Raw genomic sequence first — 57671 nt, 5'->3', positions numbered from 1 at the left:
CCTACTGCATCCATTCGCACACCGCTGCGGCGCAGGCGAAGGGCTTGACGCCCGAGCAGCATGGCGAATTCCTGGCGGTGGTCGGCATGGCGAACCAGACCAACGCGCTGGTCAACGGGATGCAGATCCCCGTCGATGCCGCCTTCAAGGTCGGGGAGGCGTCATGAATTCCGGTTCCGATACGTCGAAGAAGGGCCTCCGCGTCGTGCACGAGAGTGCGCCGTTCCGGGGCAAGCAGGGGCATCTCTACCGGCCGGCCATATCGGCAGAGGCGGTCGGTTCGAAGGCGCTGCATATGCAGCTCCTGGAGATTCCCCCCGGCGAGCGCGCCCACGCGCACAAGCACGAATCGCATGAGACCGCGATCTACGTCCTGTCGGGCGTATCGGGCTGCTTCTGGGGCGAGCGCTTGGAGCACCACGCGATCGCGGGGGCCGGCGAGTTCGTCTACATCGCCGCGGACGTCCCGCACCTGCCCTACAACCGGAGCCAGGCGGAACCGGTGACGGCCGTGATCGCCCGGACCGATCCGAACGAGCAGGAAAGCGTCGTGCTGCTGCCGGAACTGGAGGGCGGCGTGGATTGGTCGAAGGCCGAGGCGTAGAGCCTCAGCGCTGCTCGATCCGCTCGTTGGCGAGCCGCTCGGCGCGGGCCCGCTCCTCGGACGAAAGGCCAGACAGGGTCTGGTCCAGCCACGCGTCGGACAGGCCCTGGCCCGCCGCGGCGAGGTTCCAGGCCGCGGCCTCGACGGGATTCTTGGCCACCCCGCGGCCGACTGCGTAGAGCCGCGCGATGCGGTTCTGCCCGATCGCGTTCCCCCGCGAAGCCGCATGCAGGAAGTAGCGGGCGGCCGAACGCTCGTCCTTCGTGACGCCGTTCCCGTTGAACAACAGGATGGCGTACTCGATCTCGCTGGCCAGATCGCCATTGTCGGCACCGCGCCGGAACAGGGACGCCGCCATGCTGGCATCCTTGGGGACGCCGCGACCCTGAAGGTAGAGCACGCCGAGATCGTGCTGGGCCGGGCCGATCTCGGCGTCCGCCGCCTTGCGGAACTGCGCGGCGGCCGCCGCCTCATCCGACGGCTTGCCCGTCCCGATCAGGATCAAGCCGAGATTGTAGGCCGCCGTGGGTGAGCCGTGCGCCGTGGCCTGTTCGAGCCAGCGGCGGCCGGCCTTCGGATCCTTCGGCATGCCGCGGCCGTCGAGGGCCATCAGGCCGAGGGACGACATGGCGGCGGCATCGTTCTGGGCCGCGGCGAGGCGATACCAATCGGCGGCCTTGACGGGATCCTGCTTCACCCCGAGGCCCTGATTGTACAATTCGCCCAGCAGCGTCATCGCGGGCGCATCCTTGGGATTGGCCTCGATGCGCTTGGTCGCCTCCCGGAAGGCAGTGACGTACTGCCCGCGCTGATACGCGCCATACGCGAGATCGGCCGGCTGGCCGCCAGCGGGCGGGACGGCGCCCCGCGTGTAGTTCGGCGTGTAGGGGCTCGGCAGTTCCGGCAACGGTTTCTTGCCGAGCCCTGGGCCTTGCGCGCCGATCGGCTGGGCCGCGCTCTTCGCCGGATCGCTCGGACCCGCGGCCCAAGCCGGCACCACCCATACGGCCCCGACGACGGCCAGAGCTCCGCAGATCGCCCGCCTCATCGCGTCGGCACCTGCGCGAGCGCGCCCTGCGCCTGCGCGACGGCGGCGGGATCGGACAGCCAGAGCCCGCTCTCCAGCCCGACGAACTCGGCGCCCGTCGCGGCGAGCGGACCGATCGCGTCGGCGCTGGTCGCGACGGCGATGCAGGGTGTCTCGAAGATCTCCGCCCACCACGAGACGCGCGCCAGCACGGTTTCGGCATCGGGGGCCGCGCCATCCGGATACAGCCCGCCGAACATCACGTAATCGACACCCGCCTCGCCGGCCTCCATGGCGGCGTGCTTGGTCTCCGTGCCGCCGACACCCAGGATCCGCCCATCCCGCAGGCGGTCCCGGAGGTCCTTCAGGTCACGCGGCTTGTCGACATGGACGCCGTCGGCGCCGCCGCGGATCGCCACCGCGGCGAGATCGCCGGTGAAGCCCGGGCAGGCGACCACAAGGGCCGCCCCGTGCTCCTGCGCTACCGGCGCCACCTGCTTGACCTGGGCGGTGAGCCCGCGCTCGTCGGTGGCGGCCAGCCGCAGGATCACGGCCGCGACATCGCCGGCGCCGCAGGCGGCCCGGAGGGCCGACGCGAAAGCCTCCGTGCCGGCCGCGTCGAGGCCGTGCGGCCCGAGCAGGGCGAGACGCGTATCGTGACTCATCGCAACGGCCCGGATGCTCTCAGCGCGCGCCAATCTTCGGATCGAGTTCGCCGCTGGCATAGCGCTTGGCCATATCGGCCACCGAGATCGGCCGGATCTTCGAGCCCTGGCCCGCCGTATTGAACTCCTCGAAGCGCTGCTTGCACAGCTTGGTCATCGCCTCCATGGCGGGCTTCAGATACTTGCGCGGATCGAACTCCGAGGGGTTCTCGGTCAGCACCTTCCGGATCTGACCGGTCATCGCCATCCGGTTGTCGGTGTCGATGTTGATCTTGCGCACGCCGTGCTTGATGCCGCGCTGGATCTCCTCGACCGGCACGCCCCAGGTCGGCTTCATCTGGCCGCCATACTGGTTGATGATATCCTGCAGATCCTGCGGCACCGACGAGGAGCCGTGCATGACGAGGTGGGTCGTCGGCAGACGACGATGGATCTCCTCGATCACGTTCATCGCCAGCACATCGCCATCGGGCTGGCGCGTGAATTTGTAGGCGCCGTGGCTGGTGCCCATCGCAACCGCGAGCGCATCCACCTTAGTGGCCTCGACGAACTTCACCGCCTCGTCCGGATCGGTCAGGAGCTGGTCGTGGCTCAGCGTGCCCTCGGCGCCGTGGCCGTCCTCGGCCTCGCCCTGGCCGCTTTCCAGGGAGCCGAGCACGCCGAGCTCGCCCTCGACCGAGACGCCGGCCCAGTGGGCCATCTTGGTGACGTTGCGGGTGATCTCAACGTTGTAGTTGTAGTCCGCCGGGGTCTTGCCGTCGGCCTTCAGCGAGCCGTCCATCATCACCGAGGTGAAGCCGTACTGGATCGCGGTGGCGCAGGTGGCTTCGTTGTTGCCGTGGTCGAGGTGCATGCAGACCGGGATGTGCGGGTAGATCTCGACGAGGCCATCGATCAGCTTGGCGAGCACGACGTCGTTGGCATAGGCGCGGGCGCCGCGGCTCGCCTGGAGGATCACCGGGGAATCGGTGGCGTCGGCGGCCGCCATGATGGCGAGCCCCTGTTCCATGTTGTTCAGGTTGAAGGCGGGTACGCCGTACTCGTGCTCGGCGGCGTGATCCAGGAGCTGTCGGAGGGTGATGCGTGCCATCGTGACTGTCTTCCTGTTCGGCGTGTGATCGTCTGGCCGCTCGCCGGTCGCGATGCGAGCACTCAGCTGGGCTTTATCGTGCCGGTCTGCCGAGAGCTTCGCGTTGGGTCAATCTCCGAGGCAAAACTGAGCATTTCACACCGGAAAAATGTCAACCGGTCCTGCTTTCCAGGGCCGCGACACGTTCGTCGACCTCGCTGACCCGCGCATCGAAATCGCCCGCCGTGGCGCGCATCATCACGAGCATGCCGGCGGCGTTGCGCCGATCCTTGCGCATCCCGAGGTCGAGGCGATCGATGCGCGCCTCAAGCCTGTCGAAGCGCAAGACTGTCTCGTCCCGCAGGCTCGCGATACTCGCCTGAATGCCCTTCAGAATTTCGAACGTCGCGTTCTCCACATTGTCACCCATCGACTCGGCCCCCCGGCTGATGAGGGCCGGGAGTATAGATGGGGTCGCGGCGCGTGGGGAGGAGAGTAGAGCGCCGCGCTCAGCCCTTCGCCCGCAGGGCTTCGACGCCCGGAAGTTCCTTGCCTTCCAGCCACTCGAGGAAGGCGCCGCCCGCGGTGGAGACGTAGGTGAAGTCCCCGGCGACGCCGGCGTGGTTGAGGGCCGCGACCGTGTCGCCGCCGCCCGCCACCGAGACCAGCTGCCCCGCCTTTGTGCGCGACGCCGCGTGCTTGGCGGCCGCCACCGTGGCGGCGTCGAAGGGGCTGAGTTCGAAGGCCCCCAGCGGGCCGTTCCAGACCAGCGTCTTGGCATCGTCGATGGCGGCGTTGATCTCGGCGACCGAGTGCGGGCCGGCATCGAGAATCATGCTGGTCTCCGGCACGGCATCCACGGCGACGGTCTCGTGCGGCGCCTGGGCCTTGAACTCCGTCGCCGCCACCGCGTCGACCGGGAGGATGATCCGGCAACCGGCCTTCTCGGCGGCGGCCAGGATGCGGGTGGCGGTCTCGGCAAGATCCTTCTCGCACAGGGACTTGCCGACCGCCTTGCCCTGCGCGTGCAGGAAGGTGTTGGCCATGCCGCCGCCGATCACCAGCATGTCGACCTTGGCGACGAGGTTCTCGAGAAGGTCGATCTTGGACGAGACCTTGGCGCCGCCGACCAGCGCGATCACGGGGCGCTGGGGCGATTCCAGGCCCTTGGTCAGGGCGTCGAGCTCGGCCTGCATCTCGCGGCCGGCATAGGCCGGCAGGCGATGCGCCAGCCCCTCCGTCGAGGCATGGGCGCGGTGCGCCGCCGAGAAGGCCTCGTTGACGTAGACGTCGCCGTTCGCGGCAAGCGCGTCGGCGAAGGCCGCCTCGTTCTTCTCCTCGCCGGCATGGTAGCGGGTGTTCTCGAGGAGCAGCACGTCGCCGTCCTTGAGGGCCGCCACCGCCTTTGCGGCCTCCTCGCCGACGCAGTCGGGCGCGAAGGCGACCGTGCGCCCGAGGGCCTGCCCGAGGGCCGGAACCACCGGCTCCAGGGAATCCTTCGGCTCGCGCTTGCCCTTCGGCCGGCCGAAATGGGCGAGCAGGATCACCTTCGCCCCCTGCTCGGCGACCTCGCGGATCGTCGGCGCCACGCGCTCGATGCGGGTCGCGTCGGTGACCCGCCCGTTCTCCATGGGCACGTTGAGATCGACGCGCATCAGAACCCGCTTGCCCTTGAGGGAGCCGGCATCGTCGAGGGTGCGGAAGGCGCTCATGGGGTCCTGTATCGGTCCTTGAATTACTGGGCGGTGGTGCCGATCGCGCCCGGCTGCGGCAGGAGCCGGCCGAGGTTCAGACGCTCGACGGCGACCATCAGCACGACGGTCAGGATGGCGGTGATGACGGCCGTCAGGACCAGGGCGCCGGTCCCGGGCAGACGCCGCGTCCGCTCGGAAATCCCGCGCATCTCCGCCCGCAAAGCCGCGAGATCGGTCTGCCGCGCGGATTCGTTCATCCGGCTGGTGGCGTTCTCGACCTTGTCCTCGACGCGCGACAGCAGTGCCTCGGAGCGGGCATACTTGTCCTCGATCCGAGAACACTTGTCCTCGATCCGCGCCAGCTGGTCGAACAGCTGATTGGCGGGCAGCGCGTGGGACGGAGAGCCGCCGGCCGGCGGCGGGGCCGATTGCGGAACGGGCTGCACGGCATTCGGCGTGGCCGCCTGCGATGCGGTCGCGTTCGGTACGGCCGATCCGGCCTGCGAAGCGTCGGTCATCCCTGGCCCAATCCTGGTTCGAGGTGAGGCCGCCCGATCGGGCGAACGACCGCCGTCCTGTCACGGGACGACGGCCGTTCGCAAGCCGGTTCAGATGAGTTTGGCCATCGCCACGGCGGTGTCGGCCATGCGGTTCGAGAAGCCCCACTCGTTGTCGTACCAGGACAGGATGCGCACGAAGGTGCCGTCCATGACCTTGGTCTGGTCGAGGTGGAAGGTCGACGAGTGCGGGTCGTGGTTGAAGTCGATCGAGACGTTCGGCCGGTCGGTCACGCCGAGCACGCCCTTGAGCGGACCGGAGGCGGCGGCCTTGATGGCGTCGTTGATCTCCTGAACCGAGGTCGACCGCTTGGCCGTGAACACGAGGTCCACCGCCGAGACGTTCGGGGTCGGCACGCGGATCGCGGTCCCGTCGAGCTTGCCCTTCAGTTCCGGCAGGACGAGGCCGACCGCCTTGGCGGCGCCCGTCGAGGTCGGGATCATCGAGAGCGCCGCGGCGCGGGCCCGGTAGAGATCCTTGTGCATCTGGTCCAGCGACGGCTGGTCGTTGGTGTAGGAGTGGATCGTGGTCATGAAGCCGCGCTCGATGCCCACGGCCTCGTCCAGCACCTTCGCCACGGGGGCGAGGCAGTTGGTGGTGCAGGAGGCGTTCGAGACCACGAGGTGCTCGCGCGTCAGCTTGTCGTGGTTCACGCCGTAGACCACCGTCAGATCGGCGCCATCGGCCGGGGCCGACACGAGGACGCGCTTGGCGCCGGCGTCGAGGTGGGCCTTGGCCTTGTCCTTCGAGGTGAAGATGCCGGTGCATTCCATCGCGATGTCGACGCCGAGGTCGCGGTGCGGCAGCTCGGCCGGGTTGCGCACGGCGGTGACCTTGATGCGCTTGCCGTTCACCACCAGGAACTCGCCGTCCACCGCGACCTCGCCGGGGAACCGGCCGTGCACGGAGTCGTAGCGGAGCAGGTGGGCGTTGGTCTCCACCGGGCCCAGATCGTTGATCGCCACGACTTCGATGTCGCTGCGGCCGGCTTCCGCGATCGCGCGCAGGACGTTGCGGCCGATGCGTCCGAACCCGTTGATGGCAACCTTCGTCACGGCGTCACTCCTTCCTGATGCGGCCCTCAAGCCGCGCATCACCGCGCGGGGTGAGGTTTGGGGCGGATCCCGATGTCCCGCTCCCAGGTTCCGCCCCCATATCGCGCAGACCTCGGTCGCGCGGATCTGGGCGGGCGGGCTTGAACCGGCGATGAACCGGGCCGGGGAAGCCTGGACGTCGCCCCCGCGGCCATCGGAGCGCACAGTGCGGGCCGACGCCTCGGGACTCTCGCGGGCCGATCATCCGGCCTGTCTGGCGCGGCCCTGTTCGGGAGCGCGCGGCTGTCTAGCATGGCGCCCCGACCTGTCAAACGCATCGCGGTAACAAAGACCTTGGATTCATCGTCCAATAAACAGGGAACTTCGCGTTCGATTTGCTGCGTGGCGCGATCCGCGCTGCGGACGCTATTTTGCGCTGGAATTCCGCGTGCATTCGACGGAAAGCTTGGGCCCGGAACGGACGGAAGATCATGGCCGACGACACCGAACCCAGCGTGATCGACGAGGCGCTCGCCCGGCTTGAGGCGGCGGTGAACCGTATGGACGCCGTCGTCCAGCACCGTCTGGAGAAGGCCGCGCAGCCCGACGACCGCGACGCCGAACTGGCGCTGATGGACGAGGATCGCGCGCGGCTGGCCGCCGCCCTCGACGCGGCGAGCGCCCGGCTCGCGGAGGTCACCGCGACGACCGGCGAGGTCGGGCACCGTCTCAACCGGGCGATCGAGACGGTCCAGGACGTTCTCGGACGCGCCTGACCGGACTTTCCGCCCTCGGATCCCTTTCGGAGTCGCCCTTGCCGCAGATCAACGTGTCCATCGACGGCCGCAGTTACCGCATGGCCTGCGGGGAGGGCGAGGAGGCGCATCTCACCGCGCTGGCGGCGACGCTCGACGGCCGCATCGGCGAGATGCGCAAGAGTTTCGGCGAGATCGGCGACATGCGCCTGCAGGTCATGGCGGCGCTGACGATCGCGGATGAACTGATGGAACTCCGCGGGCGGCTCGCCGGACTGGAGGCGGAGGTGGCGACGTTGCGCACGGCCGCTGAGACGGCCGAGCGTCGGCGCACGGAGGATGCGGACCAAGCGGCCGCGGGCATCGGCCGGGCGGCGGAACGGATTGGAAAGCTCGCGGAGGCGCTCGGTGGGTCAGCCCCGCGGGGCTGAAGGCGGTGTTCCGGCAGATGGAGCCTGAGAGATCCCGACTGTTCGCGTGGCCGCCTCCGTGGCGGCTCCTGGGAGAGATCTGAGTCCGCGGGGCGCTCACGTCCTCGGATTCGAGAGCAACAACCGGGACGCCGCATTCCTCGACCGGCGATAAGTCGAGTCGCGGAGGTAGCCCAATGCGTGAATTCCGATGTCTTCCGATCGCAACGGCCACGGCCGATCGCTTCCGCCGCACGGGCTTCGACGATCAGGGTCATCGAGTCCGGCGTTTGGTCGCGACGCCGAACGGCATGTTTCCATGCCGGCACTGCCTGCGCCTCGCGGAGCCCGGCGAGATCGTCCTGCTGGGTTCGTACAACCTGCCAAGACCCCTCGGTATCTATTGGACGCCGAGCCCGATCTTTCTGCACGAGACGAGTTGCCCGCGCGCCGAAGCCGTCAACAAGGTGGCGCCGATCGTGCGCGTCAATCCGCTCGTGTCGGTCCGCGCCTACGATGCTGAAGACCAGTGCCTCTACGATCTCGGCTACGTCTGCGCGGGCAACGACGTGGATGCCCCGCTCGAACGTGCGCTCAGCGATGCACGGACAGCATTCGTGAACATCCATACCGCACGGCCGGGATGCCTATTGTCGCTCATCGTGCACCGCGAATCGTCGTTGCAGTAACGGCCCGCGAACTGGGGACGTGTGCCACGTCCTGCCCTCATCCCGTCTCCGCAATATACCGCCCCAGCGCCACAGCCGCGCGCAGCATGTGCGCCCGCATCCGCCGTGCGGCCGTCTCGCCGTCCCCCTCGGCGATCGCCGTCAGAATGTCGCCGTGCTCGTCGTGGGAGCGGTGGATCCGGTCGGCGTGGCGCAGCTGCGTCCGGCGGAAGGCGGCGAGGCGCTCCCGGATCGCCAGGGCCTGCTCGGCCATGAAGCCGTTGTGGGTGGCGGTGTAGAGTGCCTCGTGGAAGGCGCGGTTGAAGCGGTCGTAGGCGTCGAGGTCGCCATCCCCAACCGCAACGGCGGACTCGGCGTGCAGCTCCATCAACTGGCCCCGTTCGAGGGGCGTCATCCTGTAGGTGGCGAGACGCGCGCACATCGCCTCGATTTCGGCGGTGGTCTCGAACATGTCGGCGATGCGCTGCGGCGTCAGCCGCGCGACGACGACGCCCCGGCGCGGCCGGATCTCGACGAGCCCGGAGGCCGCGAGCTGCCGCAGGGCCTCCCGGACAGGCGTCCGCGAGGCGCCGTAGCGCTGCGCAAGGTTCTGCTCATCGAGCGCCGTCCCGGCCGCGATCGAGCCCGACGCGATGGCGTCGGTGAGCGCATCGCGGATCCGGTCCGATAGCAGTCCGGTGTCGATCTTCTGAAATTCGCCGTGCATCCACCGATCCTAGACCAATCCGAACGCCGCGGCTTCAAGTCCTTGGGGCAAACGATGCAGTCCTCGTTCCTCATCCACGGAATCGCACATCGTTCGTTCGCCCGGAGCCTGATCAACCGACCAGCGCCCGCACGGCCAGGAACAGGATCGACGGCCCGACCAGGCAGCCGATGCCGGTGTGGAACGTCGCGGTGAGCGCCCCGTAGGGCACCAGCTTGGGATCGGTCGCCGCAAGGCCCCCGGCCACGCCGCTCACCGTTCCCATCAGCCCCCCATACGCCATGGCCGAGCGTGGATTGTCGAGCCCGATCAGCCGCGCCACCAGGGGTGTGCCGACCATCACCATCACCGCCTTGGTCACACCCGTCGCGATCGAAAGGGCCATGACGGTCGAATCGGCGCCGATCGCCGCGCCTGTCACGGGCCCGACGATGTAGGTGATCGCGCCCGCGCCGATCGTCGTGATCGAGACCGCGTCGTGATAGCCGAAGGCCACGGCGGTCAGGGTGCCGACGATGAAGGGCAGGATCGTTCCGAGGGCCAGGGCGAGGACGCCCAGCAATCCGGCCCGCCGGGCCTCGATGACGTCGACCTCGAAGGCCGTCGCCACGATGGCGAAGTCCCGTAGCATCGCGCCGCCCATCAGGCCGATGCCGGCGAGCGCCGGGATATCGGCGAGCCCCTTCTTCCCGCCGGTGTAGAGCCCGCCGACATAGGCGAGCACGAGGCCCAGCACGATGGCGATGGCGGACCCGTGGACGCGCCCGTTGGTGAGGTGCTTGGCGGCGTAGTTCGAGACGAGGATCAGCCCTCCGATCACCGCGAAGGCGGCTACGAGGCTCTGCTCGACGAAGACGTGTTCGATGCCGTGCCAGATCGTGTGGTCCATGGCGTTCACTCCTTCCCGGCCAGGGAGGCGGCGGGCCGACCGACCGGGGCCGGTTCCGCATCGCCCTCGATCACCGATCCGCCATGCTCGACCACGGCGCTGCCGGGGTCACGGCGTCCGATCCGGCTCAGCAGCGCCACCGCGCCGAAGCACAGGATCAGCGATCCCGTCGCGGCGATCAGCACGATCGGCCCGCCGCTCATGGCGGCGACCACATTCTGCTGCGCCGCCATGGCGACCACGATCGGGATGTACATGCCGGCCCAGAACTCGACGCCGAACTGGACGCCCCTGGTCAGGCGGCCCCGCCGGGACAGCCAGAGGCGCGCCGCGATGAGCAGGATCATCGCGATGCCGACGCCGCCGACATTGGCCTTCACGCCGAGCAGTTGGCCGAGGAGGTCGCCGAGATACACGCCGATCAGCGTGCAGGCGGCGAGCAGCGCGACACCGAGGACGATCATGGGCGTTGCCCCCCCGGCACGGTCGGCATTCGGGCGCGCGACGGCGCCGGTCTCGACCCGCTCTGCATGACGCGTCTCCTTCCCATTCAGGCTCGTCGGCCCTTCCCGGAAGTATGCAAGATATTGACAAATCCGCAATCCCGTATACGAAAGCGTGATCGAGCCCGGTTTGAAAATACCAGCGGCGGCGCTACTTTCAGCTCGGCATACCGAAGGGGACACGCGGATGACCGAGTGGCGCGGCGAAAGGCAGGCCCGCGATGCCCGCATCACGGCGGGGCGTGCCTTCGCCGACGGCAAGGTCGTGCCGTCCGGCGCCGTCGTCGATCTGCTGGAGGCGATCCTAAGGCCCGGCGACCGCGTCTGCCTCGAAGGCGACAACCAGAAACAGGCCGATTGCCTCGCCCGCGGCCTCAGCGCCTGCGACCCGGACAAGATCCACGACCTCCACATGGTGCAGTCGGGCATCGTGCTGCCGGAACACCTCGACGTGTTCGAGACCGGAATCGCGAAGCGGCTGGACTATTCCTATTCCGGTCCGCAGGGCGCCCGCATCGCCAGGATGCTGTATGGCGGCCAGATCGAGCTCGGGGCGGTCCACACCTACCTGGAGCTGTTCGCCCGATACTTCATCGACCTGACGCCCAATGTGGCGCTGATCGCGGGTGTCTCGGCCGACCGAGACGGCAATCTCTACACGGGGGCCAACACCGAGGACACGCCCACCGTCGTTGAGGCGACCGCGTTTAAGAACGGCGTCGTCGTCGCGCAGGTGAATCAGATCGTCGAGAAGGTCCCCCGGGTCGATATCCCGGGCGACCGCGTGGATTTCGTGATCGAGGCCGACACGCCGTTCTACGTGGAGCCGCTGTTCACGCGTGATCCGGCGGCCATGACCGAGACACAGATCCTGATCGCCATGATGGCGATCAAGGGGATTTATGCCGAATACGGCATCAAGCGCCTTAACCACGGCATCGGCTTCGGCACGGCGGCGATCGAGCTGCTGCTGCCGACCTATGGCGAGAAGCTCGGGCTGAAGGGGAAGATCGCGACCCATTGGGCGCTCAACCCGCACCCGACACTAATTCCGGCGATCGAATCGGGCTGGGTGAAGCAGGTTCACTGCTTCGGGTCCGAAGTCGGCATGGACCGGTACATCCGCGAGCGGCCCGACATCTTCTTCACCGGCTCCGATGGAAGCCTGCGCTCGAACCGGGCTTTCTGCCAAACGGCCGGGCTCTACGCCTGCGACATGTTCATCGGTGCGACGCTCCAGATCGACCTGATGGGCCATTCCTCGACAGTGACGCAGTCGCGGGTCGCGGGCTTCGGCGGCGCGCCCAACATGGGGTCCGATCCCCACGGCCGCCGCCATCCCTCCGATGCCTGGATGAAGGCGGGGCGCGAGGGCCAGATCGTCGGCGATCCGGCGCTGATGCGCGGGCGCAAGCTCGTGGTGCAGCTAGTCGAGACCTTCGGCGACAAGCTGGTGCCGACCTTCGTGGAGAAGCTCGACGCCCTGGAGCTGGCCAGGAAGATCGGCCTCGAACTCGCGCCGGTCATGATCTACGCGGACGACGTCACCCACATCGTCACCGAGGAGGGCATCGCCAACCTCCTGCTCTGCCGGGATGCCGACGAGCGCGAGCAGGCGATCCGCGGGGTTGCCGGCTACACCGAGGTCGGCCGCGGTCGCGATCGTGCAAAGGTCGAAGAGCTGCGCGCCCGGGGCGTCATCCGCCGGCCGGAGGATCTCGGCATCGAGCCGCTGGACGCCGACCGGGCGCTGCTGGCCGCGAAGTCGATCAAGGATCTGGTCCATTGGTCGGGTGGCCTCTACGAGCCGCCGGCGAAGTTCCGGAACTGGTAGTCAGGTGGGCGACGCACACGCCACGCCAATCACCACCCTCATCCTGTGGTCTTCTGTCTGGATCGAGGATCCTCATTCACGGGACCGGCTATGGAATCCCTGACCTTCCGCCACACCACGAAGAAGCCGCTGCCGGGCTCGGTGCCAAACGCGATCACCGGCGTGGTCGCCTCCGGCAATCTGGAGGTGCTGCTGGAACGCGTCCTGCCGCCGGATGCCTGCGAGGTCGCCATCGAGACGCCGGTTGCCGGCTACGGCGACGTCTGGGAGGCGGTGGTGGCGGATTTCGTGGCGCGCGCACAGCCCGGCGGCCTCCGTATCAGCATCAACGACGGCGGCGCCCGTCCCGATACCGTCTCGTTGCGCCTGCTCCAGGGCGCCCGGCTGATGGAGGCCTGACCATGGCTGGCGACCGCGCCGCGAGTACCGATCCGGACGCCCTGAGCTGGTACGAGGCGACCGCCCGCCAGCGCGTGGTGGCGCTGGCCGATCCCGGTACCTTTCAGGAATTCCTGCCGCCGATCGAGCGGCGGATGAGCCCGCACCTGCCGCTGTTCGACCTGCCCCGCGCCTTCGACGACGGCATCGTGGTCGGCCGCGCGAGTCTCGACGGCGGCCCGGTCCTGATCGCCGCCCAGGAGGGCCGCTTCATGGGCGGCGCCGTCGGCGAGATTCACGGCGCCAAGCTGGTCGGCCTCCTGCGCGCCGCCCTGGAACTCAAGCCCCGGGCGGTGCTGATCCTGTTCGATACGGGTGGCGTCCGCCTCCAGGAGGCCAATGCCGGGGAGACCGCCATCGCCGAGACGATGCGGGCGATCGTGGAGGTCCGCGCGGCCGGCATCCCGGTGATCGGCCTGATCGGGGGGCGGGCCGGTTGCTACGGCGGCGGCAGCCTGATCGCCGGCACCTGCTCGCGGCTCGCCGTCTCCGAGGGTGGCCGCATCTCGGTCTCCGGGCCGGAGGTGATCGAGACCAACAAGGGCGCCGAGGAATTCGATTCCCGCGACCGGGCGCTCGTCTGGCGGACGATGGGTGGCAAGCATCGCCGGCTGACCGGCGGCGCCGACGCCTTCTGCGCCGATACGGTCTCGGCCTTCCGCAGGGCGGCCCTGGCGCTGATCGGCCGGGCTCCGGCCTTCGACCTCGACACGCTGGAGGCCGAGCAGGCACGGCTCGAAGATCGGATCGCGCGCTTCGGCGATTGCCGCGATGCGACCGATCACTGGTGTCGCCTCGGCGTCAACGACCCGGAGGCCGTGCCGGCCTCGGATACGGAGGCCTTCGCGGCGACGGTAACCCGGGTGCGGGAGGCGGACCATGACGCTCGCTGAGATTCTCGCGTCCCTCTTTCCGGACGGGCACGACGTCACGGTCAAGGATGGGCTGGTGAGCGGCACCGGGCCCCTGGCGGGGAGCAGCCGCATCACCGTCCTCGGCATCGACGGCGATACGCCGCTCGGGGTCGACGGGGCGCTCCAGCTGTCGCGGTCCGTGCTCGACGCGATCCGGGCGGGCGACCGGGCGCCGATCCTGGTGGCGGTCGATTCCGACAGCCAGCGCATGAGCCGGCGGGACGAGCTGCTGGGCCTCAACGAGTGTCTGGCTCACCTCGCCAAGGCGCTGCTGCTGGCGGATCGGTCGGGCCACCCGACGATCGGGCTGATCTACGGCCACTCGGCCGCGGGCGCCTTCATCGCGACGGCCCTCGCGACCCGAATCCTGGCGGCCCTGCCGGGGGCGAATCCAAGCGTGATGGATCTGCCCTCGGTCGCCCGGGTGACGAAGCTGCCCCTCGACAAGCTCCAGGAGATGGCGAAATCGACGCCGGTCTTCGCGCCGGGGCTCGACAACATGGTGGCGGCCGGCGCGGTGCATGTCGTGCTCGATCCGGGCAAGCCCCTGGACGGCCAGATCCGCGACCTCATCGCCGTTACGGAACCGGGCGATGTCCGCGACCGCCTCGGGGCCGAGCGCGGCGGCCGCCCGGTGGCGCGCGAGGTCGCCGAGGCGGTCATCGATCAGGCCCGGCGCGGCTGAGGCCGGCTTTGTCCGACACTTCCAGGCGTCACGATCTCGTCCGTGTCGATCCCGTGGCCTGGGCGGCATGGCTGAAGACCCGACCGGATCTCGCGGGCCTTCGGCATCTCGAACGCTGGGCCGAAGCGGGCCGCCCGTTGATCGTGCGTCGGCGCGTGCCGGGGGAAACCGACCCGGGCATCCCCCTCGGCCTGCCGATGCCGCCAGCGGACGGCAAGCGGCGGATCGGCCTCATCCTGCCGGCGCGTGTTCTAATACCGATGGCGGCCCCCGATCTCGCCGGGACTTGCGATCATGCGCCGGCGACGTGGCAACCGGCCATCGCGTCACTCCTCGCACTCGGACGCGATTACGGCCTCCAGCCGCGCCCGTTCGGCAGCTTGCTGTGGCAGGCCGTCACCGGCCTCACCTATCTCAGTGAGACCTCGGATCTCGACCTGCTCTGGCCCTGCCAGGAACCGGTGCCGACAAGTCTGCTGGCCGGGCTTGCAGCGATTGCCGCGACAGCCCCGATGCGCATCGACGGGGAGATCCTGCTTCCCGACGGCACCGGATTGCATTGGCGTGAGTTGCGCGACGCGCCGGCAGACGGATCGGTCCTGGCCAAAGGCCGCCACGGCGTCACGCTGAGGCCCGTCGCTTCGCTCCGCGAGCCGGTAACCGCATGACGCTGGCACTCCTCCTCTCCGGTCAGGGCGGCCAGCATCCGGGCATGTTCGACCTGACGGCCGACAATCCGGAGGCGCAAGCGGTCTTCGCCGCCGCCAAGCCGCTCCTCGGCGATGTCGATCCGCGCGACCTTGTCCGGCACGGCGGCGACGCCCTGCACGAGAACCGGACCGGCCAGATCCTGTGCTGCGTGGCGGCCCTGGCCGGTTGGCGGGCCCTGGGTACCGCCGGGACGGATCGGGTCATCGTGGCCGGCTACAGCATCGGCGATCTCGCGGCCTGGGGTGTCGCCGGGCGCTTCGAGCCGGCGGATGTGCTGGCGCTCGCCGCGCGTCGGGCCGAAGCCATGGATGCGGCCACCGGCCCCGGGTTCGGGCTGGCGGGGATCCGGGGCCTCGGGCTCGACGCGCTCGAAGCCCTGGCGGGCGCGCATCAGTGCCATCTCGCCATCCGCAACGCCGCGGATAGCGGCGTGGTCGGCGGCACGCGTGCCGCGCTGGAGACGCTGTGTCGTGCGGCGAGCGCCCGGGGGGCGCAGCGGGCCGTGGTCCTGCCGGTCCACACCCCGTCGCACACGCCCCTGCTGGCGGCGGCCACAGAGGCGTTCCGGGACGTCCTGCGCCAGACCACCCTTCGCCGCCCACCACCGGGCGCCCCGCGCCTCGTGAGCGGGCTCGACGGCGCGATCGTCTTCCGTACGGAGGACGGTTTGGACAAGCTGGCGCGGCAGATCTCGCACGCGATCGATTGGACCGCCTGTCTGGAGGCTTGCCGCGAGTACGGGGCCGATCACGTGCTGGAACTCGGCCCGGGACACGCCCTCGCCACGATGGCGCGGTCAGCGTTGCCGGAGGCGCGGGTCCATGCGCTGGAGGAATTTCGGACGCTCACGGGCGTGAGGGACTGGCTGGGCCGTCCCTAGGTGCCCCTGCACCGTCGGGCCGCGAGCCGCCCCCCTCGGCCCGGGAGGCCGGTTCGTGCACCATTCCACCGAGCCAAGCCTCTGCACGGACAGGCGCTCGCCTTGACGTCCGGGCCGCCCGGGTCGTAGCAGCCGGGCATATATCGGGACGGGACGGTGATATGACGGGCAAGCGCGCGCTGATCACGGGGGTGACGGGCCAGGACGGGGCATATCTGGCGCAGTTGCTCCTGCAGAAGGGCTACGCGGTCACCGGCATCGTGCGCCGCTCCAGCCATGCCGGCGTGTTCGACCATCGGCTGAAGTGGCTCGGCATCCTCGACGACGTGGAACTGGTCGACGGCAACCTGCTCGACCAGTCCGCCCTGCTGCGGATCGTCCAGGCGGCCAAGCCCGACGAGATCTACAACCTCGCCGCGCAATCCTTCGTCACCTCGTCCTGGCAGCAGCCGCTGCTGACCGGGCAGGTCACGGGCCTGGGCGCCGTGCACATGCTCGAATGCCTGCGCTCGGTCGCCCCGCAAGCGCGCTACTACCAAGCCTCGACCTCCGAAATGTTCGGGCTGATCCAGGAGGCCCAGCAGAGCGAGACGACGCCGTTCTACCCGCGCTCGCCCTACGGCGTGGCCAAGCTCTACGCCCACTGGATGACGATCAACTACCGCGAGAGTTTCAACCTGCACGCCTCGAACGGCATCCTGTTCAACCACGAGAGCCCGCTGCGCGGCGTCGAATTCGTGACCCGCAAGGTCACGGACGCGGTGGCGCGGATCAAGCTGGGCAAGCAGAAGGAATTGCGGCTCGGCAACATCGACGCCAAGCGCGACTGGGGCCATGCCCGGGACTACGTCGAGGCGATGTGGCTGATGCTGCAGCAGGACCGGCCGGACGACTACGTGATCGCCACGGGTCGGACCACGACGGTGCGGGACATGTGCGCGATCGCATTCAAGCATGTCGGCCTGAACGTGGACGACCATCTGATCGTCGACCCGGCCCTGTTCCGGCCCGCGGAGGTGGAGGTACTGCTCGGCAACCCCGCCAAGGCGAAGGCGACGTTCGGCTGGGAGGCGCAGACCAGCCTGGAAGCGCTGATCACCGAGATGGTCGACGCCGACATCAAGCGCCTCAGCGCCAACGCCTGATCGGGTCTGGCCTGGGCCTGCCTTGGGTCCATATGGCGCGCATCCGCTGACGGAGATGCGCGCCGTGAAGACCTATCAGCTCTATATCGACGGCCAGTCCGTCGACCCGGTCGAGGGCTTGTGGTTCGAGTCGATCGATCCCTATCGCGGCGAGCCCTGGGCCCGGATCCCGCGCGCCTCCCGGGCCGATGTCGACCGCGCCGTGGCGGCCGCCAAGCGCGCCATGTGGGACGGCCCCTGGGCCACCATGACGGCCTCGGCCCGCGGCAAGATCCTGCGGCGTATCGGTGATCTCGCCGAGCGCGAGGCCAAGGCGCTGGCCGAGGTCGAAGTCCGCGACAACGGCAAGCTGTTCGCCGAGATGGTCGGCCAGACCCGCTACCAGCCGGAATGGTGGTGGTACTATGCGGGCCTCGCCGACAAGGTCGAGGGCGCGCAGATCCCGATCGACAAGCCCGAGACCTTCGCGTTCACCCGGCACGAGCCGGTGGGCGTGGTCGGTGCGCTCACCGCCTGGAATTCGCCCCTCCTGTTCGTGGCCTGGAAATGCGCCCCGGCGCTCGCGGCCGGCTGCGCGGTCGTGGTCAAGCCCTCCGAGTTCGCCTCCGCCAGCACGCTCGAATTCGCGCGTCTGACCAAGGAGGCCGGGCTGCCGGACGGGATGTTCAACGTCGTCACGGGTTTCGGCGGCGAGGCCGGCACCGCGATCGTCGAGCACCCGGACGTCGCCAAGATCACCTTCACGGGCTCGGACGTCACCGGCGCCAAGGTCTACGAGGCCGCCGCGCGCCAGATCAAGCGCGTGTCCCTCGAACTCGGCGGCAAGTCGCCCAACATCGTGTTCGCCGATGCCGACCTCAAGGCGGCCGCCGCGGGGGCGATCTCGGGCATCTTCGCAGCCACCGGGCAGACCTGCATCGCCGGTTCGCGGCTCCTCGTGCAGAACAGCATCCGCCAGGAATTCACCGAGCGCTTGGTCGAACTCGCCCGCACCGCCAAGCTCGGCGACCCGATGCAGGCCGACACCAATATCGGCCCGATCACCACGCCGCCCCAATACGCCAAGGTGCTCGACTACATCGCGCTCGCCAAACGCGAAGGCGCCCAATGTGTGTTCGGCGGCAACCCCGCCGCCGGCCCCGGCGTGATCGGCGGCCAGTTCGTCGAGCCCACGATCTTCACCGGCGTCACCAACGACATGCGGATCGCCCAGGAGGAGGTGTTCGGTCCGGTCCTGTCGATCATCGGCTTCGAGGACGAGGCGGAGGCGCTGCGGATTGGTAACGACGTGATCTACGGGCTCGCCGCGGGCGTCTGGACCCAGGATATTGGCCGCGCCATGCGCCTGTCGAAGGGTCTGCGCGCCGGGACCGTCTGGGTGAACACCTACCGGGCGGTCAGCTACATGATGCCGTTCGGCGGCATGAAGCGCTCCGGGATCGGCCGCGAGAGCGGGATCGAGTCGATCCGCGAATACCTGGAGACCAAGAGCGTCTGGATCTCGACCAGCCGCGACGCGCCCGAGAATCCGTTCGTCATGCGGTGAGCGATACCGGCGGCGTTCGCCTGACAGGGGCGAGCGCCGGGCCGGCTATTTTGCGAAGTGTGCGGTCGACATCCGGTCGGTGACCAGCTCGAACGTCGCCCAGTCGTATTGCTGAACGGGTTCATGCCGGATCAGCGCCAGGGCATCATCCACCGCCTTGCCGCCCTGGATCGCGGCATCCTGATGGACGGTCACCGCAAGGCGTTTCTGCTGCATGGCCGCGATGGCATCCGGCGTGGCGTCGACGCCGCCGATCAGGATGCGATCGGCCGGGATGCCGGCCGCCTCGACGGCTTCGGCGGCGCCGAGCGCCATCTCGTCGTTGTTGGCGGCAATCGCCTGGATCGAGAGGCCCTGCTTGAGCCAACCGGCGACGATGGCGCGGGCCCGCGCGCGGTCCCAATTCGCCACGGCCTCGGCGACGACGCGCATGTTCGGGAAGTCGCGCAGCACTTCTTTCACGCCCTGCGTGCGCAGCACCGAACCGAAATGCGCCGGATGGCCCGAGAGGATCGCGACGGACCCCGCCCCCTCCAGCATCTGGGCGAGCTTGCGCATCTGCAGCCGTCCCGCCACCAGATCGTTCGGCAGGACGAAGGCGACGCGGCCGGGAAACCAGTCCTCCCGCGGTCCGTTGTTGAAGTAGACCAACGGGATGTCGGCCTCCTGCGCGAGCCGCGTGATGGTGGCGTTCGCCGCCGCATCGACCGGCATGACCAGCAGCGCATCCACCTTCGCGGCGATGAAGGACCGCACTTGCGCGATCTGCTGCTCGCCGGCGCCCTCGGGGGCGTAGGCGAACTCCGCGGCGACACCCCGCAACTTGGCGTGCTCCGCGATCCGATCGTGCAGGAGCTGCGTGAACGCGATCGGGGGGATCATCGTCACGCCGAGCGTCGTGGCCCCTGCGGTCGCCGATCCGAGGGCGCAGGCGGCGACGAGCGCCGCGAGCCACAGCCGAACTTGGCGGCGGAGGGCCGGAAGGACCGGGCGAAGCCGCACGTCGATCCGCGCCGGGAGTGGTCGGTTCATGATGTCAGGTCCGGCACGACAGATCCTGCACGCTCAAGCGGCGCGGATCGTCTGGAGGAAGCGGGCCATCTCGGCGCCCAGGCGTTCGGCATCGTGCGACAGGGCGGTCGCGGCGGTGAGCACCGTATCGGCGGTCGTTCCAGCCTGCTCGGCGGTACCGGCGACCCCGGCGATGTGCGTGCTGACCTCGCCGGTGCCCTGCGCAGCCTGCGTGATGTTGAGCACGATCTCCTGCGTGGCTGCGCCCTGCTCCTCGACGGCCGCCGCGATGGACGCGGCCGCCCGGCTCATGTCCTCGATCCGGGTCGTGATACCCGAAATGGCGGCGACCGCCGCAGCGGTGGAGCCCTGGATGACGTCCACATGGCGCGTGATGGCATCGGTCGCTTCCTTGGTCTGCCCCGCCAGGACCTTCACCTCGGCGGCCACCACCGCGAAACCTCGGCCCGCCTCGCCGGCCCGCGCCGCTTCGATGGCGGCGTTGAGCGCCAGCAGGTTGGTCTGCGCGGCGATCTTGGCGATCATCCGGACGACGTCGCCGATCTGGTCGGCGGCCCCGTTGAGCGCCCGGACCAACTCCGTGGTCTGCGTCGCGTCCGCGGCGGCCCCGTTGGCCATCTCGGCGGTCTTCTCGGCCTGCCGTCCGACCTCCTGGACCGACGCGCCGAGCTCGTCGGCGGCCGCGGCGATCATCCGGACGTTCGACTGCGCCTGTTCGGCCGCGCCGGCCACGCTGGTCGTCTGGCTCGCGGTCTCCCCGGCGACCCGGCTCATCTGATCGGCCGATCCCCGGAGCCGGACAGCCGCGGTGGTCACCGCACCGACGATACCGCCGACCGACGCCTCGAAGCTCTGCGCCATCTCGTGCATCACCGTCCGGCGCTGCTCCTCAGCCGCCGCGCGGAGCTGCGCAGCCTCCACCTCCATGGATTGGGTGCGGAGCATGTTGTCCTTGAACACCCGCAGGGCGCCCGCCATCGCGCCGAGTTCGTCGCTCCGCGCGTCGGACGGTACGGCGACGGCGAGGTCGTTCTCGGCGAGCTGCTCCATGGCGCGGGTCATCCGGGCAATCGGCGCCGCGACCCGGCGCAGGATGAACCATACGATGCCGAGCGTGAGGACGGCGGCCACGGCGACCGCGACGATCACGGCGATCCGGGAGGCGTCGCCGATGCCGTCGGCCATCGCGGTCTGTTCGGCCGCCCGGGTCTGGCGGTAGCCGAGCACGGTATCCACCGCCTGCGTGAAGCTCGCGGACTCGCTTTGGAGCGCTGTCGTGAACACCGCGTCGGCCAGGTCCCGCTCGCCGGCCCGATCGAGCGCCGCCGCTTCGGCCTCGACCGCGAGAAAATGCTGCCACGCATCCCGAAGGCTGTGCGCGAGGCTCTTCTCATCGGAGCCGACGACGGTGGGCGCATAGGCGCTCCAGGCGTTCGAGAACGCCTCCTGTGCCGTGTCGATCTTGGCGCGATACGCCTGCCGCGCTGCGTCTGACTGCGCGTGATGGGCAAGGACGTCCAGGGCACGCAACTCCTGGCTGAGCTGCTTCATGGTGCCGAGGATCGTGACGGCCCGAACCTCGCTGGCAATCGACCGATTGGTCTCGTTGATCAGGCTGATACGGAAGACGGAAAACGTCCCGATCCCGATGGAAATCAGAAAGAGCGCACAGGCAGAGCCGATGATGATCGATCGCAGATTGATCGTTGAGTGTCGCGCACGACCGCGCTCGGAGGACGCCATCCAGAGTGATTCCACGTCTTAAGAGGCCTGCGCTTATCGCGAAGCTCCAGTGGAATCAAATGTTTTTGCCTAGGTAATGAAGCAGTTCGATCTCTAATGTTCGCTAGGATGAGAGCATCGAATATATCTATGGGCAAAAACCCATGCGATTGAAGTTGATATTGATGATATTTACAAGGGAAACTCTCTGAGCGAAAGCTGATAGACGTTCCACCGTCTTGCCTTTCCAATGGCCCTGCGATCAGGAGAGCTGAAGCCGGCGTGAGCAGAGCCGAGCCACACATGCGGGACTGTCGCGGCGTTGCGGGTCCCGCACGCCCCAAGAGCGTTGCACCTTACGACATAGCGCGGCCATCTGCCTTGGATCGCCCGACGATCCCGGCGGGAATTGCCACGTTTGGTTGCCCAACCGCTGGCTCTGATGCGTTGACGGTTAGAACTGCCAAGCCGGTGCGAACCGCGTCTGGTAGGACGAATTGGCAAGGCCCCAGATCGGATCGACCATCTTGCCGAACGCTTCACGGGCCAGGAGCGCCATCCGCGTGCGAATTTCCTGCGGGATGTCGGGTTTCGCCAGGATGTCCAGGCAGCTTTTCAGGCAGGTCCGGTATTGCCCGGTGTTGAACGCGTTGGCCGCGTGCTCGTCCAGCAGACCGTACTGATAGATCCACGCCTGTATGAAGAGACCGTCGTTGGCCATCTGAGACGGCAATCCGGCCTCGGCATAATGGAACCCGTCGACATAGCGACGATGCCGCCTGCAGCACCGGCTCGCCCCATGACGCGCTTCGGCGCGGTCAGGCCGGACTGCGATGGCGCGGTCATACACGGCCAAGATACGCGCGATGGGCTCTTGCTTTGCTTCCATGATGTAGGCGGCGCTGAGGAGGCTGATGTAGACTTCCTCGTCCCAGAATCCGAGTTCGGCACGCTTCAAGTAGTAGATCAGAGACCTATCGAAGTCTTCGATGTCTCGATAGCTTTGTGCCAGATAAAACGTGTAGCGCGCAATGAGAAACGGGTCCGTCTCCGTTTTCAGTGCATTCTCTAGAATTTTGGCATCGCGCGCGTAGGTTTCCGTATCGAGATGCCGGGCCCCGTCTTCGCCACGGCGCATCGCGAGCGGCAGAGCGTCGCATCTGGCGACCCCCGGACAATTGAGAAATTCGTGGACTACGCCGAGGTAGCGCCATGGATACGCGTTGCTGACCAACTGTATGCGCGGGTAGCGCGTGAATTTATCCAGGATCGTAAACTCGTAAGCCGGCGCATCGAGCTTCGGCAGGGTGAAGCCCGCCGGGACGACCAGCTCATCATCGGCATCGATGATCAGCGAGTACTGCGCGTGCGGTCGGGCCAAGCGCAACGCTTCGCTGCGGTTGTGGGCAAAATCGACCCACGGCCGCTCCACGAGGGAGCCAGGCATGTCCGCCATTGCTGCGCGGATGATATCCTGGGTGCCGTCGGTGGATCCGGTGTCGACGATGACCCAATGATCGATGATCGGCCTGACCGTCGCGAGACAGCGCTGAATAACGTGCGCCTCATTCTTGACGATCATCGTGAGACAGATCGTCTGCTTGGACGATTTCATAATCCGAAAACCTTTTCTCGCAGGTCATCGATCGCCTGCAGTTTTCAACGAGCTCTCTAGCGCATGCACTCGGCCTTAGCAAAGGTCAGGGATTTCACCTGTGAGTTACATGAGCAGTAAGCGATCGATATCTGCTCCGATTGCGGCAAATATAATTCGCGATCGTATCGGACATACTTATTTAAAACGGAAATTAACTGTCGGTTATGTGCGGCGTCGGGAAACTTGTGACGCAACATCCCCCAAGGGATCCGTGTGTCTCCCAAGAGCGGAATCGGACTCATCGCAGCGTTCGGAACGGATCCGACACGCATCAAGCCACGCACAACCGGATGCAGGAACGCGACCGGGCCGCACGGCCCGGTCGCGTTTCATTCCGCGCCGTCAAAAAGGTCGCACCGCGCGTATGTCCCGCGCGACAGGTTGCGAGGATGAAGATGGTTGACCGTATTTTTTGAACGCGTGATGGTCGCGCACCTATCACGCGCGTGATCGAAGCCAGACGCATCATCGCTTTTCGCCCGGAGAGGGCCTGCATGGCACAGGATCACGACAGCGACGTGCGGCTGGATGCCCTTGAGGCAGACAATGCGCGGTTGAGACATCTTCTCGATGCGGGCGGGATGCCCGACGGGCTTCGCCACAGCCTGCGCGACACGATGGCCATGCTCCGCGCGGTGCTGCGGCTCTCGGCCGATACGGCGGAGAGTGTAGAGAGCTACGCCACGCACCTCGAAGGGCGCCTCGACGCGATCACCCGCGCGCGGATCAGCCTGGACATGTTCGGCGAGATCAACCTGCACTCGCTGCTGTCCGACGAGTTGATGGTCCATCTCATCCGCGAGGGCGATCAGGCGGAGCTGGCGGGCCCGACGATCCGCCTTCGGCCGAAGGCCGGTCAGGTGCTGGCGCTCGCCGTGCACGAACTCTGCAGCAATGCGGTCGAACACGGTGCCTTCGGATCGTCCGAAGGCAGGCTCGAAGTCGCTTGGTCGATCGATGAATGCGGCGCCGGGAAGCCGAGCGATCTGTGCCTGATCTGGAAGGAGACCGGCGGCAGCGATGTCGGGCAACCGGAGCGGCACGGCTTCGGCACGCAGGTCCTGAACGATATGCTGCGCTACGAATTGAACGCGCGGGTCGATCTCGCCTTCGAGCCCGACGGCCTGCGCTGCACGGTGCGCCTGCCCTTCGTGCAACGGATCGGCCGCACGATCGACGAGGTCGGCTCCGAGGAGTTCGGCGAAGCGAACTGACACGATTGCCGGCAGAGTCCCGCCCGTCTCGGAGCGCCGAAGCCGGGCGGGGTGGCGGTGGCGTCAGCCCATGGATCGCGAAGCCTCGCGCACCTGTCGGGTCGCATGGTCGAGGCGCGTGCTCGTCTCGGCGATCGTGTCCATGCCGGCGGTGATCGCCGCGATGCCCCCATAGGCGGTCTGCAGACGGCTCGACATGTCCTGTGTCACCACGGACTGCTCCTCCACGGCCGATGCGATCGCCGACGAGACCGCGTTCAGCGTCTCGATCGTGTGCCGGATCGTGCCGATCGCAACGACGGCATCGCGGGTCGTCGACTGGGTGGCGGCGATCTGCCCGCGGATCTCGTCGGTGGCGCGGCCCGTCTGGAGGGCCAGGGTCTTGACCTCGCTGGCCACGACCGCGAAGCCGCGCCCGGCCTCGCCGGCGCGCGCGGCCTCGATCGTCGCGTTCAGCGCCAGCAGGTTGGTCTGCGCCGCGATGCCGGAAATCAGCCCCACGACATCGCCGATCTGTGTCGCCTGCTCGCTCAGCCCGGCGACGATCTGGCCCGTGCGCTGCGCCTGCTCGACCGCCTGTCCGGCGACGCCGGCCGCGTGGACCACCTGTTGGCTGATCTCGTTGACCGACAGCGACAGCTGCTCCGAACCCGTGGCCACCGACCGGATGTCGTTCGACACCATGCTCACCGTCTGAGCGGCCTCGCGTGTCTGCCGGCTCACCTCCGCGACGGCGCCGCCGATCGCATCGAGTTCGGTGCCGACGGCCTTCCGAATCTCCGCCCGACGCTCGCGCGCAACGACCTGTTCGGTGATGTCGGTCGCGAACTTCACGACACGGACCGGGCGGCCCTCTCCATCGGTGATGGGATTGTAGGTCGCTTGGATCCAGACTGCCCGCCCGCCCTTCGCCACGCGCTTGAACGCGCCGGACTGGTATTCGCCGCGTCCGAGCGCAGCCCAGAACGCGCGATAAGCCTCACCGGAACGCTCCCCCTCGCTGACGAACAGGCTGTGGTGGCGGCCGACGATCTCATCGAGTTCGTAGCCCACCGCCGCCAGAAAATTCGGGTTGGCGCTCACGATCGTGCCGTCGAGCGAGAAGGCGATGACGGCCTGCGAGCGGTGGAGGGCCTGGATCTGCCCTTCGAGATCGAGGGCACGCAACTTCTCGGACGTGATGTCGGTGGCGAACTTGACGATCTTGATCGGCTTGCCGGCGTTGTCGAGCACCGGATTGTAGGTGGCCTGTATCCAGACCTCGCGCCCGCCCTTCGCGATGCGCTTGTATTCGGCGGTCTGGTATTCGCCGCGGCGGAGGCGCTCCCAGAACTGCAGATAAGCCGGCCCATCCCGAAGCGCGGGTTCGACGAACAGGCTGTGGTGGCGTCCGCGGATCTCGTCGAGGGTGTAGCCCATGGCGGCCAGGAAGTTGGGATTGGCATCCAGGATGGTGCCGTCGAGCGCGAATTCGATCGTCGCCAGCGAACGGCTCAAAGCCGCGAGCTTGGCACGCTGATCCCGTCGTCCCGTCAGGCGTCCGAACATGGTTTCCTCCGAGGATCAGGGTGGCGCGACGGCCGGTCGGGTGCCTGCAATGGATTCGGACCTGCTCTCTTGGCGCGAAAGCTGATCCATGTTGCAAAGCATCGAGCACGCCCCCTGAGGCGTTGGAACTCCATATGATCTCAGCTATTACGCTTCTATTAAAGCAGCGGAACTAGTATATCGGTCTTCGCTATATACGAGTAAACGGCAATCCAGTTCGACTTGCGATTGTATCGACTTGTCGTGTGTTACTAACCGTGTGTGACCAGACGCGCCGCCGTGTCGACGGACCGCGTTCCAGCCGCCGCCCTGTGCGGGGATCCGATCAGCCGCGCCGGGCGATCGTGGCCTCGATCCGGCCGTACGGCTCGTCGGTGGGCAGGAAGACGGCACAGCCTTGGTCGAGCCCGAACGGCCTGAGGTCGATCGGCAGGTAGTGCTTGTTGGGCATCACGAAGGCGATGTCGGCCAGCTCCGGTATCTCGGCGAGCGCCGCTTCTCCCATCCGATACATGCTGTCCTGAATGCCGCGGCTATATGTCGTCGCGAAGACCCGGAGCAGGATCGCGAGGATGCGCGCATTCGCGGGGCCGTAATCGGCCGGCATCGCCGCCCAGGACCATGTCGCGTCCATGCTGGTGGCGGCGATCCGGTCGGTGGTGTCGGGCAGGGTGCGGTACTGGTCGTCGACGAAGCCTGTCCAGCCGGATTGCGTGGTCTTCATGAAGGTGAAGCCGCGCAGGCCCGAGCGGAGGGTCGATCCGGCGCGGTCGGCGGCCAGCCCTACGAAGCCGAAGCCGTTGCCGTCGCGGGTGAAGGTGTGGCCGTGCGGCACGCCATCGACGGCGTGGCGGAGCCAGCGGGTCTCTTCGGACTCGATCGAGACGGCCGTGATTTGAGGGTAGGTTTCGAGGAGCACCCGCGCCACCGCGGTGACGAACGCCTCCGCCGAAAAACCGGATGTCGGGCCGCCGTCACGTTGGCGATGTTCTTGACGCTATCGGTGGCGATGCAGGCCCGGTTGTCGCCCTCGGTCCAGGCGGGATCGAAGGCCCCGGTCAGCATCACCGAGAGCGTCAGTTCGCGCGGGACATGGTGCTCGCCGTCGCGGGCGAGACGCAACACCCGGACACGTTCCTTTCCGTAGCGCGCGGCCATCAGCGGCATGGTGGTCTCTCGATGAGCAGGGCAGGCGCCGAGATTAGGATGAGCGGCGGCGTGATCCAAGCACGGCCCACGCCGCCGCGACTTGACCGGACCGGCGGACCGGCACGCATAGTGCGAGGCTGAGGGTCTCCATTCTTCCGGACGGTGAGCCGTATGGATCTCAACACCGTCGAGGCGGTTCTCCGGCCGCAAGGCCGGTTCGCCTTGCCCGACTGGCAAGACGGCGATGCCTGGCTGGCGGGCGGGACGTGGCTGTTCTCCGAACCGCAGCCGGCGACACGTCGCCTGGTCGATCTGGCCGGTCTCGGCTGGCCCCCGCACGCGATCGGGCCGGGTGGCCTGACGCTCTCGGCCACCTGCACCTTCGCGCAGCTCGACCGGCTGGACCTCCCGGCCGCGTGGAGCGCGGCGCCGCTGATCGGGCAATGCTGCCGCGCCCTGCTCGGCTCCTTCAAGATCTGGAACACCGCGACGGTGGGCGGCAATCTCTGCCTTGCCCTGCCGGCCGGGCCGATGATCGCGCTCGCCGTGGCGCTGGAAGCGCGGTGTGGGATCTGGGCGCCGGACGGGACCGAGCGGGCGCTGCCGGCGGGCGATTTCGTGCTCGGTCCGCAGCGCAATGCCCTGCGCCGCGGCGAGATCCTGCGCAGCCTGCACGTCCCGGCGGAAGCCCTGACGCGGCAGACAGCCTTCCGGCGCATCAGTCTCAGCCCGGCCGGCCGGTCCGGGGCGCTGCTGATCGGCACGCGGGATGCGCGCGGCGCCTTTGCGCTCACCGTGACGGCCGCCGTTCGCCGGCCGATCCGCCTCGCCTTCGAAGCGCCGCCCGGCGACGCGCATTTGGCCGACGCCCTCACGGCCGCGATTCCCGATGCGCTCTATCACGACGACGTGCATGGCCGGCCCGACTGGCGGCGCCACGTCACGCATCTCCTCGCTCAGGAAATCCGCGACGCCCTGGGGGAGGGTGGCCGATGCAGCTGACGATCAACGGGGCCCGGCACGCGGCCGAGCCGCGGCCGGGCCAATGCCTGCGCACCTATCTGCGCGAGGCCGGCTGGTTCGGCGTGAAGAAGGGCTGCGACGCGGGCGATTGCGGCGCCTGTACGGTCCATCTCGATGGGGCACCGGTGCATAGCTGCCTGATCCCGGCTTTTCGTGCCGAGGGCCGGACCGTGACCACCATCGAGGGCCTTGCCGGCCCCTCTCGACCGGGCGACGCGGACGCCGATGCGATCCACCCGGTCCAGGCGGCCTTCCTGGCGGCGCAGGGCTTCCAGTGCGGCTTCTGCACGCCCGGCATGATCATGACCGCCGCCTGTCTGGATCAGGGCCAGCGGCGGGATCTCGACACTGCGCTGAAGGGAAACCTCTGTCGCTGCACCGGCTACCGGGCGATCCGCGACGCGATCGCGGGCATCGGCCATGTGGCGCACACGCAGACTGGGACCGACCCGGTCGGGCAGAGCGTCCCGGCACCGGATGCGGCGCCGGTGGTCTCCGGGCGGGCGCCATTTACCCTCGATCTGCCGACCGGCGACGCCCTGCACCTGAAGGTGCTGCGCTCGCCATACGCCCATGCCCGCGTCGTTGTGGTCGACACGGCGGCGGCCCGCGCGATCCCCGGCGTCGTCGCAATCCTCACGCACGCCGACGCGCCGACGTGCCGCTTCTCGACCGGCCGCCATCAGGATCCCCGGGACGACGCCGCCGACACGCGCGTGCTCGATCCGATCCTGCGCTTCGTCGGGCAGCGGGTCGCCGCGGTGATCGCCGAGACCGAGGCGGCCGCCGAGGCGGGATGCCGCGCGCTGCGCGTGACCTACGAGACGCAGCCCGCGCTGCTCGATCCGCGCCGCGCCCTCGAAGCCGATGCCCCCCGGGTTCACGATCCCCGCGACCGACCCGGTGCCGATGCGCCGCCGCTGGATCGCCACCCGAATCTCGCCGCGGAGGTTCACGGCGAGGTCGGCGACGTCGCGGCTGGGCTCGCCGCGGCCGACCACGTCTACACGCAGACTTTCCTGTCGCAGCGTGTCCAGCATGCCGCCCTGGAGACCCATGGCTGCGTCGGCTGGCGTGATCCCGATGGCCGCCTGACGCTGCGGACCAGCAGCCAGGTGCCGTTCCTGACCCGCGATGCCCTGTGCGACCTGTTCGACCTGGAGCGGGATGCGGTGCGGGTCGTCTGCGGGCGTGTCGGAGGCGGGTTCGGCGGCAAGCAGGAGATGCTGACGGAGGATCTCGTCGCCCTGGCGGTGCTGCGCACCGGCCGGCCGGTGCGCTGGGAGCTGACCCGGCAGGAGCAATTTATCGCGACCACGACGCGCCATCCGATGCAGGTGACCGTCACGGTCGGTGCCCGCCGGGACGGGACGCTCACGGCGATCGACCTCGACGTGCTGTCCGACACGGGGGCCTACGGCAATCATGCGGGCGGCGTGATCCACCACGGCTGCAACGAGGTGCTGGCCGCCTATCGCTGCCCGAACAAGCGGGTCGCGGGCCGCGCGGTCTACACCCACACGGTGCCGGCCGGCGCCTTCCGGGGCTACGGCCTGAGCCAGACAGTCTTCGCACTGGAATCCGCCCTGGACGAGGTCGCCCGCCGCCTCGGGATCGATCCATTCGCTCTGCGCCGCCGCAACGCCGTTCGGCCGGGCGACGCCATGGTGTCGAGCAGCCTGGAGCCGCACGACGTAGTCTTCGGCAGCTACGGGCTCGACCAATGCCTGGATCTGGTGGAGACGGCGCTGCGAGACGATCCCGGGCTCGAGCCGGAGCCCGGCTGGCGCGTCGGCACCGGCATGGCGATGGCGATGATCGACACGATCCCGCCCCGGGGCCACTTCGCCGACGCCCGGATGAGCCTGGACGCAGACGGCACCTACATCGTCCGGGTCGGCACCGCCGAATTCGGCAACGGCACCCGCATGGTGCATCGGCAGATCGCGGCCTCTGCGCTGCGCACGGACCCCGAGCGCGTGCGGGTCCTCGGCGCCGACACGGACGCGGTCGGCCACGACACCGGCGCCTATGGCAGCACCGGTACCGTGGTCGGCGGCCTCGCGGTGCTGCGCGCCGCCGGGGCCCTGGAAGGGCAGATCCGTGCGCGGGCGGCCGCGTTGTCCGACTCGGCGGCCGAGGCCTGCCAGCTGGCCGGCGCCGCGGTCGAGACTCCCCGCGGCCGAATCCCGCTCGCCGCGCTCGGGCCGCTCGAAGCCGATGGGCGTGCCGAGGGCAGCCCGCGCTCGGTGTCGTTCAACGTCCAGGCCTTCCGGGTGGCCGTGCGTCCGGAGACCGGGGAGGTGCGCATCCTGCGCAGCGTCCACGCCGCCGATGCCGGGCGGGTCGTCAACCCGATGCAGTGCCGGGGCCAAGTCGAGGGCGGTGTCGCGCAGGCGATCGGTGCCGCGCTCTACGAGGAGGTCCGCCTCGACCCAGAGGGCCGGGTGATCACGCAGGCCTTCCGCGATTACCACATCCCCGCCTGCGCGGACGTGCCGGACACGCAGGTCCTGTTCGCCGAGACCTATGACAGCGTCGGACCCCTCGGGGCCAAATCGATGAGCGAATCGCCCTACAATCCGGTCGCGGCGGCCCTCGGCAACGCGATCCGCGATGCGACCGGGGCGCGGCTGACGGCGACGCCGTTCGCACCGGACCGGATTTACCAAGCCGTCGCGGCCGCCCTGCACGGGAAGACCGGATGAAACACGGCACGATCCCAGCCGTTCCCCGGGCGCGGGGCCTCCTCGAACGCACCTTCCGGCTCGCCGAGCATGGCACCACCGTCCGCACCGAGTTGCTGGCGGGACTGACCACCTTCCTGACGATGGCCTACATCGTCTTCGTCAATCCCAGCATCCTGGCCGATGCCGGCATGCCGCGGGGCGCCGTCTTCGTGGCGACCTGCCTCGTGGCGGCGCTGGGCTCCGCCATCATGGGCCTCTACGCCAACTATCCGATCGCCCTCGCGCCCGGGATGGGGCTCAACGCCTACTTCACCTACGTGGTGGTGCAGGGCCTCGGCTTCTCCTGGCCGGCTGCCCTCGGGGCGGTGTTCATCTCCGGCCTGTGCTTCCTGATCGTCACGCTGACGGGCCTGCGGGCGATCATCGTCGCCGGCATCCCGCGCTCCATGCGGATCGCCATCACGGTGGGGATCGGCCTGTTCCTCGCGATCATCGCGCTGAAGAATGCCGGACTCGTCGCGGCGAGCCCGGCGACCTTCGTGACCCTCGGCGATCTGCACAAGCCCGAGGTCGTTCTGGCGGTGATCGGCTTTCTCATGGTCGCGGTCCTGGCGGCCAGGAAGGTGCGGGCGGCGCTGCTCTCCAGCATCCTGACGGTCACGATCCTCAGCTTCGCCGTGGCGGGCAACACCTTTCAGGGCGTCGTCTCGCTGCCGCCCTCGATCGCTCCGACGCTTCTCGCCCTCGACATCCCCGGCGCCCTGTCGGGCGGCCTGCTGAACGTGATCCTCGTCCTGTTCCTGGTCGAGCTGTTCGACGCCACCGGCACGCTGATGGGCGTCGCCAACCGCGCGGGCCTGCTCACCGAAGGCCGGATGCGCCGCCTCGACCGGGCGCTGATGGCGGATTCCGCATCGGTCTTCGCGGGCTCTCTGCTCGGCACGTCGAGCACGACCGCGTACCTCGAAAGCGCCGCCGGGGTGGAGGAGGGCGGTCGCACCGGGCTCACCGCCGTGACGGTGGCGGTGCTCTTCCTCGCCTGCCTGTTCTTCGCACCCTTGGCGGCCGCGGTACCGCCCTACGCCACCGCGCCGGCGCTGTTCTACGTCGCCTGCCTGATGCTGCGCGACTTGGCCGACCTCGATTGGGACGATCGCACCGAGGTCATCCCGGCCTGCGTCACCGCGCTGCTCATGCCGTTCACCTTCTCGATCGCCATGGGCGTCGCGTGCGGTTTCATCACCTTCGCGGCGCTGAAGCTGCTCGCCGGCCGGGCGCGGGAGGTGAAGCCGGTGGTCTGGGTGATCGCCGCGCTCTTCCTGTTCAAGTTCGTCGTCGTGGGCGGAGTGCATTGACCGTCCGCCCCGTCGGCGGGCGATCTCAGGCCTCGGTGAACGTCCGTCCGCTCGCCGCGGCATGGAGGGCCCGGGCGTCGCGGGCACGGCGCAGCGCGGCGGCCGCCTCGGGATCGCGCAGGCGGCGTGCCACGCAAGCGAGCGCGTTCAGGTTCTCGCCCTCTGTGGCCGCGGGGAGCAGCAGGAGGAAGACCAGATCGACCGGCCGGTCATCGACGGCGTCGAAATCGATCGGATCGCGCAAACGGGCCAGGATCCCGTGCGGGCGCTCCACAGCGTCGAGACGGGCATGGGGCAGCGCGATACCGTCCCCGATCCCCGTCGAACCCAGATCCTCGCGCCGGAGCAGGGCCGGCAGGATCGTGGCGGCGTCGATGCCGAGCGTCCCGGCCGCGCGGCACGCCAGATCGTCGAGGAGCGCCGTCTTGTTCGCGGCGCGCAAGCCCAGGAGGGCATCGGCCGGCGCGAGGATGTCGTCGATGGTCATCGCGGTAGGGGTCGCAAGCAGGCTGGCATCGCAAGGTTTTTCCGGTCATCGCGCCGTCGCGCTGCCGGCCTCTCCGGGCCGGTGCGCGGGCTCATCGTCGGGCGCCCGCAGGCGGTAGCCGACGCCGGTCTCGGTGAGCAAGATCCGGGGGCGCTCGGGGTCCGCCTCCAGCTTCTGGCGGAGCTGGCGCATATAGACCCGCAGGTACTGCGGATCGGACGAGGCCGGGACCGAACGCATCAGTTGCGCGTGGGTCAGCACCTTGCCGGCGTGCAGGACCAGCACGCGCGGGAAATCATATTCGCGCGGGGTGAGCTTCACCTCGGCGTCGTCCACCCTCACGATCCGTCGCACGAGGTCGACCGAGAGACGATCGACGCGGAACACCGGGCGCTCGCCCCGGGCGGCGAGCTGATGGCGCATGGCCGCACGCAGGCGGGCGAGAAGCTCCGCCATGCCGAAGGGCTTGGTGACGTAGTCGTTCGCCCCGAGATCGAGCGCCTCGACCTTGCCGGCCTCGTCGTCGCGGCTCGACAGCACCACGACGGGCAGGTCGGGATACTGAGCCCGCACGGCGCGCAGAAGCTCGTGGCCGCGCATGTCGGGCAACCCGAGATCGAGGATGATCAGGGCCACCGCCTCCCGGCCGAGCAGCGTCAGGGCGGTCCGGGCGTCGGACGCCTCCAGCACGCCATAGCCCTGCGTGGACAGGCCCATGCGCAGCAGCTTGCGGATCGGCGGCTCGTCGTCGACGACCAAGATCGTCGGGCTCATGCGGCGATGTCCCTCGCGGCGGACCGGGCCGCGACCGGCAGGGCGATGGTGAAGCAGGCCCCGCGGCGATCGGACCGGTTCGCGGCCGTGACCGTCCCGCCCATCGCCTCCACGAAGCCCCGGGCGATGGCGAGGCCCAGCCCGGTCCCGGCCCGGACCCGGTCCCCCTTCCGGGCCCGGTAGAACTTGTCGAATACGCGTTCGGTGTCGGCCTCCGGGAGACCGTCGCCCTCGTCGAGCACGGTGAGGCGCATGTCGGCCCCCTCCCGCAGGGCCCGGACCGTCACGGCCGAACCCTCCGGCGCATATTTGGCGGCGTTGTCGAGGAGGTTGACCAGGACCTGCTCGAACAGGACCGGATCGAGCGCCAGCGTCGGCAGCTCCGGGGCGACGTCCACGACGACGCGGTGACCGGCCAGGACCTTCTGGGTCCGCCGCAGGGCCGTGTCGACGATCTCGCCGACATCCTGAGCAGACAGATTCGGCGCGACCGCTCCGGCCTCCAGGCGGGTCATGTCGAGAAGGTTGGCGATGAAACGGTTCAGGCGCTCCGCCTCCTCGATGACGGTGCCGAGGAGCTCCGCTTTGGCCTCCGGGGGGAGGGCGTCTTCGAGGTCGCGCAGCGTGCTGGCGGCACCCAGCACCGAGGCCAGCGGCGTGCGCAGATCGTGGCTGATCGAGGTGAGCAGCGCCTGCCGGAGGCGGTCCGTCTCGGCCGCGCGCTCGGCCCGGTCGAGATCCTCCACGAGGCGCACCCGCTCGATGGCAAGCGCGCCCATGTCAGCCAGGGCGTCGAGGAGGCGGCGCCCCTCCGGCGTCAGGATCGGCCCGGTCCCGTCCGCGTCGAGGCCGATCACCCCGATCGTGCCGCGCCCCGTGCGCATGGGCAGGAACAGCCGCTTGGCCCCCGGCAGCGTGTCGGCGCCGCGGCCGGCCGGGCGATCGTTGTCGAAGGCCCACTGGGCCGCCGCCACGTCCGCCGCTTCCAGCATGTCCTCGGGCGGGTAGCCGGCCCGGACGGTGACGGCCTTGCCGTCCGGCAGGAGGAGGACCACGCGGACCTTGAGCATCGCCGCCACCTGAGCGCAGGTGGCCCACAGCACGTCGTCGAGGGTGCCGCAGGCGGCGAGCTTCCGCGAGAAGCCGAACAGGCGCTCCGTCGCCCGGGCCCGCCCCTGGCTCACCACCGCGACCCGCCGGGCCCGGGCCGCGAGGTTCGAGACCAGCACGGCCACCAGGGTGAAGAGCAGGAAGGCCGCGACGTTGGTCGGATCGGCGATGGTCAGCGTGTAGACCGGCGGCAGGAAGAAGAAATTGTAGGCGAGCGAGGCCGCCACGACCGCGGCGAGCGCCGGCCCGAGCCCCCAGCGCACCGCCACCGCCACGACGGCGGTGAGCAGGAACAGGTCGGCATTCTCGACGCCCGCATAGGGCTGCGCGAGAATCGCCGTTCCGAGCCCCGTGGCGATCGCCGCCATCGCGACCGCGTAGGGACGGATGTCGAAGCTGGAGCGCGGAGTCGCCACCGTGATGGCGCGCCGGGGCTGCGCCTCGTCCGGGACGGCCTCGCCCCGGACGACGTGGACGCTGATGTTTCCGCTGAGACGGATGAGATCGTGAACCACCGAGCCGTTGACGAGTTCGAACAGCCACGATCGGGTCGCCTTGCCCACGACGATGTGGTTGACGTTCGCCGAGCGGGCATAGTCGAGCACGTCGTCGGCGATGCGCCGGCCGCCCGGGAGCGTGACGGCATCGCCGCCGAGACGGTCGGCCAGCCGCAGGGCCTCGGCGATCCGGTCGCGCTCCACTTCGCGGAGCGAGGCTGCGCGGGCCCCCTCGATCACGAGCGCCGTCCAGGGGGCGTGCAGCCGGTCGGCGAGGCGCTTGGCGTAGCGCACGAGGCCCGACGCGCTCGCGTCCTCGTTCACGCAGACGAGCACGCGCTCGCCCGCCGCCCAGGGGCCTGCGATGGCGTTGGCCCGCATGTGGCTGAGGAGTTCGTCGTCGACCCGGTCGGCCGTCCGCCGGAGCGCCAGTTCCCGCAGGGCCGTCAGGTTGCCGCGGGAGAAGTAGTGCTTCAGGGCGCGCTCGGCGTTGGTCGGGACGTAGACCTTGCCGTCCTTCAGGCGCTGGATCAGGTCGTCGGGGTTGAGATCGACCACCTCGATATCGTCGGCTCGGTCGAGAACCCCGTCGGGCACCGTCTCGCGCACGCGGATCCGGGTGATCGACGCCACCACGTCGTTCAGGCTCTCGACGTGCTGGATGTTCAGCGTCGTCAGGACGTCGATGCCGGCATCGAGCAGTTCCTCGACGTCCTGATAGCGTTTCGGGTGGCGCGAGCCCGGGGCGTTGGTGTGGGCGAGTTCGTCCACCAGCGCCAGCGCCGGCCGGCGGGCGAGGAGCGCGTCGAGGTCCATCTCCTGCAGGACGGTGCCGTGATACGGCACGGACCGGCGCGGGATCGTCTCGAACCCGTCGAGCAGGGCCTCCGTCTCGGCGCGGCCATGGGTCTCGACCACGCCCACCACCACGTCGGTTCCGGCCTTCAGGCGGGCGCGGCCGATCGTCAGCATCTCGTAGGTCTTGCCGACGCCGGGCGCGGCGCCGAGGAAGACCTTGAGCCGGCCGCGAATCCGCTCCTCCCGGCGCGCCGCTTCGAGGAGCGCATCGGGGGAGGGGCGGTTCGGGTCGCGGCCGGTCTCGGGCATGGGTCCCCTATAACGCGGCTCAGCGACGCGCGAGATCGTCGAGGGCGAGGTTCAGCGCCAGCACGTTGACGCGCGGCTCCCCGAACAGGCCGAGCGTGCGGCCCTCGACGTGGGACGCGACCAGCGCGCGCAGCTGATCCTCGTCGATTCTGCGATCCTTGGCGATGCGCGGCACCTGGAAGTCGGCGGCCGCGGGGGAGATATCCGGATCGAGGCCGGAGCCGCTGGTGGTGACGAGATCGACCGGCACCGGCGCGGCGGCATTCTCGGCCCTGAGGGCCTCGAGGTCGCTCTTAATCCGCTCGGCCAACGCCGCGCTGGTCGGACCGAGATTCGAGCCCGAGGAATTGGCCGCGTTGTAGGGCGCCGGCACCGTCTTGGTGGCATCAGCCGGGTCAGCCGCCGTCGTGGCCGAGGGGCGGCCGTGGAAATAGCCGGCCCCCGTGAAATTCTGCCCGATCAGGCTCGAGCCGATGATCGTGCCGTTGCGCACGATCAGGCTGCCGGCCGCCTTGGCGGGAAAGATTGCCCCGGCGAGGCCCGTCATGGCGAGGGGGTAGGCGAGGCCGGTGATCACCGTCAGCGCGGTGAGCAGGACCAAAGCAGGGCGAAACTGTCTGAGCATGGTGGGTCTCCGAGGGACCGGTTCAGGCGAGGTGGAGGGCGCTGACGGCGAGGTCGATCGCCTTGATGGCGACGAACGGCACGAGGACGCCGCCGAGCCCGTAGATCAGCAGGTTCCGGCGCAGCAGCGCGGCGGCGCCGACGGCCCGGTAGGTGACGCCGCGCAGCGCCAGCGGGATCAGCGCCACGATGATCAGCGCGTTGAAGATGATCGCCGACAGGATGGCGCTCTGCGGCGAGGCGAGATGCATCACGTTGAGCGCCTGGAGCTGCGGGTAGAGCCCGAGGAACATCGCCGGGATGATCGCGAAGTACTTCGCGACGTCGTTGGCGATCGAGAAGGTCGTGAGCGCGCCGCGGGTCATCAGCAGCTGCTTGCCGATGCCGACGATCTCGATGAGCTTCGTCGGGTCGCTGTCGAGGTCGACCATGTTGCCGGCCTCGCGGGCCGCCACCGTGCCGGTGTTCATCGCGACGCCGACATCGGCCTGGGCGAGGGCGGGGGCGTCGTTGGTGCCGTCGCCGCACATGGCGACGAGCTTGCCGTCCGCCTGCTCCTTGCGGATCAGGGCCAGCTTGTCCTCCGGGGTGGCCTGGGCGAGGAAGTCGTCGACGCCGGCCTCGGCCGCGATCGCCGCAGCCGTCATCGGGTTGTCGCCGGTGATCATCACCGTGCGGATGCCCATCTGGCGCAGCTCCGCGAAGCGCTCGCGGATGCCGCCCTTCACGATATCCTTCAGATAGACGACGCCGAGCAGCCGGCCGTCGCGGGCCACCGCCAGCGGCGTGCCGCCGGCCTTGGCGATCGTCTCCGCGATGGCGCGGATCTCGATCGCCGCCTGGCTCTCAGCAGCCGACTGGAACGCCAGCGCGGCGTTCGAGCCGCGGCTCGGCAGGGGCTGGCCCGAAAGCGCAGTGATCACCGCATCGACCGCGCCCTTGCGGATCGAGGCGCCCTCCAGGTCGACGCCCGACATGCGGGACTGCGCGGTGAACGGCACGAAGGTGGCGTTGAGGCCGGCCATGTCGCGGGCGCGGATGCCGTACTTCTCCTTGGCGAGCACCACGATCGAGCGGCCCTCGGGCGTCTCGTCGGCCAGCGAAGCGAGCTGGGCGGCATCCGCCAGCTCCTGTTCGGAAACGCCCCTGACCGGCCGGAACTCGGTGGCCTGCCGGTTGCCCAGCGTGATCGTGCCGGTCTTGTCGAGGAGCAGCGTATCGACGTCGCCCGCCGCCTCGACGGCCCGGCCCGACATGGCGAGCACGTTGAACCGCACCAGCCGGTCCATGCCGGCGATGCCGATCGCCGAGAGCAGCGCCCCGATCGTGGTCGGGATCAGGGTGACGAACAGGGCGACGAGGACGATCACGGGGATCGATCCGCCGGCGTAACTGGCAAAACTCGGGATCGAGGCCACCGCGAAGACGAAGACGAGGGTCAGGCCGGCGAGCAGGATGTTGAGGGCGATCTCGTTCGGGGTCTTCTGACGGGACGCGCCTTCGACCAGGGCGATCATCCGGTCGACGAAGGTGGATCCCGCGGCCGCGGTGATGCGGACCTTGATCGCGTCCGAGAGCACCTGCGTGCCGCCGGTCACCGCCGAACGGTCGCCGCCGGATTCGCGGATCACCGGGGCGGATTCACCCGTGATGGCGGCTTCGTTGACCGAAGCGACGCCTTCGACCACCTCGCCGTCGGAGGGGATCAGGTCGCCGGCCTCGACGAGGACGACGTCGCCGACCTTGAGCGATGTGCCGGGCACGCTCTCGTAATTTCGGCCCTGCCCGGTGAGGCGCTTGGCCGTCATCTCGGTGCGAGTGCGCCGCAGGCTGTCCGCCTGGGCCTTGCCGCGGCCCTCGGCCAGCGCCTCCGCGAAGTTGGCAAAGATCAGGGTGAACCACAGCCACAGGATGATCTGGCCCGAGAAGGCGAGGTCGCTGCCGCCGGTGATCAGGTCGCGGGCGAACAGGATCGTGGTGAGGATTGCCACGACCTCGACCACGAACATGACCGGGTTGCGGATCATGGCGCGGGGGTCGAGCTTCCGGATGGAGCCGAGGAGGGCCGGCCCGACCAGGGCGGGGCTGAACAGGGACGTCGTCTGACGAGACATGGATGGTGTCCGAAGGGATGCGGGGGCCCGGCGCAGAGCGCCGGGCGCTGTCGGGCTCAGTGGACCAGCATGCCGCTGGTCAGGGCGTAGGCCGCCAGGAGGGCGAAGCCGCCGAGCAGCACGACGCCGAGGAGCGCCAGCACGAGATCGGAGGTCCGCACCGGCTGCGGGCCGCCACGCCGGGGCGGCGGCCGATGCAGCACGAGGTGATGGCGCGGCAGGCGCCGGGCGGGGAGGGCGCGCGGCATCTCAGCCCCCCGTCGAGAAGGTCTGGCCGGCAGCCCCCGCGAGGTGCTCGACCACCGGGCCGAGCGCCAGGGATGGGAAGAAGGTCAGGCCGCCGATAATCAGGATCACGCCGACGAGGAGCCCGACGAACAGGCCGCCATGGGTCGGGAACGTACCGGCCGACGCCGGGACCGTCTTCTTGGCCGCGAGCGAGCCCGCGATGGCGAGCACCGGGATCTTCACGAAGAACCGGCCGACCAGCATGCCGATGGCCAGGGTGCTGTTGTAGAACAGCGTGTTGGCCGTGAGCCCGCCGAAGGCCGAGCCGTTGTTGGCCGCCGCCGATGTGTAGGCGTAGAGGATCTCGGTGAAGCCGTGCGGGCCGGCATTGGCCGGGCCGGCGAGCCCCGCCGGCAGCACGGTGGCGAGCGCCGTGAAGCCCAGCATCATCAGCGGCAGGCAGAGGATGCCCAGCATGGCCATCTTCACCTCCTTCGCCTCGATCTTCTTGCCGAGGTATTCGGGGGTGCGGCCGACCATCAGGCCCGCCACGAAGATCGCTACGATCACGAAGATCAGCATGCCGTAGAGGCCGGCGCCGACGCCGCCGATGATGATCTCGCCGAGCTGCATGTTGAGCAGCGGGATCAGGCCGCCGAGCGCCGTGAACGAATCGTGCATGGCGTTGACGGCGCCGCAGGAGGCCGCCGTGGTGATCACCGCGAACAGGGCCGAGGCGGCGATGCCGAAGCGGGTCTCCTTGCCCTCCATGTTGCCGCCGGTCAGCCCGAAGCTGTCGAGCACCGCGCTGCCCTGGGCTTCGGCCCAGTAGGTGACGAAAACGCCCGCCAGGAACAGGATCCCCATGGCGCCGAGGATCGCCCAGCCCTGCCGCTCGTCGCCGACCATACGGCCGAAGACGTTGGTCAGCGCGGCGCCGATCACGAAGATCGAGACCATCTGGACGAAGTTCGACAGGGCGGTCGGATTCTCGAACGGGTGGGCGGCGTTGACGTTGAAGAAGCCGCCGCCGTTGGTGCCCAGCATCTTGATCGCCACCTGGCTGGCCACCGGCCCGAGCGCGATGGTCTGCTTGGCGCCCTCCAGCGTCGTGACGTCGGCGTAGGGCGCCAGCGTCTGCGGCATGCCCTGCCAGACCAGGAACAGGGTGTAGGGGATGCAGATCGGCAGCAGCACGTAGAGGGTCGCGCGGGTCACATCGACCCAGAACGAGCCGATCGTGCCGGACGAGGCGCGGGCGAACCCGCGGATCAGCGCCACCGCCACCGCGATGCCGGTCGCCGCCGACAGGAAGTTCTGGTGCGTCAGCCCCAGCATCTGCGACAGGTACGAGAGCGTGGTCTCGCCGCCGTAGGACTGCCAGTTGGTGTTGGTGATGAAGCTCGCCGACGTGTTGAACGCGAGGTCGGGCGCCACCGCGGTCTGGTCCGCCGGATTGAGCGGCAGGACGGCCTGCAGGCGCAGGATCGCGTACAGCACCGCGAAGCCGAGCACATGGAACAGGATGACCGCGCCCGTATAGGAGAGCCAGTGCTGCTCCTGACGGGCATCGATACCCGAGACGCGATAGAGCCCGCGCTCGACGGGGCCGAGCACGGGCGAGAGGACAGTGCGCTCACCGGTGAAGACCCGGGTCATGTACGACCCGAGGGGCTTCACGAGCGCCAGAACGACCGCGCAGTAGAGCGCGATCTGGATCCAGCCATTGAGGGTCATGGGAAGGGGGTCCTGCGGGGCCGCTCAGAACCGCTCGGGGCGGACGAGGGCGTAGGTGAGGTAGACGAGGAGGCCCGCGGTCACGCAGGCGCCGAGGGCGAGGTCGAGGGTCACGGCGGCCTCCCTCAGAGCCGGTCGCAGAGGGCGGCGTAGCCGGCCGAAGTCGCGAAGAAGGCGAGCGCCCCGGCGACGAAGAGGATGTCGAGCATGGTGGTCTGTCCGGTCCGGCGGACCGGCCGCGGAGGCTCCACGACCGGCCTTGGCCGACGGAGAGAATGGCCGCAAACCGCGTTAGGGTTCGAGCGCGGTCCGGGGGCGTCGGTCTAAGGATCGCATTAGGATTCGGCGCCGAGCCCGGCGGCGGAGCCGGGACTGGACGGACGCCATCGGGGTCAGCCCGGATAGGCATTCACCCTGCCTGAACCAGCCAACGCGCCCGCGGCTCATGGATTTAAAGCGTCGCGTGCCGTCGATCAGCTTGCGCGCATCGGTCAGATTGGATTAGTTCCAATCTGGGATGCCTGATGTTGACTCATTCGCCGCTTGGCGTGCCCTGACCCCCGGGCAGCAGGTGATGCTGCGCCGACTTGAGCGTGAAGGCTTCCTGTCGGCGCCGGGCCCCTGGGAGATGCGCACCGTGCGGTCTCTCCTCGCGCGCGGGTTGGTCAGGCCGAGGCGTCCAGGGGACGTGGCAGCCGGGCTCTGGTTTCTCAGTGCGAAGGGGGGCCGTATCCTTCCGCGGGACGCCGACGCGATGAACGCCGTCGGCTTCCCGATCGCGCGCCATCCCTGATCCTGTCGCGGCTTGGTCCGCCGCGACGGTGACACCCAGATGTGATGCGAGGCGGTCGCGCTCGGGTTGCGCCGGCTTTCGCCCGCGGCAATGGTCGGTCGGATGACGCAACCGTCCGGCCGCCGCGACGTCCGGCGACCCGGCCTGAGGATCGCCATGAAACGCTTACTGGGCGCGTTCGCGTTACTCGCCGTCGCGCTGGGCGGAGGTTCCGTCGAAGCCAGGGTCACGCGGCTCGAGATCGCCGACCGGCAACCCTACGGCACCTTCGCGGCGGGGGATTACGTCCGGCTCGATGGAACGGTGCATGGGGAACTCGCACCGGATGGCCACGCCATTCCCGATCTCGACAAGGCCGAGCGCACCAAGGACGGCAAGGTCGCCTACGCCGCGCGGGTCATCCTGATCATCCCGGCCGATCCCGCCGCGGGCAACGGCGCGCTCCTCGTCGACGTACCGAACCGCGGCAAGGCCTACGCGAACGCGCTCTACAACAGCCCCCGCACCCTCCCGATGCAATCCGGCAACCTGGAACCCGGCACCGGCTTCCTGGAGGATCACGGTTACGCGATCGCGGAAGTCTATTGGGAGCTCGGGCGGGGCGCAGACCTGCCGGCTTTCACCGACCCGGACGGGAAGCGGCGTTTCATCGAAGGCGTCGGCTTCGCCATCGTGCGCGATACGGCGGATTTCCTCGCCCATGCGGCGGCCGATGCTGCGGGAACGCGCAACCCGCTCGCCGGGACGATCAATCGGACGCTCGGCACCGGCAAATCCCAGGACGGCCGGTTCCTCAAGACCTTCCTGCTGCACGGCTTCAACGTCGCCGAAGGGCGGCGCGTGTTCGACGGCCTGCATGTCTTCGTCTCCGGCGCGGGTCTGCTGCCGATCCTGCAATCCGGCACCGGTCCGCATTCGAGCGGCGACAAGACCCCCAACTTCGCCGACCCCGAGTTTCCCGGCGTGAACGACGGGCCGCTGACGATCGGCGAGATCGTCAAGACGGTCGAGGCGCGCGGGGAAGTGCCGCCCCGGATGATGCTGCTCAATTCGACGGTGGATTATGCGTCGCTGCGGGCCTCGCTGGGCCGGACCGGTGCCCACGGCACCGCCGACCTGCCGCTGCCCGCCAACGTGCGGATGTACGACGTCGCCGGGTCCTCGCATGTCACCGTGGTCAAGGCGGAGAGCTGCGAACGCCCGCCCGGCCGGCTCGATTGGGCGCCGGTCGCCCGGGCAACCCTGCAGCGCCTCGACGGATGGGTGGAACGGAACGCACCGCCACCCGCGACACGGCTAATGCCGCTGCAGCCGGCGACCGGCGATCCGAACGTCCTGCAGGCACCGAAGGCGCTTCCGGACGCGGTGGTGCAGGTGCCGCAGCGCGATGCGGACGGGAACCCGATCGGCGGCGTCCGGCTGCCCGATATCGCGGTGCCGCTCGGAGTCAGCGGCGGCCAGAACGCCCCGCTCACCACGTTCACCTGCTCCCTGGTGGGCGCCAATCGGCCGTTCGCACGCACCCGCGACGGGAACGACACCGGCCTGCCGTCGCTGGCCGAGCGGTACAAGAACCAGCAGGACTACGTGAACCGCGTCCGGGTGGCGGCGCGTGCCGCGGAGGCCGAGGGTTTCCTGCTACCGGCGGACGTCGCGGTGATCGTCAACGCGGCGGCGGAGACACCGCTGTTCGGCCTCCCTGCGGAGACGGCGCCGCCGCGCTGAGGGCGGCGGCTCAGGGGGCCTCCGGCTCGTGGTTCAATGAGCCGATGAAGCGCGCGGAGCGCGACCGCGGGCCGGTCCGACGCATCGCGGGCCCGGTCGAGGGTGCGCAGCGGCCGGAGCGCTGCGCAACCAGTATCAACGCTGAATCGGTTCGACGCGGCGTCGCCGAAGCGACACCGCGTCGATGATCAATCAGTTGTAGGGAACAGGTGAGTTTGATTGCAGGCGGGCATCTAAAACATTGCAAATACTCGTCTTTTTTTCCAAGCTTCAATAGAGTTCGGCTGCAGTGAAGGGGGTTGTTTGATAGTGCTATTGTTGACATTAGACACAAAGGCAAAAAAATGCCCCGGCATAACCAGGGCATTTTCGTAATCAAAAACTTTATCGAAACTTCAAATTTGGCAGCGCTTCAACTTCATCTCTTTTGTAATAAACCTTACCTACGTCATATGAAGACGTAACGGGATAAATTTGATTACTCCTTAAAATGGACTTCACCGAATTCCCTTTTGTGGCGGATGCAATTTGGATTTCGCTGAGGGCAATATAATTTTTTATAAAATCATCAACAGATTCGGATCTGACATTGTATCGTTCATGATAATACTCAGGGCATCTTCCAGGTATCTCGTTAATCAGCCCTAATCTAATAATCTTACGCGCCAAAACATAATGTAACTTCAGCTTCCGGGCTGCTTGATCCACGCTGATCCCAACGCCTGGAAATAGGGCGGGCCGCACCTGGTCGGGCCTGACCCGTATCGACATGTAACCGAGCTCGTCCGAGCGACGACCGACCCACGGAAGTCGACGGTTCTGGATGAGGCTGACGATGTCCATCGCACCGCATGGCACCCTCTTCGCCGCGCGTGGAATGGAGAATGCCCCCTCGACCTCGCGATCGAGAACCTCGGCACCGTCCAAGAGCGACAACATCAGCGCGTCGACCTCCTTCACGTTGAACGCGAGCAGCCGCTTCGTCGACCCGCCGTTGGGGTACACCGGGCGCAGGAAGCCGGCATGGAACAGGAGTTGGGCCTGGACACGCGGGGCGTTGATGTAGGCGGATACCTTCGTCAGCCCCTTGGTCCCGCAGAGCTCGGCCAGGAACGGGGCACTGGCCTCCGCCGAAAACATCACGAGGTTATCGGCAAGGTCGGCATGTTCGTCGCCGATGAACCCGGCCTCCCGCAGCAACTTGCGGAGCCGCTTGGGATGGACGCCCGTTTCGCGTGATGCGGATCGGATCGAGTGGACCTGTCGTTCATTAACCGACTGTCCCAGGCACACCTTACCCGAGCCGATGGGCAGGGATGCTGCGACGGCATCCCGAACCAGGCCGCGAAGCCGTTCCATGTCCTGCGTGTCTCGGTTGTCGGAGAACCAGGCATGAAGGCTGCCGAGGGCCGCTTGCGGTCCTCCGTTGGCCGACCTCGTGACGTCCCCGCGAACGAGACCGAGGATGAAGGTCCGGATCGCGTCCTCACCGGCCGTCGCCATGTCGCACCCGAACTGGGCGGCGATCCTGAGCTGGCTCTCGTCCAGCTTGCTCGACCGCTGGCTGCAGCCATGCAGCCCGACCGTTCCCAGCACTTCGCAGAAGCGCGCGGCCACGCCGGTCGCGAGACCATCCAGCAATGGTATCCCACCGCCATCACCGACGATGCGCCGGAGCAGGTAATCCTCCAGCCTCGTCGTCTCCACCGGCGCGGTGGTCTCGACCAGCCGGGATAGATCCGAAGCGTGTGGTCGAACGGAAGCCGCGAAGTCGTGAACCGTCCTCCGCTCCGAGGGGAGGATCGCCAGGGGAGTGCTGTGGAGGTGGCAGGTCCGGATGAACGAAATCTGCCACCAAGTCCGGCAGTACATCGCGGCATCCGGCGGTAGTGTCGAGCCCTCCGCATCCTGCAGAAGACAGGCAGGGCACACCCGTAGCCGCGCTCGGGACATCCACTGTCGATCGAAGCGTTCGGCGCCCAGGAGCCGAACGTTTTCGTCGATCTTACGAAAGGTTGACGCGAACAACCGGTTCGGATCGACACCGGCGAGTTCTGCGAGACGTTGGATCGCGGCCGGCTCGCCGTCGATGACCTGGCGGAACAGCATACCCTGGTCCTCGCAGAACGAGCCTGCCAGGGGGATGCCGTTGCGCGCGGCGAGTCGCGACACGAGACTGGTTGGGGTCTCGCAGGCCATGTAGGGGACGGTCATGCGAAGGGACGTCATCACCTGTCCTTCCCTTTGATCGAGGGCTTAGTCCGCTCGTCGCTGGCCTCCTCCTCGTCGCGGACCACAATCATGCGCCAGACATCAACCTTCCTGTAGTCGCTGCGTCTGTAGGGATTCCACTCCGGGGCATTGCCGGTACGGTCCGCGAAGGCCTTGGCGAAGTGGGTACGGTCGAGGATCGTGGACTTCGCGCCGAGCGCGTACCGGATCGCCCCATGGATCTCCTCGATGATGACGCCGAGGCGGTGGTCACCGGCGTGGACGAGGCGGGGCAGCAGCGACAGTTCGTAGCCGACCTCGACGCCGAGGTTGGCGATGCCAGCGAACTTAGTGACGGCCGCCGTCAACATCTTGAGGTCGGCCGGCAGTTCGACGGACGGTAGCTGAAAGGCCGTCGTCCGTCGGGAGAGCTGGACATCCGGGGTGATGAACCGCGTGATTTCCGGCAGTCCGCTCAGGATCACCGCAATCGGGTGGTCGGGATCGACCATCAGGGACTTGATCGTGTTTCTGAGCTTCTCGCGCTCTGAGACGTCCCTGAGCTGGGTAGCGTGCTGGGCCTCGTCGATGTGGAGAACGAGGATCCCGAGCGCCTTCAGGCGCTTGTGCACGATGCCCCAGATCTCAGGCCCCGAGACGTTCCGTCGGGCGATCTCGTAGCCGGTCCGGGCCAGCACGACCCGGCCCAGCTCCTTGACGCCGCAAGGGCTCGGAGCGGTCACGCTGATCACCGGGCAGTCCGACAGCGGGTGGCCATAACCGAACGTCGCCGGATGGGTCGACAAAAGTCGGTCGATGATCCGGGTCTTGCCGGCGCCGGACTCCCCCAGGACGAGCAACATGTTTGCCTCGCGCCGGCCCTTCCCCGGATCGTGATCCTGTTCGGTGGCACGCTCCTGATCGGCGACTTGGTCGCGATGGTCTTGGTCCTGGTCCGGCACGAGCACGGGCTTGCGCCGCTCGACCAGGTCATGGAGGAGGCGTTCGAAGTGGTCGCGCAGGAGGGTGTCGCGCCGGGTGCGCACATACTTATGGCGAACCGCTTCCATCGCGGCGTGGGTGCGGTCGCCATTGTGGCCGAGGGCTTCGCGGATCCGAGCAACGGGGTCGCGTCGGTCGGGGGTCTGGGTGGCGTCCATGTCTTAATCCTCAAAATCGAAATCGTCGTCGATGGTTGGGTCCGCGTTGGGTGTGTCCGTTGCCGGCGTGGGGTGTTCGACCGTCTTGCCGGGTGGGATCGGCGGTTCCGTTGGGTTGGGCGGGGCGTCCGGCAGGAGTGCATCGCTCCGGACGCCGGTGACCGGGGCGCCGCCGGTGAGGGGGTCCTCGGGCGTGGCTGCGGCCTGGACCGGATCGGGGAGGCGGAAGCCGTAGAGGACCGATCTATCGAGATGATTGATCTGGGCCGTCGTCGGCGTCGGATCGGCGATGCCCTCGCGCATCTGCGCGCCGGCGCTCACCGCCTCGATCGATCGGATCGCCTCCAGCACGATGGGCTCGGTCAGGGCGGCCGCATCCACGTTGACACGCCGCATCTCGCTGGCGGCTTCCACCCACGTCCTCAGGGCGACGCCATGCATTTCCCGCCTGACGCATCGAGCAACATGCCAGGCCTTGCCGATCCGGACCGAGATCTCGCCCACGTCATGAGGATCGAGCTTCACCTCGATCTCCTGCTTCCCCCTATCGAGAAAATGGCGGACGAGCTCCTCGCTCCAGTATCGGAGACCGAGGATGCGGATTCCTTCGTTGCCCAGGGTCCTGATGAGCGGGATCCCAAAGACCGACCGCAAGGTGTTCGGGTCCGGGGGGGCGGTCACGTCGTAGAGTTCGACGGCCTGGAGCCAAGCGTTCCTAGGTGTGGCCCCTCCCAATCCCTCGTGCGGAGTGGCGTGGTAGACGTCGACGACCCAGCGCACGATGACCCAGGCCAGTTCGAGGGTATCGAGGTTCGCGAGTGCCTTGGCGGGGTAGTCGCCCCGCGTGAGCATGTTCTCGAAGGTCCGCCCCCTGAAACGGGCGATCAGCCGCGTGTGGACGGTCCGGAAGAAGCGCTCGATCGTTCCCCTAAGCTGCGGCAGCCCACCCGGGGGGATCAGGTGCGTGGAGCCCAGGCCCGCGACCGCGAGGCCGAACTGGTCGCTTGTGAAAACGGCTCCGCCATCCGTCGCGATGCACTCGCCCGAGCCTGCCATATCCCAAGGCAGGAGAGCACCGACCGCATCGGCGAAGGGTTGCTTGTCGCTGACCATCATCCGGAGCACGGCCAAGGCATCGGCGGTCGTCGGCGTTTCCGAGAGGTGCATCCCAAGGATCACCTTGGTGGCACAGTCGATGGCGACGCAGAGGTGCATCCGGGCGATGCGCCTCCGCTGTTGCCGGTTCAGCTTCGCCCAAAGGCCGACTGCCACTAGGATGTTCATGAGATTGACCGTCCAATGGTCCATCTCGACGCGCTGGAGCGGTTGGACCGCCCCGACACCCTGGCTCGCGATCGTCTTGCTCTTGCGGGCTCTGGCGATGCCGTCGCGACCGGCGACGACACGGATGTCGCTCAATCCATCAAGGAAATCGTTGAGCTGACGGCGCGAGGGGCAAGGGATCCGGTCCTCCTCGCCGCGATCCGCATTCAAGGCGTCGATCGCCACGCGCATATCGACCAAAAGCTGCTTCTTGGACGCGCCACCGAGGCTGCTGCGCTTGCGCCCCATCTCGTCGAGGACAGCCGCGGCTTCCTGGCCGATAGGAGCGGGCGCGGCGCCGCAATTCTGGTACTCGTCCCTCATTCCCCAGACGGTGCCGCCGCCGCGCTTGTACTTCGCCCACCACTTCCAGAAGGTCGGCGCGCCAGGCATCTTCCTGAGCCCGGCCCCTGGATCGCCCGACGCGGTGACGCCGACGCGGCGACCGCCCCTACGAGCCGACCCATCGACACCCCGGTCGAGGTCGACCCTAGACTTGCGCCGCTTGGCCGACGCCCCGGTCGTGGGTTGAACCTTGGCGCATTCGAGCTGGAGGATCTCCTGACCGACGATCGCGAGGCCGCGCTCGATGTCCCCTTCCGAGAAAGCGATCCTTCCCTCTCGATGGAGGCGCTCCATCCGCTGACATACCTGGTGCTTGAAGTGGGCCTTCGGGCGCTCCTCCATCCTCACGTCATCCATGGAGGCCGCCGCGCTCTTGGCACGCCGGGCCAGAGCGACCGGATCGTAGTGATCGCGCTGGTAGCCGTAGCCTGGCTGCTTCACGAGCTCGTCGATCCGCTCGTGGGTGAGCGACACGCCGAGCTCGGGCATGTCGTCCCGGCGAAAGGCCCAGCCGGTCTCGGTGCGCTGCGGGCGGCAGTACGGGATGCCGGCCAGCGTGATGCGGTCGTGGGGGCCGAGCCTGAGCTTTCGGGCGGGCCGGCGATGCCGGATAACAGTCATCAAGTGGCTCCTGTTACGGAGCTGGGCTCGACGCGGGTGGCGTAATCGATGCCCCTGGGACCGACGATTCGGAGCGTGCCGCAGCCGACGAGACGCACGACGCCGCGGAACGCCGCACCCTTCAGGCCGCTCGACCGTACGAGTTCCCCGACGGTCGTCTCGCCCTGGAGCGAGGCGACGATGCCGGCGAGCACGCGGTCGACATCGGGACGGCGGTCACGACGCACCATGCGGACGAGCTGGGCGTCGCGCACCACCTCGCGCGGCAGATGCCGCTCAGAGACGCGGACGATACGGTCCGCGATGGCTGGGTCGATCTGCGCCGCAATGGTGCGGTTCTCGCCATCGAGATCGATGCCGAGCGCCTTATCCTCGGGCTTGACCGAGACGAGGATCCTCGAGCCGTCCGTGAGCGTCACCCGAAGATCGAACACGCGCTCGCAGCGGCGACCGAGGCCGTCGACGAAGGCGATCGGCCCGACCTGTTCCTCGATGTCGACGACGTCGGGCCTAGCGAGGAAGACCTCGATGGCCTTCAGCTCCAGGCCGCTCTCGAAGGCGACGCGGCGGCGTATCGGGCCGTTCGTCAGGGTGGTCCCCCGCACGTTTCCCTTGGAGTGTAGGGAGATGCCGCGTGAGGCGATCGATGCCTCCGGGGGTTGATAGGGCGGCGGATATGCCGTCGCGATCGGGCGGGGATCGGCGGCGTGAACATGGGTGGGGAGGGGCATCGCCGGTCACCGTGTCAATGCCGCAGCCATGAGGGATCGTCCGATGGCACTTGCCATCGGCTGCAGGACGTGCAGGGTCGATCCGCTGGGCTAGCGGCTACGCTGGTTTGGTCAGTTCCGCCGCGAGGCGGGGTGAATACGTCGATCCGGTGCCTGCAAGCTTATCGGATCAACGCTCGATCAAGGGCGCTTCGGGGGATAACTTGGAGCGCCCTTTATTCTACCGAGCCTAAACTGCTCATCGCGCGCATGCTGAGTACTTCAACTTGTATTCCAGGCTGCTTTCGATGTTGATCATGCGGTAGCTGCCATCGACGTGATCGGAAGCGAGGCTCGTGCGGATCCCCAAGATCGGGATGAGATGCGACGGCACCCGTGACTGGCAGCGGGGTCGTCCCAACTCGCAGGCTCGATGGCCGGCAGGTACGCCGGTAGCTTCAGAGGCGCTGCTTCGAGTTCGGAAGGCATGTTCGTCGACGGGCGTTCGGCCGGAAGGCCGATGTTTCCAGTATTTGACGGATGGGTCGTCGATGCACCGATCGTCACGTTTGTTCTCCTACCAGGCGCGCATTAACCAGCGCGACCGAAAGCCTCGACATGAGCCCGGCGGGCCCGCATTGCGTGTTGCGAGGGGAGTCCGAAGGTGAGATACCGAAGTGGTCCGCAGCGCGGACAAGACTCGGCGGTCGCCCAGGTGGAAAGCCCGTTCGTGACCCTCGGTTGCCCCGGTGGCGGGATCTCTCGGCGCAGTTGTCAGCTGGCGGACCGCAGATCCTCTGGGTACTCTTGTATGCGCGAGGCCTGGCAGGGCCGCGCGCATCCAACAGTCTATTCCTCACCAGCCCGGACGAATTCGCAGCGATGCTACGCGTTCGACAGGCGCGAGTAACCCAGCCCCAGGTATGGGGCGTCGGATGTTATGATCGGGGTGCCATCAGGCTACGTGGTCCTGGCCGACGATGCGGCTTTTGCCTCGCCTGAGCTTCGGAGAATGCTCAGGTGTGCTGGGACCTCAGGGTCGACCGCGGCGCATGGTCTGAGCGCCTCCGAAGGAAATCGGCCGTTGGCAACCTGTGCCAGGTACAGCGGACGTTGGCAAATGGAGTCTGATGACTCCTTCCGTTTTGGTTAATGTCGCGTGAGGCGCCCGATATTCCGCATCCGGCCACTCAGGAAGATGGCGGCACACGGCGTCGGTGCTTCGATATAGCGATGAGGGTGTTCGGTTGCAGACCGTCGCGCAGATCGATCGCAAGATCCCCTCTACAGACGAGGGATAGGACAGCCTCGAACGGATCGTACCCGCGATCTCTGATGCTCGGAACCAGATCGGAGATGCTGTGCTGCCGTCCGTCGCCGACGGCCAGGAGTATCCGCAAGCGGTCGCCGATCTGGATCGGCAATTTACGCGTCGCCCATACGGCGCGGGCATCCGATGCCCGGGGATCGGCCAGTACGACGGATCTCCGCAGAAATACACCGCTGTGCGGGATCGGACGATGCAGCAGGTCGTCCGTGTCGCGGAGTGCGGTGACGTGGATTGCCGTCCCGTCCGACATCAGGCGAAGGCTCAGTGAATTGTCGCCTTCGAACGTAGGATGTTCATGATCAATTTGGTCGATCGCCGGATCCAACGTGACCTGTATCAGCAGATCGCGATGCCATCTCGATGTATACGGAATCGGGCGGGCCGTCTTGAACGAAATGAATCCAGGCTGATGTACCGTTCGATCCGAACAGGGTCGAACGTCGGCTTCTATGGCTTCGACCTGCATTTTGATTGACCTTCATTCTGCTCGATCGGTCGCCCTGGACCCAACCATCGGCGATCGTCTCGAACATGGATGCTCATATTTCTCCGTCCTGGTGTCGATGGGTCGTCGTCTTCGGCCCGGAACTCAGGTGATCCAGTCATACCAGTGGTGGGCTTACAAAAAAGGAAATATTTTCCGGTTGCGCGATGTGATGTCCGAGTCGAGGATATCGGTGAGCGTCAGGTCGTTCGTTGCGTGTGAACACGAATTTTTAACGATCAAATGATCGCCGTTGTTTTACTCGGAGCGATCTCGACGCAAGCAACTGGCTGATCAATTCTCGGGCTGGGATCCCGCGCAGTCCTTCGCCTGGTCGATCCACAGTCGCACCGCATCCACGAACTCACGTCCCGCTCCCGTTCGCGCTGCCCGCTCCGCCAGCTCGTTCATGACCTTGGTGGCCGCACGCGCGAACGCCTTCTCCTCGGTAAGATCTCGCCCCGCTTCGACCTTGGGTCCGAACGGCATCTCCAGGCTCGTGATCGTGTCGATCAGATAGCAAATCTCTGCCGGCGGCCCTTTGCTTGTCCAGTTGTGGACCGTTCTCTCGGTCACGCCAATCTCCGCAGCAAAGCCGATCTGCGTGCGTCCCAAGAGCCGCAGCCTGTGCTTGAACTCCGATCCGTTCATGAGGCGTCGACCACCCTGTTGCGCACTGAAGGAACCGTATCCGGATCGCGATGGGTAACACGTTGTAGACGATCAAGTCCTTATCGAAGGAACGACGAGGTTTTCGCAGCAACCGGTCTAGGGTGTTTCGCTCCATGGGGTTCGGGAAGAAATCCCCCGTCGTCCGGGAGCCCCGGCCATACCACATCTTCCGGGGGAGCCGGCTCGGCACCTTCGATCCCGCGTTGACGGAAACGATCTCGATCAGACGAACCCTGATCGACGGTGCGGCAGGTAGTGCGTCAGCGGACGCGGCGCAGGCATCCTTACGGACGGATCTTGGCTTCATCGGTTTCGGCATCAGGGTCTACAAGGGTCGGTATGCCTTCGCATCCCGCGACGAAGGGCAGATCGAGATCGAAACGTTGGGGGTGCGCAGCTGCATCGTCGTGACGTTCACGAATCTCGATCGGAGGATCGTAGGCTTGCTTCGGTTCGATGGTGCTGGCTCGGACGGAATGCTGCTGTCCGAGTTCATCGAGGCGGCCAATCAAAGGACACGAGCCGGAGACCGAACCAAAATCGAAGTCCACGGAGGACGACCCGCCGAAGGCGAGGTGCTTTCTGCGACCATGCTGAAGAGAGGGGAGGCGGTGCGCGCCATCGACGACATGATAGAAAACGCACCCGCGCCCCTGGAGGACCGAGGAGCATTCTACGATCGCGATTCTGGCGTACGATGGATAGACGGAGGTCGCTTCGATCTGCGGATTGATAACTGGAACGGCAAAATATCGATCTTATCAGGCAACTCCGGATCGTGACGTAGCTGCGTCACGGGAGCTCTTCCGACGCTCTCTGTACGGGTCGCAGACGGTCACTAGTCGACCGGACTTCCGCCTCGGGGAGCATCGGTGAACGTGACGTGCCATCGATACGTCGTCGGCACCATCCACAGGCAAGGCGACGGATTGGCTTTGGGCGTCTTTCATCTGTTCACTTTTCGTTCTAGTGTCCGGCATCGCCTATGAAGCAGGCGATCTCCTGAGGCCGACGCCAGTCGAGTGTTCCGATCTCATCGGGCCAACCGCGTCGCAGCGTCCAGAACAGCCTTTATGCTGACGGCCGTGCGAAGCCATGGCCGCGGGAGATTCCCAATGCTCGACACATGTGCGCACTTGGGGGAGCACGATCAGCTTCAGCCGGTCGTGGCCCCATCCGATCAACTCGCCGCCGCATTCCTCAAACAACTCGCGCACGAAGAGCGCGTGCGTCTCAAATCGGATGTTCCATACGGGAGGGAGATCGCGGAAGCGGGGTTCGCAGTCCCGTATGACGGGGACGATCCAGTCGAGCAGCTCATCGCGCTCGACGAGGTGGACCGGCAAATCGCGCACGTCCCCATCCCGGCGGATCTAGCGGCCGTCGCAGTTCTAGTCGCCCGAGCCATCGAGGCCGAACCCGGTCTGCTGCGGCGCCTGCGCCGCGAGGCCCCCGTCGTCGTCCTCGCGACGCACGTTCCCGAGTTCGTCGAGCCGGCGCGCGCGATCCTGGAGACGTGTGCCTTCCGGCCCGACAGGAAGGTGCAGGATCTCTCTCAGTCGAGGTCGATGGTGTTCCGAAAGGGCGACATCGGGCTTTTCGTCCGCGACGGGGCCAGCAAGGATCATCGCGTGGACATCGGCAACGATATCGTCGGTCGCGCTCTGCACGCACGGGGTCCGCTGGTCGGCATCGCACCCGATCCGAACCGACAGCTGCCGCGCGATCTTCTTCGAGCGGCAGATCATCGGCTCGCGTTGCCGAGCTTGGATCAGCATGGACTCGACCTCGTGATCGAGGCTGTTGTGGGCGGCCGACCGACGCGCGGGATCGATCCGGATCTGTTGCGTACGCTCGACATCGCCGATCTGCCAGTGGCCTTGCGGACCATGATTTCGCCCGACGCTTGCATCGACGCGATCGCCAAGGTGCTGGCTGAGAAGGCCGACTATCTGGATGCCGGCCCTGGGTTGGAGGAACTGCACGGCTATGGTGCGGCCAAGGACTGGGGCGTCGCGCTCGCCGCCGATCTGCAGGAGTACAGATGCGGAAGCCTGGCATGGGCCCAGATCGATAATCGGGGTCTGCTTCTCTCGGGGCCACCTGGCGTAGGTAAGACTTCCTTTGCCCGCGCCCTGGCGAAGACCGCCCGTGTACCTCTGGTGTCGACATCGGTCGCGGACTGGAACAGCGCCGACTACCTGAGCGGTACTCTCAGGGCGATCCGCAACGCGTTCGCCCGGGCCCGCGCCCTTGCACCCTCCATCCTCTTCATCGACGAGATCGACGGGATCTCGGACCGCACGACGATCCGAGGCGAGCACGTCCAGTACTGGACACAGGTCGTGAACTGCCTCCTGGAGCATCTAGCAGGGATCGAGGATCGACCCGGCGTGGTCGTCGTCGCGGCGACAAACCATCCCGACCGCATCGATCCCGCCGTCAGAAGGGCAGGGCGCCTGGATCGGGAAATCGCGATCGAGAAACCGGATGCAACGACGCTCGCCGGGATCTTCCGTCATTACCTTGGTTCAGACACGCTTCTTGAGATGTCGCCGATGCCGCTGGCACTCGCAGCGCGGGGTTCGACAGGTGCCGACGTCGAAGCTTTCGTACGCCGCGCCCGGGGAGCCGCACGACGTGCAGATCGCGAGATGACCTTCGAGGATGTGTTCACTGAGATACGGCAGGGCCGCCGGCCGTTACCCGGGCCTGCTCGGCAACGGATCGCGATCCACGAGGCCGGTCACGCGGTCGTCGGCCGAGCGACCGGCCTCGGCTGCATCGTCGACGCCTCGCTCCACGACAACGGCGGCGAGCTCGTCCTGGACCATGTGATCGACGGCGATGCGACGCTTCCACAGCTCGAGGCCGTGATCGAGCTCGCCCTGGCTGGCCGCGTCGCGGAGGAGATCGCCTTCGGCAACGGTTCCATCGGCGTTGGTTTCGGACCGACCTGCGATCTGGCCAAAGCGACCGCGATCGCATGCGACATCGAATTGCGGTTCGGCCTCGGCAGTTTCGGTCCGATCCACGTCGCCGCGACGACCAGCGACCTTCTCCTTGTCAAAGGTCTTATCGAGCCGGTCGCCGCCCGGCTGTCCGCAGTCGCCGAGAGGGCTCGCAAAGTTCTCACGAAACGATGGGCGCAAGTCGAGATCATTGCCTCCGCGCTGGATGACGCCGGCTACTTGGCGGGTACCGAGATCGACGCCCTCATGGCCGGGATCGACCCTCATGGCGGGATTGCCGAACTTCGGGGCTCCGACGTTTCAAAGAGGGGCCTCTGATGTTCGCACTTCCCCCTGACGAGCCGGAAATCGGCGATCTCCAACCGCTCCACGACGCAATTGAAGACCTTTGCGAAGTCGTAGGCGGCGACCGCGAGTCCGTTATACGCGGCCTCGCGGAGATCGTGCGGCGGCGCGCCGAATTTGAGGCTCTGCGGCAGATGGACATGGATCAATAGCTAACGCAGGCGACAGCCCTGCTCGTCGCGGGGCCGTCGCATCGACGTCAAGAATTCGTTCGCCTGTCCGGCTATTACTATTAAATTGAAACGCCTATCATAGTTGTTTAGATGTCTCTGACGGCATGCTAAAAGCCATCATTGCTATTCGCAATCGTGATCGGCCCCCACGCGGTGGTCTAAGAGCAAAGTTAGTGCGCGGTGGGCTGGGGTCGACCCGGTTTATGGTCAACGACCTATGCAAGTGCTTGGGCTGTGACAGCTTGATTGGCGAAGGCTCGGGGCGTCAAGCCGCCCAGGGCCGTATGGGGTCGATCTTCGTTGTAGTGGCACCTCCAGTCCTCGATACGCTCGCGGGCATCGGCCAGCGACAGGAACCACGAGGCGTTCAGACATTCCGCCCGTAGGCGGCCGTTGAACGACTCGATGTAGGCGTTGTCGGTCGGCTTGCCCGGTCGGGAGAAGTCGATCTCAACCCCGGTCAGGTATGCCCACTGATCGAGCATGCGTCCGGCAAACTCCGGTCCATTGTCGACCCGCAGGCTCTTGGGCCGCCCCCGCAACCGGACCAAGGCGTCCAGGGCCTCGGTGACTTGGAAGGCACGGAAGTTGGCTCTCGGTGTGAGCGAGAGCGCCTCTCGCGTATGGCAATCGAACGTCAGGATCCGGAACGGACGTCCGTCGAATAGGCGATCAGACATGAAGTCCATGGCCCAGACCTCGTTTGGGCCGCTGATCGCCGGCCGCCCTTGCCGGTAGCGCCAGGCTCGTTTGCGTTTGGGTAGCTTGGGTCGGATCGACAGCCCCTCGTCCCGGTAGATCCGGTAGGTGCGCTTGTGGTTCACCTCCCAGCCCTCCCGCCGTAACAGGATGTGCAGCCGCCGGTAGCCGTAGCGTACCCGTGCGGCAGCGAGCTCCTTCAGCCGCATGCGAAGCGCCACCTGTGGGTCGGAGCGCTTCCTGTAACGCTGGGACGAGCGGCCGAAACCGGTGGCTTGGCAGGCCCGGCGCTCGCTGATGTCGTAAGCCCCCTGCAGGTGACCGGCGACCTCGCGGCGAGCGGCAGGCCTTACCACTTTCGATTGAGCACATCCTGCAGCATGGAGCGGTCCAGCGTCAGGTCGGCCACCAGTTGCTTGAGCTTGCTGTTCTCGTCCTCCAACTGCTTGAGCCGGCGGATCTCCGGCACCCCCATGCCGACGAACTGCTTCTTCCAGCGGTAAAACGTCGGCTCGGACACGCCCATCTTCCGGTAGACTTCGTCCACCGTGGCGCCGTTCTCCGCCTGTCGCAGGGCAAAGGCGATCTGCTCGTTCAAGAAGCGTTTGCGAGGCATGGCATCCACCCTCCTTCAGGGTTCAGGATGCCCGGAAAACTTGCGCTCAGCGTGGACCAGTTTGCCGGGTCAGGGTCAGCTGACCTGACCGGCTGGCTTTGGACCGGGCTGATTGAGAGGATCAGCCAGGACCGAAGGAGTCGGACATGCGGCGAGGTCAGAAGACGAGCGCGGAGCAGGTGGTACTGAAGCTGCGCCAGATCGAGGTGCAGACAGCCCAGGGCAAGAGTCTGGCCCTGGCGTGTAAGGAGGCGGAGATCTCCGAGCAGAGCTACTATCGCTGGCGCAAGGAGTACGGCGGTCTCCAAGTCGATCAGGCCAGGAAGATGAAGGACCTGGAGCGTGAGAACGCGCGGCTGCGGCGGCTGGTAGCCGATCTATCCTTGGAGAAGCAGGTGCTGGCGGACGTCGCCTCGATAAACTTGTAGCCCCCGAGCGGCGCCGGCAGGCGGTCGATGGCATCCGGGAGAAGTACGGCCTCTCGGAACGTCACGCCTGTCAAACAGCGTTGAACATTGACCCTGGATCGGCGTCGAACTTTGGTTCATCCGCATTTTCGGTGCTGGCGGGTGGCTCGGGCGTTGATCAGCGTTGTGGCCCGAGGGCAGCACGATGCCGATCTCCAACCCGTCGATGCCGTCGGTCCCGGACGGTGTTCACGTCGATGA

General features: G+C 67.6%; 51 protein-coding genes and 2 pseudogenes (1 of these 53 running past the window's edge). 22 read left to right on the top strand and 31 right to left on the bottom strand.

Translation table 11 applies throughout. From position 1 onward, the window contains the following. On the top strand, positions 1-167 hold the end of the coding sequence (locus AAHG09_RS00265) for a carboxymuconolactone decarboxylase family protein (protein ID WP_342104336.1). It extends 247 nt beyond the left edge of the window; only the last 167 of its 414 coding nucleotides appear in the window; its start codon lies beyond the left edge, outside the window; the stop codon is at positions 165-167. Next, entirely contained in the window at positions 164-604 is a 441-nt protein-coding gene (locus AAHG09_RS00260) for a cupin domain-containing protein (RefSeq protein WP_342104334.1), read from the top strand. The genes AAHG09_RS00265 and AAHG09_RS00260 overlap by 4 nt, the downstream gene beginning before the upstream one ends. A gap of 4 nt (positions 605-608) precedes the next feature. Here the strand turns inward: AAHG09_RS00260 and AAHG09_RS00255 are convergent, their stop codons facing one another. From AAHG09_RS00255 to gap, 7 genes are all read right to left on the bottom strand, one after another. Next, positions 609-1652: a tetratricopeptide repeat protein gene (locus tag AAHG09_RS00255; protein ID WP_342104332.1), complete on the bottom strand. Its 1044-nt coding sequence runs from the start codon at positions 1650-1652 to the stop codon at positions 609-611. Then, positions 1649-2296, bottom strand: coding sequence for a thiamine phosphate synthase (locus AAHG09_RS00250; RefSeq protein WP_342104330.1), 648 nt, complete (start codon positions 2294-2296; stop codon positions 1649-1651). The genes AAHG09_RS00255 and AAHG09_RS00250 overlap by 4 nt, the downstream gene beginning before the upstream one ends. Before the next feature lie 19 nt (positions 2297-2315). After that, on the bottom strand, positions 2316-3386 hold the full coding sequence (gene fba / locus AAHG09_RS00245) for a class II fructose-bisphosphate aldolase (RefSeq protein WP_342104328.1): 1071 nt from the start codon (positions 3384-3386) through the stop codon (positions 2316-2318). Positions 3387-3537: 151 nt separating this feature from the next. Further along, entirely contained in the window at positions 3538-3783 is a 246-nt protein-coding gene (locus AAHG09_RS00240) for a hypothetical protein (RefSeq protein ID WP_342104326.1), read from the bottom strand. A gap of 91 nt (positions 3784-3874) precedes the next feature. Further along, positions 3875-5077 (bottom strand): phosphoglycerate kinase, encoded by a 1203-nt coding sequence (locus tag AAHG09_RS00235; RefSeq protein WP_342104324.1) that lies wholly within the window; start codon positions 5075-5077, stop codon positions 3875-3877. Between the two features lie 23 nt (positions 5078-5100). Then, positions 5101-5577 carry a hypothetical protein gene (locus tag AAHG09_RS00230; protein ID WP_342104322.1) on the bottom strand — a complete coding sequence of 159 codons (477 nt, stop codon included), beginning with the start codon at positions 5575-5577 and terminating at the stop codon, positions 5101-5103. A gap of 90 nt (positions 5578-5667) precedes the next feature. After that, positions 5668-6711: a type I glyceraldehyde-3-phosphate dehydrogenase gene (gene gap, locus AAHG09_RS00225; protein WP_342104320.1), complete on the bottom strand. Its 1044-nt coding sequence runs from the start codon at positions 6709-6711 to the stop codon at positions 5668-5670. 431 nt (positions 6712-7142) lie between these two features. Between gap and AAHG09_RS00220 the strand changes: the two genes are divergently transcribed. The 3 genes from AAHG09_RS00220 to AAHG09_RS00210 all read left to right on the top strand — a co-directional run bounded on the left by AAHG09_RS00220 (position 7143) and on the right by AAHG09_RS00210 (position 8505). Further along, positions 7143-7427, top strand: a complete 285-nt coding sequence (locus AAHG09_RS00220; RefSeq protein ID WP_342104318.1) for a DUF4164 family protein — start codon at positions 7143-7145, stop codon at positions 7425-7427. A 38-nt stretch (positions 7428-7465) separates the two neighbouring features. After that, positions 7466-7837: a cell division protein ZapA gene (locus AAHG09_RS00215; protein WP_342104316.1), complete on the top strand. Its 372-nt coding sequence runs from the start codon at positions 7466-7468 to the stop codon at positions 7835-7837. 176 nt (positions 7838-8013) lie between these two features. Next, entirely contained in the window at positions 8014-8505 is a 492-nt protein-coding gene (locus AAHG09_RS00210; RefSeq protein ID WP_342104313.1) for a DUF1203 domain-containing protein, read from the top strand. 37 nt (positions 8506-8542) lie between these two features. Here the strand turns inward: AAHG09_RS00210 and AAHG09_RS00205 are convergent, their stop codons facing one another. The 3 genes from AAHG09_RS00205 to madL form a co-directional block, all read right to left on the bottom strand. Beyond that, the gene (locus AAHG09_RS00205) at positions 8543-9211 is read right to left on the bottom strand and encodes a GntR family transcriptional regulator (protein ID WP_342104312.1); all 669 of its coding nucleotides are present in this window, start codon (positions 9209-9211) and stop codon (positions 8543-8545) included. A gap of 112 nt (positions 9212-9323) precedes the next feature. Next, positions 9324-10088 carry a malonate transporter subunit MadM gene (madM, locus tag AAHG09_RS00200; protein WP_342105433.1) on the bottom strand — a complete coding sequence of 255 codons (765 nt, stop codon included), beginning with the start codon at positions 10086-10088 and terminating at the stop codon, positions 9324-9326. Positions 10089-10105: 17 nt separating this feature from the next. Then, a complete protein-coding gene (gene madL / locus AAHG09_RS00195) occupies positions 10106-10564 on the bottom strand; it encodes a malonate transporter subunit MadL (RefSeq protein ID WP_342104310.1) in 459 nt (152 codons plus the stop codon). Between the two features lie 226 nt (positions 10565-10790). Here madL and mdcA point away from each other — a divergent pair, with 226 nt between their 5' ends. The 8 genes from mdcA (at position 10791) to AAHG09_RS00155 (ending at position 18756) form a co-directional block, all read left to right on the top strand. Continuing rightward, the gene (mdcA, locus tag AAHG09_RS00190) at positions 10791-12437 is read left to right on the top strand and encodes a malonate decarboxylase subunit alpha (RefSeq protein WP_342104308.1); all 1647 of its coding nucleotides are present in this window, start codon (positions 10791-10793) and stop codon (positions 12435-12437) included. Between the two features lie 90 nt (positions 12438-12527). Continuing rightward, positions 12528-12836: a malonate decarboxylase acyl carrier protein gene (mdcC, locus tag AAHG09_RS00185; protein WP_342104306.1), complete on the top strand. Its 309-nt coding sequence runs from the start codon at positions 12528-12530 to the stop codon at positions 12834-12836. 2 nt (positions 12837-12838) lie between these two features. After that, the gene (locus AAHG09_RS00180; protein ID WP_342104304.1) at positions 12839-13768 is read left to right on the top strand and encodes a biotin-independent malonate decarboxylase subunit beta; all 930 of its coding nucleotides are present in this window, start codon (positions 12839-12841) and stop codon (positions 13766-13768) included. Continuing rightward, a complete protein-coding gene (gene mdcE / locus AAHG09_RS00175; protein ID WP_342104302.1) occupies positions 13755-14474 on the top strand; it encodes a biotin-independent malonate decarboxylase subunit gamma in 720 nt (239 codons plus the stop codon). Before AAHG09_RS00180 ends, mdcE begins: the two co-directional genes overlap by 14 nt. Before the next feature lie 8 nt (positions 14475-14482). Next, positions 14483-15142 (top strand): malonate decarboxylase holo-[acyl-carrier-protein] synthase, encoded by a 660-nt coding sequence (gene mdcG, locus AAHG09_RS00170; protein WP_342104300.1) that lies wholly within the window; start codon positions 14483-14485, stop codon positions 15140-15142. Next, on the top strand, positions 15139-16065 hold the full coding sequence (locus AAHG09_RS00165; protein ID WP_342104298.1) for an acyltransferase domain-containing protein: 927 nt from the start codon (positions 15139-15141) through the stop codon (positions 16063-16065). The genes mdcG and AAHG09_RS00165 overlap by 4 nt, the downstream gene beginning before the upstream one ends. A gap of 161 nt (positions 16066-16226) precedes the next feature. Then, a complete protein-coding gene (gene gmd / locus AAHG09_RS00160) occupies positions 16227-17210 on the top strand; it encodes a GDP-mannose 4,6-dehydratase (RefSeq protein ID WP_342104296.1) in 984 nt (327 codons plus the stop codon). A gap of 64 nt (positions 17211-17274) precedes the next feature. Then, positions 17275-18756, top strand: a complete 1482-nt coding sequence (locus AAHG09_RS00155) for an aldehyde dehydrogenase (protein WP_342104294.1) — start codon at positions 17275-17277, stop codon at positions 18754-18756. Between the two features lie 45 nt (positions 18757-18801). On the opposite strand, the gene AAHG09_RS00150 is transcribed toward AAHG09_RS00155, so the two are convergent. The 3 genes from AAHG09_RS00150 to AAHG09_RS00140 form a co-directional block, all read right to left on the bottom strand. After that, the gene (locus AAHG09_RS00150) at positions 18802-19788 is read right to left on the bottom strand and encodes a substrate-binding domain-containing protein (RefSeq protein WP_342104292.1); all 987 of its coding nucleotides are present in this window, start codon (positions 19786-19788) and stop codon (positions 18802-18804) included. A 33-nt stretch (positions 19789-19821) separates the two neighbouring features. Next, positions 19822-21531, bottom strand: coding sequence for a methyl-accepting chemotaxis protein (locus tag AAHG09_RS00145; RefSeq protein WP_342104290.1), 1710 nt, complete (start codon positions 21529-21531; stop codon positions 19822-19824). A 433-nt stretch (positions 21532-21964) separates the two neighbouring features. Then, positions 21965-23092, bottom strand: coding sequence for a glycosyltransferase (locus AAHG09_RS00140; RefSeq protein WP_342104288.1), 1128 nt, complete (start codon positions 23090-23092; stop codon positions 21965-21967). 569 nt (positions 23093-23661) lie between these two features. Here AAHG09_RS00140 and AAHG09_RS00135 point away from each other — a divergent pair. Further along, positions 23662-24381, top strand: a complete 720-nt coding sequence (locus AAHG09_RS00135) for an HWE histidine kinase domain-containing protein (protein ID WP_342104285.1) — start codon at positions 23662-23664, stop codon at positions 24379-24381. Between the two features lie 63 nt (positions 24382-24444). On the opposite strand, the gene AAHG09_RS00130 is transcribed toward AAHG09_RS00135, so the two are convergent. Next, positions 24445-25929, bottom strand: a complete 1485-nt coding sequence (locus AAHG09_RS00130) for a methyl-accepting chemotaxis protein (protein WP_342104283.1) — start codon at positions 25927-25929, stop codon at positions 24445-24447. A 325-nt stretch (positions 25930-26254) separates the two neighbouring features. Further along, positions 26255-27096: pseudogene (gene pucL, locus AAHG09_RS00125) on the bottom strand (factor-independent urate hydroxylase). A 153-nt stretch (positions 27097-27249) separates the two neighbouring features. On the opposite strand from pucL, the gene AAHG09_RS00120 reads away from it, so the two are divergent. From AAHG09_RS00120 to AAHG09_RS00110, 3 genes are read left to right on the top strand one after another with little or no spacing between them, the layout of a single operon-like run. Then, positions 27250-28080 (top strand): FAD binding domain-containing protein, encoded by an 831-nt coding sequence (locus AAHG09_RS00120; protein ID WP_342104281.1) that lies wholly within the window; start codon positions 27250-27252, stop codon positions 28078-28080. Next, positions 28071-30809, top strand: coding sequence for a molybdopterin-dependent oxidoreductase (locus AAHG09_RS00115; protein ID WP_342104279.1), 2739 nt, complete (start codon positions 28071-28073; stop codon positions 30807-30809). The genes AAHG09_RS00120 and AAHG09_RS00115 overlap by 10 nt, the downstream gene beginning before the upstream one ends. Further along, entirely contained in the window at positions 30806-32146 is a 1341-nt protein-coding gene (locus tag AAHG09_RS00110; RefSeq protein ID WP_342104277.1) for an NCS2 family permease, read from the top strand. The genes AAHG09_RS00115 and AAHG09_RS00110 overlap by 4 nt, the downstream gene beginning before the upstream one ends. 25 nt (positions 32147-32171) lie before the next feature. Here the strand turns inward: AAHG09_RS00110 and AAHG09_RS00105 are convergent, their stop codons facing one another. From AAHG09_RS00105 to AAHG09_RS00065, 9 genes are read right to left on the bottom strand one after another with little or no spacing between them, the layout of a single operon-like run. Beyond that, positions 32172-32633, bottom strand: coding sequence for a PTS sugar transporter subunit IIA (locus AAHG09_RS00105; protein ID WP_342104274.1), 462 nt, complete (start codon positions 32631-32633; stop codon positions 32172-32174). 45 nt (positions 32634-32678) lie between these two features. Continuing rightward, positions 32679-33407, bottom strand: a complete 729-nt coding sequence (locus tag AAHG09_RS00100; protein WP_342104271.1) for a response regulator transcription factor — start codon at positions 33405-33407, stop codon at positions 32679-32681. Next, positions 33404-36121, bottom strand: coding sequence for a sensor histidine kinase KdpD (locus AAHG09_RS00095; RefSeq protein WP_342104269.1), 2718 nt, complete (start codon positions 36119-36121; stop codon positions 33404-33406). Before AAHG09_RS00095 ends, AAHG09_RS00100 begins: the two co-directional genes overlap by 4 nt. A 19-nt stretch (positions 36122-36140) precedes the next feature. After that, entirely contained in the window at positions 36141-36746 is a 606-nt protein-coding gene (locus AAHG09_RS00090) for a K(+)-transporting ATPase subunit C (protein WP_342104267.1), read from the bottom strand. A gap of 22 nt (positions 36747-36768) precedes the next feature. After that, a complete protein-coding gene (gene kdpB, locus AAHG09_RS00085; protein WP_342104265.1) occupies positions 36769-38859 on the bottom strand; it encodes a potassium-transporting ATPase subunit KdpB in 2091 nt (696 codons plus the stop codon). A gap of 56 nt (positions 38860-38915) precedes the next feature. Further along, complete coding sequence (locus AAHG09_RS00080) at positions 38916-39107, bottom strand: hypothetical protein (RefSeq protein WP_342104263.1); 192 nt, start codon at positions 39105-39107, stop codon at positions 38916-38918. Between the two features lies 1 nt (position 39108). Beyond that, complete coding sequence (kdpA, locus tag AAHG09_RS00075) at positions 39109-40824, bottom strand: potassium-transporting ATPase subunit KdpA (protein ID WP_342104260.1); 1716 nt, start codon at positions 40822-40824, stop codon at positions 39109-39111. Positions 40825-40848: 24 nt separating this feature from the next. Further along, positions 40849-40938, bottom strand: a complete 90-nt coding sequence (locus AAHG09_RS00070) for a K(+)-transporting ATPase subunit F (RefSeq protein ID WP_020091582.1) — start codon at positions 40936-40938, stop codon at positions 40849-40851. Between the two features lie 11 nt (positions 40939-40949). Beyond that, the gene (locus tag AAHG09_RS00065; RefSeq protein ID WP_342104258.1) at positions 40950-41075 is read right to left on the bottom strand and encodes a hypothetical protein; all 126 of its coding nucleotides are present in this window, start codon (positions 41073-41075) and stop codon (positions 40950-40952) included. 698 nt (positions 41076-41773) lie between these two features. On the opposite strand from AAHG09_RS00065, the gene AAHG09_RS00060 reads away from it, so the two are divergent. Further along, positions 41774-43342, top strand: a complete 1569-nt coding sequence (locus tag AAHG09_RS00060; protein WP_342104256.1) for an alpha/beta hydrolase domain-containing protein — start codon at positions 41774-41776, stop codon at positions 43340-43342. Between the two features lie 384 nt (positions 43343-43726). Here the strand turns inward: AAHG09_RS00060 and AAHG09_RS00055 are convergent, their stop codons facing one another. From AAHG09_RS00055 to AAHG09_RS00030, 6 genes are all read right to left on the bottom strand, one after another. Beyond that, the gene (locus AAHG09_RS00055; protein ID WP_342104254.1) at positions 43727-45556 is read right to left on the bottom strand and encodes a TniQ family protein; all 1830 of its coding nucleotides are present in this window, start codon (positions 45554-45556) and stop codon (positions 43727-43729) included. 14 nt (positions 45557-45570) lie between these two features. Next, on the bottom strand, positions 45571-46713 hold the full coding sequence (locus AAHG09_RS00050) for a TniB family NTP-binding protein (RefSeq protein WP_342104252.1): 1143 nt from the start codon (positions 46711-46713) through the stop codon (positions 45571-45573). Positions 46714-46716: 3 nt separating this feature from the next. Then, a complete protein-coding gene (locus AAHG09_RS00045) occupies positions 46717-49002 on the bottom strand; it encodes a Mu transposase C-terminal domain-containing protein (protein WP_342104250.1) in 2286 nt (761 codons plus the stop codon). Further along, positions 49002-49607, bottom strand: a complete 606-nt coding sequence (locus AAHG09_RS00040; protein ID WP_342104248.1) for a PDDEXK family nuclease — start codon at positions 49605-49607, stop codon at positions 49002-49004. The genes AAHG09_RS00045 and AAHG09_RS00040 overlap by 1 nt, the downstream gene beginning before the upstream one ends. A gap of 1295 nt (positions 49608-50902) precedes the next feature. Beyond that, complete coding sequence (locus AAHG09_RS00035) at positions 50903-51508, bottom strand: hypothetical protein (protein ID WP_342104246.1); 606 nt, start codon at positions 51506-51508, stop codon at positions 50903-50905. A gap of 312 nt (positions 51509-51820) precedes the next feature. Further along, entirely contained in the window at positions 51821-52177 is a 357-nt protein-coding gene (locus AAHG09_RS00030; protein WP_342104244.1) for a helix-turn-helix domain-containing protein, read from the bottom strand. 224 nt (positions 52178-52401) lie between these two features. Here AAHG09_RS00030 and AAHG09_RS00025 point away from each other — a divergent pair, with 224 nt between their 5' ends. The 3 genes from AAHG09_RS00025 to AAHG09_RS00015 all read left to right on the top strand — a co-directional run bounded on the left by AAHG09_RS00025 (position 52402) and on the right by AAHG09_RS00015 (position 55667). After that, positions 52402-52980: a hypothetical protein gene (locus AAHG09_RS00025; protein ID WP_342104242.1), complete on the top strand. Its 579-nt coding sequence runs from the start codon at positions 52402-52404 to the stop codon at positions 52978-52980. A gap of 333 nt (positions 52981-53313) precedes the next feature. Continuing rightward, positions 53314-55488, top strand: coding sequence for an AAA family ATPase (locus tag AAHG09_RS00020; protein WP_342104240.1), 2175 nt, complete (start codon positions 53314-53316; stop codon positions 55486-55488). Next, positions 55488-55667, top strand: a complete 180-nt coding sequence (locus tag AAHG09_RS00015) for a hypothetical protein (protein WP_342104238.1) — start codon at positions 55488-55490, stop codon at positions 55665-55667. The genes AAHG09_RS00020 and AAHG09_RS00015 overlap by 1 nt, the downstream gene beginning before the upstream one ends. A 236-nt stretch (positions 55668-55903) precedes the next feature. On the opposite strand, the gene AAHG09_RS00010 is transcribed toward AAHG09_RS00015, so the two are convergent. Next, a protein-coding gene (locus AAHG09_RS00010; protein WP_342104237.1) for an IS3 family transposase occupies positions 55904-57003 on the bottom strand; the annotation gives its coding sequence in 2 pieces (ribosomal slippage) (positions 55904-56742 and positions 56742-57003; 1101 coding nt in all). Positions 57004-57149: 146 nt separating this feature from the next. On the opposite strand from AAHG09_RS00010, the pseudogene AAHG09_RS00005 reads away from it, so the two are divergent. Next, positions 57150-57505: pseudogene (locus tag AAHG09_RS00005) on the top strand (transposase); the annotation flags it as partial. Between the last annotated feature and the right edge of the window lie 166 nt (positions 57506-57671).

The organism is Methylobacterium guangdongense, assembly GCF_038442355.1.
Taxonomy (GTDB): domain Bacteria; phylum Pseudomonadota; class Alphaproteobacteria; order Rhizobiales; family Beijerinckiaceae; genus Methylobacterium; species Methylobacterium guangdongense.
The sequence above is the reverse complement of the archived record's forward strand: the minus strand, read 5'-3'. Positions and strand labels throughout refer to the sequence as shown.

Excerpts from the sequence above, each read along its gene's own strand:
- AAHG09_RS00260 (WP_342104334.1), top strand. The coding sequence starts at position 164 with ATGAATTCCGGTTCCGATACGTCGAAGAAGGGCCTCCGCGTCGTGCAC.
- AAHG09_RS00255 (WP_342104332.1), bottom strand. The coding sequence starts at position 1,652 with ATGAGGCGGGCGATCTGCGGAGCTCTGGCCGTCGTCGGGGCCGTATGG.
- AAHG09_RS00250 (WP_342104330.1), bottom strand. The coding sequence starts at position 2,296 with ATGAGTCACGATACGCGTCTCGCCCTGCTCGGGCCGCACGGCCTCGAC.
- fba (WP_342104328.1), bottom strand. The coding sequence starts at position 3,386 with ATGGCACGCATCACCCTCCGACAGCTCCTGGATCACGCCGCCGAGCAC.
- AAHG09_RS00235 (WP_342104324.1), bottom strand. The coding sequence starts at position 5,077 with ATGAGCGCCTTCCGCACCCTCGACGATGCCGGCTCCCTCAAGGGCAAG.
- AAHG09_RS00230 (WP_342104322.1), bottom strand. The coding sequence starts at position 5,577 with ATGACCGACGCTTCGCAGGCCGGATCGGCCGTACCGAACGCGACCGCA.
- gap (WP_342104320.1), bottom strand. The coding sequence starts at position 6,711 with ATGCGCGGCTTGAGGGCCGCATCAGGAAGGAGTGACGCCGTGACGAAG.
- AAHG09_RS00220 (WP_342104318.1), top strand. The coding sequence starts at position 7,143 with ATGGCCGACGACACCGAACCCAGCGTGATCGACGAGGCGCTCGCCCGG.
- AAHG09_RS00210 (WP_342104313.1), top strand. The coding sequence starts at position 8,014 with ATGCGTGAATTCCGATGTCTTCCGATCGCAACGGCCACGGCCGATCGC.
- AAHG09_RS00205 (WP_342104312.1), bottom strand. The coding sequence starts at position 9,211 with ATGCACGGCGAATTTCAGAAGATCGACACCGGACTGCTATCGGACCGG.
- madL (WP_342104310.1), bottom strand. The coding sequence starts at position 10,564 with ATGATCGTCCTCGGTGTCGCGCTGCTCGCCGCCTGCACGCTGATCGGC.
- mdcA (WP_342104308.1), top strand. The coding sequence starts at position 10,791 with ATGACCGAGTGGCGCGGCGAAAGGCAGGCCCGCGATGCCCGCATCACG.
- mdcC (WP_342104306.1), top strand. The coding sequence starts at position 12,528 with ATGGAATCCCTGACCTTCCGCCACACCACGAAGAAGCCGCTGCCGGGC.
- AAHG09_RS00180 (WP_342104304.1), top strand. The coding sequence starts at position 12,839 with ATGGCTGGCGACCGCGCCGCGAGTACCGATCCGGACGCCCTGAGCTGG.
- mdcE (WP_342104302.1), top strand. The coding sequence starts at position 13,755 with ATGACGCTCGCTGAGATTCTCGCGTCCCTCTTTCCGGACGGGCACGAC.
- AAHG09_RS00165 (WP_342104298.1), top strand. The coding sequence starts at position 15,139 with ATGACGCTGGCACTCCTCCTCTCCGGTCAGGGCGGCCAGCATCCGGGC.
- gmd (WP_342104296.1), top strand. The coding sequence starts at position 16,227 with ATGACGGGCAAGCGCGCGCTGATCACGGGGGTGACGGGCCAGGACGGG.
- AAHG09_RS00150 (WP_342104292.1), bottom strand. The coding sequence starts at position 19,788 with ATGAACCGACCACTCCCGGCGCGGATCGACGTGCGGCTTCGCCCGGTC.
- AAHG09_RS00145 (WP_342104290.1), bottom strand. The coding sequence starts at position 21,531 with ATGGCGTCCTCCGAGCGCGGTCGTGCGCGACACTCAACGATCAATCTG.
- AAHG09_RS00140 (WP_342104288.1), bottom strand. The coding sequence starts at position 23,092 with ATGATCGTCAAGAATGAGGCGCACGTTATTCAGCGCTGTCTCGCGACG.
- AAHG09_RS00135 (WP_342104285.1), top strand. The coding sequence starts at position 23,662 with ATGGCACAGGATCACGACAGCGACGTGCGGCTGGATGCCCTTGAGGCA.
- AAHG09_RS00130 (WP_342104283.1), bottom strand. The coding sequence starts at position 25,929 with ATGTTCGGACGCCTGACGGGACGACGGGATCAGCGTGCCAAGCTCGCG.
- AAHG09_RS00120 (WP_342104281.1), top strand. The coding sequence starts at position 27,250 with ATGGATCTCAACACCGTCGAGGCGGTTCTCCGGCCGCAAGGCCGGTTC.
- AAHG09_RS00115 (WP_342104279.1), top strand. The coding sequence starts at position 28,071 with ATGCAGCTGACGATCAACGGGGCCCGGCACGCGGCCGAGCCGCGGCCG.
- AAHG09_RS00110 (WP_342104277.1), top strand. The coding sequence starts at position 30,806 with ATGAAACACGGCACGATCCCAGCCGTTCCCCGGGCGCGGGGCCTCCTC.
- AAHG09_RS00105 (WP_342104274.1), bottom strand. The coding sequence starts at position 32,633 with ATGACCATCGACGACATCCTCGCGCCGGCCGATGCCCTCCTGGGCTTG.
- AAHG09_RS00100 (WP_342104271.1), bottom strand. The coding sequence starts at position 33,407 with ATGAGCCCGACGATCTTGGTCGTCGACGACGAGCCGCCGATCCGCAAG.
- AAHG09_RS00095 (WP_342104269.1), bottom strand. The coding sequence starts at position 36,121 with ATGCCCGAGACCGGCCGCGACCCGAACCGCCCCTCCCCCGATGCGCTC.
- AAHG09_RS00090 (WP_342104267.1), bottom strand. The coding sequence starts at position 36,746 with ATGCTCAGACAGTTTCGCCCTGCTTTGGTCCTGCTCACCGCGCTGACG.
- kdpB (WP_342104265.1), bottom strand. The coding sequence starts at position 38,859 with ATGTCTCGTCAGACGACGTCCCTGTTCAGCCCCGCCCTGGTCGGGCCG.
- AAHG09_RS00080 (WP_342104263.1), bottom strand. The coding sequence starts at position 39,107 with ATGCCGCGCGCCCTCCCCGCCCGGCGCCTGCCGCGCCATCACCTCGTG.
- kdpA (WP_342104260.1), bottom strand. The coding sequence starts at position 40,824 with ATGACCCTCAATGGCTGGATCCAGATCGCGCTCTACTGCGCGGTCGTT.
- AAHG09_RS00060 (WP_342104256.1), top strand. The coding sequence starts at position 41,774 with ATGAAACGCTTACTGGGCGCGTTCGCGTTACTCGCCGTCGCGCTGGGC.
- AAHG09_RS00055 (WP_342104254.1), bottom strand. The coding sequence starts at position 45,556 with ATGACCGTCCCCTACATGGCCTGCGAGACCCCAACCAGTCTCGTGTCG.
- AAHG09_RS00050 (WP_342104252.1), bottom strand. The coding sequence starts at position 46,713 with ATGGACGCCACCCAGACCCCCGACCGACGCGACCCCGTTGCTCGGATC.
- AAHG09_RS00045 (WP_342104250.1), bottom strand. The coding sequence starts at position 49,002 with ATGACTGTTATCCGGCATCGCCGGCCCGCCCGAAAGCTCAGGCTCGGC.
- AAHG09_RS00035 (WP_342104246.1), bottom strand. The coding sequence starts at position 51,508 with ATGCAGGTCGAAGCCATAGAAGCCGACGTTCGACCCTGTTCGGATCGA.
- AAHG09_RS00030 (WP_342104244.1), bottom strand. The coding sequence starts at position 52,177 with ATGAACGGATCGGAGTTCAAGCACAGGCTGCGGCTCTTGGGACGCACG.
- AAHG09_RS00020 (WP_342104240.1), top strand. The coding sequence starts at position 53,314 with ATGCTCGACACATGTGCGCACTTGGGGGAGCACGATCAGCTTCAGCCG.
- AAHG09_RS00015 (WP_342104238.1), top strand. The coding sequence starts at position 55,488 with ATGTTCGCACTTCCCCCTGACGAGCCGGAAATCGGCGATCTCCAACCG.